Origin of the sequence: Paenibacillus sp. Soil787 (genome assembly GCF_001429545.1) — a bacterium.
In the GTDB taxonomy this organism is placed as follows: Bacteria; Bacillota; Bacilli; order Paenibacillales; family NBRC-103111; genus Paenibacillus_E.
Genome location: NZ_LMSP01000021.1, coordinates 1 through 55,850, shown reverse-complemented (window position 1 = coordinate 55,850; position 55,850 = coordinate 1). Strand labels below are relative to the sequence as shown.

Here is a 55,850-nt window from a genome sequence, read left to right as displayed (position 1 = left end):
TTCATAAAAAAATGTATGATAGAACGGTGGATGCAGAAATAAACAAACCGTTGTCACCCAGTTGGCTGAAAACAGTTTGCAATTTTCCGCTAATAAAATATAGAGGAGCTATTGGATGAGTTTGAAGAACTATTTGATTAATTGGGGAAGTGAATCTTAACTATGAAAAAGAAAACCATATATAAATGTACCAGTTGTGGTCAAGAGCATCCCAAATGGCAAGGTTCGTGCAGTAGTTGTCGTGAGTGGAATACCCTTGAAGAAGATGATGTTATAAACGCTCCTAGTGGTGGTCAGAAGGGCATAAACAAAAAGAAGAATGTTATCATAAACCGTCTTACAGATACCGTATCCCAAAACAGTGATAGGATCGTTACTAAGTACAATGAATTTAATCGTGTAATGGGTGGAGGAATCGTTAAAGATTCTGTTACGATTATTACGGCTGTTCCAGGTGCGGGAAAATCCACACTTTTATTGCAAATATCAGATGATGTGGCAAAGCAAGGATTGAAAGTGCTGTATGCTTCAGGTGAAGAAAGTGATAGTCAGATAAAGAGGAGAGCAGAGCGAGTCTTACAAGATATTCATAAAAACGTCTGGGTTTATTCTGATAATAGTTTGAATAATGTCTTAGGTTGTATTGACCAAGTAGACCCTGACCTCATTATTATTGATAGTATTCAAACTTTTGTATTAGAAGAATATCCGCAAAGACCTGGCTCACCCACGCAGACGATGGAATGCGCGAATACTCTCTTAAAGGTTGCAAAAGATGCACAAAGACCAAGAGCCATTATAATGGTTGGGCAAATGACCAAAGATAACGAATTAGCTGGATTAAGAGCATTAGAACACTTGGTAGATGCCGTACTTGTTCTTGAGGGGGAGGAAGGCGAGGAGCTAAAACAGCTATTTTCGACTAAAAATCGTTACGCCAGCACAGGAGAGCTTGGATTTTTCACAATGGGTGAGCAAGGATTGACACCTATTGATAACCCCTCAGAGTTCTTTATGACACAAAGAGACGAGAATGATGTAGTTAGTGGCAGTGCATTAACAGTCGTTAAAGAAGGCACAAGACCCATCATTTTGGAAATAGAAAGTTTGGTATCAACCACGTTCATGCCATACCCAAGCCGGATTGCTGAATGTTTAAAAAAAGACCATGTGAATACACTTATCAGCATCATGGAGCAAAGAGCCAATATCCCTCTTCATGATAAGAACGTGGTTGTTAAAACGACAGGCGGTATTCGTCTAAAAGAACAATCATCAAATTTAGCCGCGATAATGAGCATTGTATCTTCCTGCAAGAATCAAGGTATCCCAAATGATACTGTATTTATCGCAGATATTGGATTAACAGGTGAATTAAAGAAAGTACCTACGTTAGAACTAAGAATTAGAGAACTTGAAAGAATGGGTTTCAAACGTGTTTATGTTGCGCTCAATGGCTTGAAAAGCACAACTACGTTTTCTACGATAAAGGTAATCCCATGTAAGACATTGAGCCAAGTCATCCACTCTGTATTTGGTACTTCTTCCAAAGGCAAAGAGCAGAAAGCACCTTGGGATGAGGAAGATAATTAGACAACAGCTATTGCGACTCCTACCAATTTGAATCATTAGATTGAATGATAAAGTTTCGAACTTAGTTATAAACTAAACTGGTAATCCGAGGAAATTAGAACTGCTCTTTCATTATATACAACTTCTTTTAAAGGAAAGCATTTTCCGTTATACTTAGTTGTAAAGATTTAGCAACTGGTACAATTCAGATTAAGGGTAGGTTGAATCAAGGCAGCATGAATTTCGAATGTGAAATGTATTATATATGTAGAGGGATTGTTGTTTTAAGAAGAAGATTATAAACGGGACTCATTGGATATTCTTCAAATGGCTTATTCAAACGTTTATGAACATTGGTTGGGATGTTGTCTAATCCAATCGTCTATTATATCGTTTAAAAGAATTTTATTGAGCATTGGGGTTGGGTATATTCTTACAAAATCAAGATACTTACTTGAATGCGGCCGGTGGAGCAAAGCTAGATGAACCGGCAGTCGATTTAGCGATAGCCATTAGTATTGCATCCAGTTTTAAAGATCAGGCAACCTGGCCCTATGATGTAGTGTTCGGTGAGATCGGTTGACCGGAGAAGTCCGCGGTGTATCCCGGAAAGCGGTACTGGGTTAACTCGTGGTCATTCAACCTGCAAGCCTTCAGGAGGAAAATGATGAGTAAAGAAGAGATGAAGCGAGACGTCATGAGCCAACTGCTGCAAATGGTAGCACCTGGTACACCGTTCCGTGATGGGTTAGAGAATGTCCTACGCGCCAAAACGGGTGGACTTATTGTAGTTGGATATAGTACAGAAGTAACGGAAATCGTAGATGGCGGTTTTTCCATTGATTGTGAATTTTCCCCCAATTATTTATATGAGCTTGCTAAAATGGATGGCGCGATTATCCTTAGTGAGGATATCAAACGCATCCTATATGCGAACACACAATTAATCCCTGATTCCTCTATCTCATCATCGGAGACGGGAATCAGACATAGAACAGCTGAACGTGTTGCGAAGCAAACCAACAAATTGGTTGTTTCGATTTCACAGCGGCGCAATGTTATAACACTTTATCAAGGTAATTTGCGATATGCGTTGAAAGATATTGGTGTTATCCTGACCAAAGCGAATCAAGCGATTCAGACATTGGAGCGCTACAAAGTCGTGCTTGATCAATCGCTGACCAATCTAAGCGCTTCCGAGTTTGAGGAATTGGTTACCCTGCATGATGTTACCAATGTCATTGCTCGGTTTGAGATGGTGCTGCGCATTAAGGCCGAGATTAATCGATACATTAATGAATTAGGCAATGAAGGCCGTCTCATTAGCATGCAGCTGGAAGAACTTGTTGGGAATGCGGAACTTGAAGCGCGTTTGATCGTAAAAGATTATGTACGTGATTTATCAGAAGACCGCGTTAAAGAAATGCAAGCTGGCTTAAAGCGTTTATCCTCAGATGAACTGCTGGAGCCGCACCAAATTATCCGTTTGCTTGGATATCCGCATACGAATTCTATTGCCGAAGAACCCGTTTCCCCGCGAGGGTTCCGAATTTTAGGGAAAATTCCGCGGTTGCCGTCTATCATTATTGCGAATCTGGTCGAAAAGTTTGGTTATCTGCCTCACATGATGATGGCGACAATTGAAGAATTGGATGAAGTTGACGGAATCGGAGAGGTGAGAGCCCGAGCGATTAAGGAAGGCCTCAAAAGAATTCAAGAACAAGTGTTCATTGACAGACATATTTAAACTAGATACAATCATAAAGTATCATTGTTGAGGTTTTATTAAGTCAAGGCAGTTTTATGCGGTCGAGGTTTTATTAAGTCGAGATTAGGGTATAGTAAATCCAGAGGTGGACAAAAACATATGTTAACGAAATCAATTCCCAGTCTTTTTACAGTAGGGAACTTATTCCTAGGTGTACTGTCAATTATTCTCGCTTTCAGTGGTGAACACGGAATTGCAGCAGTGCTAGTCATTGTCGCTATGTTGCTTGATGGACTTGACGGACGTGTAGCCAGAGCTTTGAACGCACAGAGTGAGTTTGGTAAAGAGTTAGATTCGCTGTCCGATGTCATTTCATTCGGTGTAGCACCAGCTTTTATCATGTATGTGGTTGCATTTAATGACCCGAATGTGATTAGTCCGGCATTTGCTTGGATTGTTACAGCGATCTTCCCGATTTGTGGAGCGCTCCGTTTAGCTCGTTTCAATGTCGTTGCCGGTACGCCTGGCTATTTCATCGGTCTTCCGATTCCAGCCGCAGGCGGTGTTCTTTGTACACTAGCGTTGTTTGTGAACGAAATCAATGTATATGTATTGTTGGTAAGTACAATCCTGTTATCTTACTTGATGGTAAGTACAGTGAAGTACCCGAACTTCAAGAAAGCCGGTATTCCTAAAGCAGCTATTTGGATAACGCCAATTATTGTTGCCGTTGCTATTTTGATTGCTATCAAATGGCCGGAGTCGATTTCTAAAATGATTTTCGTCCCTCTATTAGCCTACGCGCTATATGGCCTAAAAAAAAACGTTGATGGGTTCTTCATCCGTCTCCGGAGAAAGAACAAAAGACGCGGCATGGACGACACGAATTCAGTGAAATCAGACGTTTAAAACAGGTTTCGAAAATAAAAAGCATTTATTTTCTTCTGATGATTCAGAGAGAAAATAAATGCTTTTTTTTCGTCTTCATGACATGTTGAAAAGTCCCAGTGTTGTGCATTTCTTCGATTCGTTCTCAACGACTTGCTCCAAATTAACGTCTAGGATGTTACTAAGTGCAGACATATAGAAGAGATTTCTACCCAGTTCCGTACTTACGACCTCGATGCATTGTTCACATAAGTGACCAGATACATGAGTGCCGAGCACATCCTTGGCCTCATCCAAAGTCATCTCAGGATGATACTCTTGCTTGGCTGCATGAACCTGAATACATCCACATTCCGTAATAGATTTCACCACAGAACGATTAGCAGCTGCGCCAGACTGTTGAAATTTGGATAAGACGTCAAGCAGACTTCGGTGACGGAGTAACAATTCGGATACTTGATCCTGAAACTGCTTTAAAGTCAAGGAGCTCATTCCATCCACCTCGGGTGTGTTGGTAACTTCCAATTTCATTATAAAGGAAGCCCTCTAATATTTCAATTTTCCATGTAAAGAAGTGATTAACGTTGGAGAAATTGGAACATAATTGTAATAAGGCTTAAAACAAGTTTGATTTAGGGGGTGAATCTGTGATGAGGAAATGGGTACAAATCATTTTGGCCATCATGGGTGGTAGTTTAGGTTATAGTTGGAGTGATTCGATCCTTCGAAAGACAGCGTTAATGAGTGATGCAGGACAAGTTATTTGGATTAATAGTTTATGCGCAGTAGGGATGTTCTTCCTTTCGTCATGGGTTGCTAGTCAGGGAATGAAGCTGCTTATGAGAGGCGAAAGGAATGTAGCGGATATCCCGGTGTCCGATTTACTCTCAGGTACATTAGGCTTAGTCATTGGACTGCTTATATCGGTATTGGTGTTCCCTGTCTTAGAGCAGGCGAAGTGGGCTAGTCCCTTTTTACCATTCATTGTATCTGCGGTATTAGCTGTAATGGGGTTCCGTATCGGTTACAGCAAGCGGGAAGAGTTGGTTCAGATCATTGCAAAGAGTCGATCCTCAGGTCCGGAGAAGCAGACACACCGTCCTTATGAGGAGCATAAGATTCTCGATACTAGTGTCATTATTGATGGCAGGATCGCAGATATTTGCAAAACAGGCTTCATTGAGGGAACGCTTGTTATTCCCGAATTTGTCTTGGAAGAGCTGCAGCACATTGCCGACTCATCGGATTTACTCAAGCGGAATCGCGGTCGACGCGGTCTGGACATTTTGAACAAAATCCAAAAGGAACTTGAAGTGAAAGTGCTCATTTACGAAGGAGATTTTGAGGAAATATCTGAAGTAGACAGCAAGCTAGTCCGGCTCGCCAAAGTACTGCAAGGCAAAGTGATTACGAATGATTTCAATCTAAACAAAGTATGTGAATTGCAAGGCGTTTCGGTGCTCAATATCAACGACCTCGCGAATGCAGTGAAGCCAGTTGTCCTACCGGGCGAAGAAATTATAGTTCAAGTCATTAAGGATGGCAAGGAGCATGGACAAGGTGTAGCTTATCTGGACGATGGTACGATGATCGTGGTGGAAGGCGGGCGCGAATTCATCGGGATGACACTAGAAGTGATGGTCACAAGTGTTCTGCAGACTTCGGCGGGACGAATGATTTTCGCTAAACCGAAACTATTGGAAAAAGCACAGTAAAACCAGTATGATAAGGAGATGTAACATAGCTCTTACTAGGTCGTTTATCCTTGGGTCTATGCTTACGAAGAAAGCTTTCTTTCAGAAAGCACTTAGTTGGAGGACTTATGGGGAAGCTAGGAGTTATCATCGTGGCAGCGGGCAAGGGCTCGCGAATGGGTACGGCTGAAAGTAAACAATACTTACAACTGGGACACAAGCCAATTCTGGTACATACCTTGCAATTATTTCAAAACATACATGAAGTGGATGAAATCATTCTCGTTGTTGGCGGAACGGATGTAGATCGCTGTAGAGGCTATGTACAGCACTACGCTCTTTCCAAGGTCACTCATGTGTTAGCAGGAGGCGCCGAACGTCAAGATTCCGTTAGACGGGGTCTGGACTCCCTACAGAGGGACACAACGTGGGTACTCGTTCATGACGGTGTTAGGCCTTTCGTGAAAAAAGAACATGTGTTCGGTTGTCTTGAGAAAGCGCAAGAACAGGATGCAGCTGTGCTGGCCGTTCCTGTTAAGGATACGATCAAAATCGTAGATACCGAGAAGCGAATTCAATCTACACCTGATAGACGAAGCTTGTGGGCGATCCAAACGCCGCAAGCTTTTCGGCTTTCTCTACTACGGGAAGCGCACGAACGGGCTCTTCAGGATAATTTCATGGGGACGGACGATGCGATGTTGGTGGAACGGATAGGAACAACGGTGCATGTGGTCGAAGGGGACTATTATAATATTAAGATTACGACACCGGAAGATTTGCCATGGGCAGAATGGATACTACATAACGTAAGGGGAGAGGGACAACTATGATTCGCGTAGGTCAAGGATTTGATGTTCATCAGTTGGTGGAAGGCCGTAAGTGCATTATTGGAGGCGTGACGATTCCTTATGAAAAAGGACTGCTTGGTCATTCTGATGCCGATGTTCTGCTGCACGCCATTAGCGATGCTATTTTGGGCGCGCTAGGCTTAGGCGATATCGGGAAGCATTTCCCGGATACGGCTGCAGAGTTCAAAGATGCGGATAGTCTAATACTGCTCAAACAGGTTTGGCGGCTGGCTAAGGACAAGGGATACCATCTTGGGAATACGGACTCTACCATCATTGCACAGAAGCCCAAAATGGCGCCGTACATCCCGCAGATGGTAGAAATTATTGCCGCTGCGCTAGATGCTAAGCCAGATCAAGTCAATGTGAAGGCTACGACGACGGAACAGCTTGGTTTCACGGGGCGAGGCGAAGGCATTGCTGCGCAATCGGTTGTTTGTTTAATTCGAGATGTGCTAGAATAGCAGGTATTATCGGGGAGAAGAGGTACACTCATGAATCAGCCTTTACGTGTGCGTTATGCACCTAGTCCGACTGGACATTTACATATTGGCGGTGCTCGTACAGCACTGTTTGATTATTTATTGGCGCGTCGCCATGGCGGTGCGTTCGTTGTTCGTTTTGAAGATACGGACCAAACGCGTCACAAAGAGTCCGGAATTGAAGATCAGTTGAACGGTCTTAGATGGCTTGGTTTAGAGTGGGACGAAAGCGTAGATATCGGAGGTCCATACGGTCCTTATCGTCAGATGGAGAGACTGGATATTTATCAGACATATCTCGATCAATTGGTTCAGAGCGGACATGCATACCATTGCTATTGCTCGGAAGCCGATTTGGAGCAGGAGCGGGCAGAGCAAGAAGCACGCGGCGAAATGGGCGGTTATTCAGGTAAATGCCGTAACTTGGGCGCGGAGCAGATTGCTGCTTATCGAGCTGAGGGACGTATTCCTTCGACTCGTTTCCGTGTTCCGGAAGGCCGGATTATCGGCTTTGAGGACAAAGTGCGTGAGCTTGTTGAATTTGAATCCAATGGGATTGGCGACTTTATTATCGCGCGCCCTGATGGGATTCCTACTTATAACTTTGCAGTCATTGTGGACGATCACATGATGAAAATCAATCTGGTTATTCGCGGTGAGGAGCATCTGTCTAATACGCCACGACAAATTCTGATGTACGAAGCACTTGGGTTTCCTGTGCCTGTCTTTGCTCATTTGGCGCTTATTTTGAATCCAGACCGTAAAAAAATGAGTAAACGGGATGAATCCATCATTCAGTTTATCGAACAGTACAAAGAGCTAGGCTATCTGCCTGAAGCTGTTGTTAACTTCATTGCCTTGCTCGGTTGGTCTCCTGGCGGCGAAGAAGAAATGTTCACGAAGGAAGAGCTAATTGCCCAGTTTGACCTGGATCGCGTATCCAAGAGTCCGGCTGTGTTTGATATGGATAAATTGAATTGGATGAACAATGCTTATTTGAAAAAGGCACCGCTCTCCCGAGTGGTCGAATTATGCGTGCCTCATCTGCAAAAGGCTGGGTACATCCAAGGTGATTTGGATGCAGCTCGTCATGAGTGGGTAACGGCTCTCGTAGGCCTCAATCAGGAGAGAATGCGTTTCGCGGCTGAGATCGTTGAGCTATCTAGCATCTTCTTCAAAGAAGAGCTGGTTATTGACGAGGAAGCAGCTGCTGTTTTGAAAGAGGAGCATGTGCCTGTTGTGTTAGCTAGCTTCCTCACGCAAGTTGAGCAAGCTGAAGCTTTCACCGTAGAGGCTATTCCTGCTTTGCTGAAGCAAGTGCAGAAGGATACGGGCTTCAAAGGGAAACAATTGTTCATGTCGATTCGTTCTGCACTAACAGGTCAAGTACACGGACCGGACTTAAATGTATCTCTTTACTTACTTGGCAAAGAAAAAGTCGCCTCACGTCTAAGGAACTTATTGTAATGCGGGTTTCTTTTCGCTATACTTAGTTCAATATCGAATGCAATGATCAGGAGAGTACGTTTAACTAGGGATTTATCAGAGAGGATAATCAAAGCCGCGAGGCTTTGGCTGTGAGTTATCCAATTCCTGTAATCGGAAATGCACCTGGGAGCTGCCGCGCCGAAACCTCGTAAGAGTAGGGTAGGCGCAGCCGGAATACCCACGTTACGGGAACCTAAGTTGGGAGACTTCCGAGTCACCAAGCAGAGTGGAACCGCGATAATACGCCTCTGCAGCCATATGGCTGCAGGGGCTTTTTTGTTTTAGAAGAATCCTTGTATGATTACTACGAAGAAGGTGAGAACATGTGGGCAACGATCAAATCTGATATATCCGCCGTATTCGATAACGACCCGGCTGCACGCAGTTGGTTTGAGGTTGTGTTTACGTATTCTGGGCTTCATGCGATTTGGTCCCATCGAATCGGCCATTGGTTTTATAAACGGGGGATGTATACGATCGCTCGTATTGTTTCGCAGTGGAGCCGGTTCATGACAGGAATTGAGATTCATCCGGGTGCAACAATAGGCAAAAGACTGTTTATTGATCATGGCATGGGTGTTGTTATCGGGGAAACCTGTGAGATCGGTGACGATGTCATCCTATACCAAGGCGTAACCTTAGGGGGGACGGGGAAAGAAAAAGGTAAGAGACATCCAACTATTGGCAATAATGTAGTTATTGGCTCTGGTGCCAAAATTCTCGGTTCTTTCCTTGTAGGCGAAAATTCACGTATTGGTTCTAATGCGGTAGTCATTCAGGAAGTTCCTTCAAATAGCACCGTCGTCACGATCCCTGCTAAACTTGTGAAGCGGGACGGAGTTCGTGTGAATCGTTTGGACCATGGGAACTTACCTGATCCCATTGTGGATATATTTCAGGAATTACAGAATCAGATTAACGATTTAAAACAGCAACTTGAACAAGAACGCCTTAAGAATGGAGAAACGAGAGAACATGACACTTCGAGTGTATAATACGCTAACGCGAAAAAAAGAAGAATTCGTTCCTATTGAACCTGGCAAAGTGAAGATGTACGTTTGCGGGCCTACTGTGTATAACTATATTCATATTGGTAACGGCAGACCGGTCATTTTCTTCGATGTTGTACGTCGCTATTTGGAGTCTCAGAAATATGAAGTGACTTATATAACGAACTTTACCGATGTGGATGATAAAATGATTCGTAAAGCCGAGGAACTGGCTGTTACCGTTCCAGAGCTGGCAGAAACATTCATTCAAGCCTTTTTGGACGACGTCAAAACACTTGGCGTTCACGATGCTACCTTGAATCCGCGTGTGACGGAGAACATCCAGGAGATCATCGATTTCATTGCTGCTCTCGTTGAGAAAGATTTTGCGTACGAAGCCCGCGGTGACGTTTATTACCGAACAAGCAAATTTGCGGAGTATGGCAAGTTATCCAATCAAAATCTGGAAGAGCTCCAATACGGCATCCGTATTGAAGTAGACGATCGCAAAGAGAGTCCTCAGGATTTTGTGCTGTGGAAAGCGGCTAAACCGGGAGAGATTTATTGGGATAGTCCATGGGGCCAAGGCCGTCCTGGTTGGCATATCGAATGCTCTGCCATGGTGCGTAAATATTTGGGTGAAACGATTGATATACATGGTGGCGGACAAGATTTGACCTTCCCGCATCACGAGTGTGAAATCGCTCAGACGGAAGCTGTAACGGGTCATCCGATGGCTAATTATTGGCTGCACAATGCCTTCCTTAACATTGACAATGAGAAGATGTCCAAGTCACTTGGCAACGGGATTCTTATTCGTGATCTTGTTAAACAAATCAAGCCGCAAGTATTCCGTTTCTTCATGTTGTCCGCGCACTATCGCAATCCGCTGAATTTCAGCGATGAGAGCTTGAAACAAGCTTCTAATGCGTTAGATCGTATCCAAAATGCTTATGACAACCTGAAGCATCGACTTACTACTGCTTCAGCGACTAGTGAAATAGAATCAGCATTAACAGATCGCTTGGCTGCTATTGCGAGCCAGTTTGATGATAAGATGAACGACGATTTCAATACTCCGGATGCTATAACGGCTGTATTCGACCTTGTTGCCGAAGCGAACCTGTACCTTCAACAGGAGCGGGTAAATACGGCTGCGCTGCAGCTTTTCTTGGATCAGCTGCAAGCGTTCGATCAAACTTTAGGGATTCTTTCTCAGCAAACGGATGAGCTGTTGGATGAAGAGATTGAGCAGTTGATTATCGAACGGACGGAATCGCGTAAGTCGAAGAACTGGGCCCGCGCGGATGAAATTCGTGACCTGCTCACAGAGAAAGGGATATTCCTTGAGGATACACCGCAGGGAATACGCTGGCGCCGTAAATGAGTGAGTCCATCCATGATGCTGCGAACCTTTTTATTTTCCCGCCATCCAAAAGTCCTCATTTACTGAATCCGCTTGTTTTGGCTTATATAGGGGATGCTGTGTATGAAGTGTACATCAGGCAATATGTCATTTCTGGAGCTAACCATCGGCCGAATCATTTGCACAAAGCATCGACGGGATACGTCTCAGCCAAAGCGCAATCCAAATTATTGGAGGCTTTGATGCCGATGCTATCGGAAGAAGAAGTAGACATGGTCAAGAGGGGACGCAATGCCAAATCAGGAACTACAGCCAAAAACGCGGAGGTGCTGGAATACCGGCACAGCACCGCGTTTGAGTGCTTAATCGGATATTTGTACTATAAACAATCTTTTGAGAGATTGAAGGAAATATTAGACTTTGCGATTGCTTACAAGCAGAATAAGTAGCTTAAGCTAACGGTGATCGTATTGTTCAAAACTTTTAGGAGGAACAGGAATGGATGAAGAATATATCGGCGGGAAGCACTCCGTTCTGGAGGCGCTTCGTGCAGGTCGTACGATTAACAAAATATGGATCGCAGAGAGTGCTCAGAAGCAATTCGCAGGTCCTATTGTAGCGGAAGCCAAAAATGTAGGCATTATCGTTCAGTTTACGGACAAGCGTAAGCTGGACCAAATGGCAGAAGGACTTCAACATCAAGGGGTTGTAGCGCAAGTTGCTGCCTATGAGTATGTAGAAGTAGAAGATATTTTAGACAAGGCTAAAGAGCTCGGGCAAGAACCTTTTATCCTGATTCTTGATGAGATCGAGGATCCGCATAATCTCGGTTCGATCCTGCGAACAGCAGACTGTACTGGTGTCCATGGCGTCATTATTCCCAAACGGCGTTCCGTCGGACTTACGGCTACAGTTTCCAAGACTTCAGCTGGGGCTGTTGAATATGTTCCCGTTGCACGTGTGACGAATATTGCGCAGACGATTGAGAAATTGAAAGAACAGGGAGTTTGGGTTGCTGGAACGGATGTATCCGCTGCTCAAGACGTGTATAAAGCCAACTTTAGTATTCCAATTGCACTAGTTATTGGCAATGAAGGTAAAGGTGTTGGTCGATTAATTAAAGAGAAATGTGACTTCTTAGTTAAGCTTCCGATGACGGGACATGTGAATTCTTTGAATGCGTCCGTTGCCGCGGGTGTATTGATGTATGAAGTGGTTAGACAGCGTAATAAGAGTTAAATGAAATGGAACAGTTTCTGATTGTTGATGGCTACAATATTATTGGCGCTTGGCCGGAGCTAAGCAAGCTGAAGGATACGGATCTGGGGGGCGCTCGCGATCAGTTAATCCATATGCTGGCGGAGTATCAATCCTACTCGGGTATGAAGGTATACCTTGTTTTTGATGCCTATATGGTACCTGGACTTGGTAAGAAATATGTGCAGAGCAAGCTTACAGTACTCTATACCAAAGAGAAGGAAACGGCAGATGAACGGATCGAACGCCTAGTCACGAATCTGATGGGAAGGCGTAAGCAGATCTACGTAGCCACCTCGGATATGATTGAGCAGCATGTCATTTTCGGTAAAGGAGCTCTTCGGATGCCCGCTGGTGAACTGCTAGTCAAAATCAAACAGAATCGCAAAGAAGTGCGAGAACGTATTCATCCTGAAACTTCATCCAAGCGTAATCCGTTCGAAGGTAAACTGAGCCATGAGCTCAAAGAGCAATTCGAGCGGTGGCGAAGAGGAGAGTGAATACTCCAAATGCTAGAAATGGTGCGGTTCCCCGTTGACGGTGTGAGTTTTCTTCATGTATACTTAACCTAAACTTTTATAGTGAATCTGGGTAGTCCTGCAGGCCGGAGGGATTGTTGGTGAGTGTCGACCTCAAAGAACTGAGAATGTATGATTATGACCTCAAGCCAGATGAAGACATCGTCGAAGCAGTCCGTGAAGGCAGTAGCGAAGCGTTGGAATACCTTATCAATAAATATAAGAATTTCGTACGTGCCAAAGCACGTTCTTATTTTTTGATAGGTGCAGACCGAGAAGATATTGTGCAGGAAGGTATGATAGGTTTATATAAATCTATTCGCGACTTCCGAGGAGACAAGCTTGCTTCATTCAAAGCCTTTGCTGAACTGTGCATCACGCGACAGATCATCACGGCGATCAAAACAGCAACGCGTCAGAAGCACATTCCTCTTAATTCCTACGTGTCACTGGACAAGCCTATCTATGATGAAGATTCTGATCGTACGTTGCTTGACGTTATTAGCGGTTCCCGGGTTACTGATCCTGAGGAGCTTGTAATCAATCAAGAAGAGTTTACGGGCCTTGAAGATAAAATGGGAGAGATTTTAAGTGACCTAGAGCGCAGGGTACTGATGCTCTATCTCGATGGCAGATCGTATCAAGAAATTGCCGTTGATCTCGATCGTCATGTGAAGTCTATTGATAATGCTCTTCAACGTGTTAAACGGAAACTTGAACGTTATCTAGAAGTCCGAGATTTGTAGGAAGTACCCGCGCCGCTTAAGCTGTGCGGGTGTTTTTCTTTTCGGGGACGTTTAACAATTGTCAAGAGAGTCTATACTGATGATACTCTCGCATTTATGAGACTTCTGCCTTGACACCCTATTACGGGTTGTGATAAAGTATTTCAGGTAGCCCTAAAAGTCGCTTTCTTTTTGACGCGCTTAGAAGGGCTTTAATTAGAAAGTGTCTGTAGGAGGTGTACATCATGCGGGTCATCATCACATTAGCGTGCACAAATTGCAAACAAAGAAACTATGCATCCACTAAAAATAAGCGCAACAATCCCGACCGTATTGAGTTGAAGAAATATTGCAAATTTTGCAATGAACATACTGCTCATCGCGAGACTAGGTAGTTCTTTGGAGGTGTAGTTTGTGGCGTTCTTGGCTAGAATGAGACAAAGCTTCGGATCCACTTTTTCCTTCTTCACCGACAGTTGGTCAGAACTCAAAAAGGTCAAGTGGCCAAGTCGCAAAGAGATGACTACCTATACGCTTGTCGTTATTGGTACTGTAACTTTTGTTGCCATCTATTTTTTTGTGCTGGATCTAGGAATTTCTGAGTTGCTGCGCCTTGTTTTTAAATAAACAGGACTATAGGTGAATTTATTCATGGAAAAAAGATGGTACGTCGTACATACCTATTCAGGGTATGAGAACAAAGTGAAAGCCAACCTAGAGAAACGTGTTGAATCTATGGAAATGACGGACAAGATCTTCCGTGTCCTTGTGCCTATGGAAGAAGAACTGGTAAACAAAGACGGCAAGAAAAAAGTCGTCATGCGTAAAGTTTATCCAGGTTATGTCCTCGTAGAAATGATTCAAACGGATGACTCTTGGTATGTCGTACGTAATACGCCAGGAGTAACTGGATTCGTAGGTTCTACGGGATCCGGCTCTAAACCGACTGCATTATTACCTGAGGAAGTTGAATCTATCCTGAAGCATATGGGTATGGAAGAGCCGAAGGAGAAAATCGACTTCGAACTCAAAGAAACCGTACGCGTCAAGGTGGGACCTTTCGCAAACTTTGTCGGCTCTGTTGAAGAAATTGTTGCTGACAAGGGCAAACTTAAGGTACATGTCAACATGTTTGGTAGAGAAACCCCGCTTGAGCTCGATTTCGACCAAGTGGAAAAGCTATAAAACAAGAAAACCAAGGGTTTCTACCAGGTCTATTCCTCGGGATAGACCTTCGTTAGTGGGATGGCAATCAGATCCCATATTAAAAGCAAGGAGGTGTCTATCATGGCAAAAAAGGTTATCAAAATTGTTAAGCTTCAAGTTCAAGCTGCGAAAGCAAATCCAGCACCACCGATCGGTCCAGCATTGGGTCAAGCAGGTGTGAACATCATGGCTTTCTGTAAAGAGTTTAACGCTCGTACTGCTGATCAAGTTGGTCTTATCATTCCGGTTGAAATCACAGTATTCGAGGATCGTTCCTTTACATTCATCACTAAAACGCCTCCGGCTGCAGTTCTTCTTCGCGTCGTTGCTGGTATCGAAAAAGGATCCGGTGAACCAAACAAAAAGAAAGTTGCAACTGTGAAACGCGCAAAAGTTCGCGAAATCGCTGAACAAAAAATGCCTGACCTAAATGCTGCATCCGTTGAGGCTGCAATGCGTATGGTTGAAGGTACTGCTCGCAGCATGGGAATCACTATCGAAGATTAATTCCGCAAGGAATGCGGTTAAACGATAAGCGTAAGCTGTCGAAGTGGGTTTTCTTCGAGAAAACTCTTCAGCCGCTCGGTGGGAGGATTATCCGCTAATACCACTAAGGAGGAAAAATATTATGCCTAAACACGGTAAAAAATACCGCGAAGTAGCTCAGCTTGTAGATGCTGAAACTTTGTATGATCCGTCAGAAGCAATCGAGCTAGTTAAGAAAACAGCTCCTGCTAAATTTGATGAAACTGTAGATGTTGCAGTTCGTCTGGGTGTTGACCCAAGAAAACAAGATCAGGCTGTTCGTGGTGTCGTTGTACTTCCACACGGTACTGGTAAAACGAAACGTGTACTTGTATTTGCTAAAGGCGAGAAAGCGAAAGAGGCTGAAGCGGCTGGTGCAGATTTTGTTGGTGATGCTGACATGATCAACAAAATTCAACAAGGTTGGTTCGAATTTGACGTTTGCGTTGCTACTCCGGACATGATGAGCGAAGTTGGTAAACTGGGTCGTATCCTCGGGGGTAAAGGTTTAATGCCAAACCCTAAAGCAGGAACAGTTACTTTCGACGTTACCAAAGCTGTTCAAGAGATCAAAGCAGGTAAAATCGAGTACCGTCTTGACAAAGCAGGCCAAATCCATGCTCCACTTGGTAAAGTGTCTTTCGATGCTGATAAGTTGAACGAAAACTTCAAAGCATTGGTTGATGCACTTGTAAGAGCGAAACCAGCAGCTGCTAAAGGTGTTTACCTGAAAAACATTGCTGTATCCTCCACAATGGGCCCAAGCGTTCGTGTGAACCTGCAATCCTTCAGATAAGTAAAAGCTACCAGTTGACTTCGGTTACTGGGCGTGATACTCTATCAAAGGTCATAAAAATGAATATGCAAACCGTAGACAGTAGGTGCCAACGTGCTTAATTTCCTACCGAGGTGTTATGATATATATAGCGATTTCTTTGTACATCAGGGAAAAAGTGAACACATCATGCCTTCGTAGCGTCTACGAAGGCATTTCTTATTTTAGATAAGGAATGCTGATGCTCCTACTGTTTGCGATCTTGAAAGATAAATGCATAAGAAGTGAGGTGTACTATGGCAAACGCGAAAATTCTTGCAGAGAAAGAACAAGCAGTAGCTGAAGTGACTGAGAAGTTTAAAGCTAGTGCTTCTACAATCATCGCAGACTACCGCGGTTTGAACGTAGCTCAAGTAACACAGCTGCGTAAAACCTTGCGCGAAGCTGGGATTGAATTCGTAGTTCTCAAGAACTCGTTGGCTAGACGCGCATCGGCGAATGCTGAACTAAGCGCATTGGATGAGTATCTAACGGGTCCAACTGCTATTGCTTTCAGCAAAGACGATTTAGTTGCTCCAGCGAAAATCTTGACTGAATTTGCGAAAAAGAATGATCAATTGAGCGTAAAAGGTGGCGTGGTCGAAGGCCGCGTAGTTGGATACGATCAAATCAAAGCACTTGCTGAACTTCCATCCAGAGATGGTCTTCTCTCCATGTTGCTTAGCGTTCTTCAAGCTCCAGTTCGTAACTTTGCACTTGCTGTTAAAGCAGTTGCTGAGAAAAAAGAAGCTGAAGGTCAAGCTTAATTTTGTTTTACAACAACAACCACAAAATATATGAATGATAATGGAGGTTTAACCATGAGCAACAATGCAACGATCCTAGAAGCAATCAAAGGCATGACAATCTTGGAATTGAACGACCTGGTTAAAGCAATTGAAGAAGAGTTTGGCGTAACAGCAGCAGCTCCAGTAGCAGCTGGCGGTGGCGCAGCAGTAGCAGTTGAAGAAGCTCAAACTGAGTTTGATGTTATCTTGACTAGCGCTGGCGCATCCAAAATCAACGTAATTAAAGTAGTTCGCGAAATCACAGGTCTTGGCCTGAAAGAAGCGAAAGACTTGGTTGATGGTGCTCCTAAAGCAGTTAAAGAAAAAGTTAGCTCCGAAGAAGCAGAAGCTGTTAAAGCGAAGCTTACAGAAGCTGGCGCTTCCGTAGAAGTTAAGTAATCTTTCAATAGGAAACCTCTTGAAGCTTGACTTCAAGAGGTTTTTTTAACCGTAGATAAGAAAGTATAAGTTTTATACTTTTGCTTCGAATCTACCTTGACAAACGCGCTCGTCCCTGAAGGACGACGGAGTCGTTTATCCTTGATTATAAGATAAGGTTTTTACCCTTAGGAAAGCCTTAGGAACGCTCTCGTTATTTGATTTTCCTAGAGGTAAAAGTGAAGGAGGAATTCATAACGTGTCAGAGCATTACTATACGGAGCGCCCGACGGTGAAACGAGATGTTCACACTATGCAAGAAGTGCTGCGTGGCAAAACTTATACGTTTCTGACGGATGCCGGAGTCTTTTCGAAAAAAGGTGTCGATTATGGCAGTAAGCATTTAATTGAAACCATGCAGCTGAGCGAGGATGCAAAGGTTCTTGATGTAGGTTGTGGGTACGGCCCTATTGGGTTAAGCGCTGCTGTGATGTGTCCGAAGGGACATGTGACAATGGTTGATATCAATGAGAGAGCGATTGAACTGTCTGTTGATAATGCGAAGCGTAACGGTATTACGAATGTGACGATCCTCCAAAGTGATCTCCTGGAACAAGTGAAGGAGCAGCGCTTTGACGCGGTTTTAACCAATCCGCCGATTCGTGCAGGCAAGGAAGTTGTTCATCGCATTTTTACAGATGCTTATGATTGCTTAGTTGACGGCGGGTCGATCTGGGTTGTTATTCAAAAAAAACAGGGTGCTCCATCAGCCATGAAAAAACTTGAGTCTTTGTACAGTGATGTTACTGAGGTATCCAAAGATAAAGGGTACAAAATTCTCAAAGCCACGAAGTAGTTGGAAGTAGTTGAAATTTTGGATTTCAACTCTTATATGTCAATCGAGGAAATTTGTTTGACTTGACATTTCACATGTGGTATTATTAAAAAATGTCAGTATTAAGATGGGACACATGTCTTTAGTTAACAAAAATGTCAAGTGTTTTTTTCTTCCTGGATGAATAAAATTTGAACTTGCAACGTATAATGTTTGAATTTTAGGAAACTCTAACAGGATGGGAAGAAATATTTGGAAAAGTCTTATTGATTACAGGGAAAAACCTTCCTTCATACAGTCGCTTAATTCGGACGGGCTCCACTAATGGAGGCGTCCTGAGTGTACGTCGGTAGAAGTTTTTCTTCTTCTTTTTATTTATTGAGTAGAGTTGAGGGGTGAATGAAAGTTGGCGGGACATCTTGTTCAATTTGGACGACGTAAACGCAGGACTTATGCACGAATTAATGAGGTGCTGGGCATTCCAAACCTGATTGAAATCCAGCAAAAATCGTATGAGTGGTTTTTGGAAGAAGGACTTCGCGAGATGTTTCAGGATATCTCTCCGATTCAGGATTTTACAGGCAACCTAGTACTGGAGTTTATTGACTATAGCTTAGGCGAGCCTAAGTATTCAGTTGATGAATCCAAAGAACGCGACGTAACCTATGCGGCGCCGTTAAGAGTCAAAGTCCGTTTGATTAATAAGGAAACCGGTGAGGTCAAAGAACAAGAAGTGTTCATGGGGGATTTCCCTATCATGACTGACACGGGAACGTTCATTATTAACGGTGCGGAGCGTGTAATCGTCTCCCAGCTCGTTCGTTCACCCAGTGTTTATTATAGCACGAAAGTGGATAAAAACGGCAAAAAAACATATACCGCAACCGTCATTCCGAACCGTGGTGCGTGGCTAGAGCTTGAGACTGATGCGAAAGATATCATCTATGTTCGTATCGACCGCACGCGTAAAATTCCAGTAACTGTCCTTCTTCGTTCCTTAGGATTTGGTACAGATGCTGAGATTTTGGATTTGCTCGGTGATAATGAATACATCCGTAATACGCTCGATAAAGATAACACTGATTCTACGGAAAAAGCGTTAATCGAAATCTATGAGCGTCTTCGTCCGGGTGAGCCTCCTACGCTAGATAATGCTAGAAGCTTGATCGTTGCTCGTTTCTTTGATCCGAAGCGTTATGATTTGGCCAATGTAGGTCGCTACAAAATCAACAAAAAACTTCACATCAAAAATAGATTGTTCAATCAACGTTTGGCTGAAACACTTGTGGACTCCGAGACTGGAGAAATCATTGCAGAAGCTGGACAATTGCTTGATCGTCGTGTATTAGATGAAATCCTTCCTTTTATTGAAAAAGGTGCAGGATATCAAGAATTTACGATTCCAAAAGGTGTAACGGGCGCGGATACAATTCCAGTTCAGTGCATCAATGTTTATTCACCAACAGAAGAAGGCAAGGTCGTTAAAGTTATCTCTAACGGTGTTATTGATAAAACTGTCAAAAACATCACGCCTGCCGATATTATTTCATCTATTAACTATTTCATCAATTTGCTTCACGGTATCGGAAATACGGATGATATTGACCACTTGGGTAACCGTAGACTTCGTTCTGTAGGTGAATTGCTGCAAAATCAATTCCGCATTGGTCTTTCCCGTATGGAACGTGTTGTTCGTGAGCGTATGTCGATTCAAGATGCGAATGTGATTACACCGCAAGCCTTAATCAACATTCGTCCTGTTATCGCGTCGATCAAAGAGTTCTTCGGTAGCTCTCAGCTATCTCAGTTTATGGACCAAACGAATCCGCTTGCTGAATTGACGCACAAAAGACGTCTGTCTGCACTAGGACCCGGCGGTTTGACGAGAGAGCGCGCAGGTATGGAAGTTCGTGACGTGCATCACTCTCACTATGGCCGTATGTGTCCAATTGAGACGCCAGAGGGACCGAACATTGGTTTGATCAACTCCTTGTCTACGTTTGCCCGTATTAATGAGTATGGCTTCATTGAGGCGCCGTATCGTTGGGTAGATCCGAAGTCAGGACTTGTAACCGACCAAATCGCTTACCTGACAGCAGACGAAGAGGATAACTATGTTATCGCTCAGGCGAATGCACAATTGACGGAAGATAATAAATTCGTTGAAGATGCTATTATCGTTCGTTATAAGGATGACAACTTAACACTTCCGGTTGAACGTGTCGATTACATGGACGTTTCTCCGAAGCAAGTTGTTTCCGTGGCAACGGCGTTAATTCCGTTCCTTGAAAATGATGACTCCAACCGTGCGCTTATGGGTTCAAACATGCAGCGACAAGCGGTTCCGCTTTTGATCCCGAAAGCACCTCTTGTAGGAACGGGTATGGAGCATAAGGTCGCCAAAGACTCAGGAGTATGTATTGTCTCCAAATTCGATGGAATTATTGAGAAAGCTGCTGCGAATGAAATCTGGCTGCGTCGCCAAGAAATGGTCGATGGCAAACTGGTTAGCGGCAACATCGTCAAATATAAACTCCACAAATTCATGCGTTCTAACCAAGGTACATGCATCAATCAACGTCCAATTGTCAAAAAAGGCCAATTGGTTAAAACGGGTGATATTCTTGCAGACGGACCTTCAACAGAACAAGGTGAATTGGCACTTGGACGCAACGTTGTCGTAGCCTTCATGACTTGGGAAGGTTACAACTACGAGGATGCGATCTTGCTTAGCCAAAAGCTTGTGAAAGAAGATGTATACACTTCTATTCACATCGAGGAATACGAGTCCGAAGCTCGTGATACGAAGCTGGGACCTGAAGAAATCACACGCGATATCCCGAACGTTGGGGAAGATGCATTGAAAAATCTTGACGAGCGCGGTATTATCCGTGTCGGTGCCGAAATCGGCGCAGGCGATATCCTTGTTGGTAAAGTAACACCTAAAGGTGTAACCGAGCTGACAGCGGAAGAAAGATTGCTGCATGCGATCTTCGGTGAGAAGGCTCGTGAAGTTCGTGATACATCCCTTCGCGTACCGCATGGTACAGACGGTATCGTTGTTGATGTGAAAGTATTTACACGTGAGAACGGCGATGAGCTGCCTCCTGGTGTGAACCAACTCGTTCGTGTCTATATCGCACAGAAACGGAAAATTTCCGAGGGCGATAAAATGGCGGGACGTCACGGTAACAAAGGGGTCGTAGCACGTATTCTTCCTGAAGAAGATATGCCTTTCCTTCCAGATGGTACGCCAGTTGAAGTTGTATTGAATCCACTTGGGGTTCCTTCACGGATGAACATCGGTCAAGTACTTGAAGTTCACTTAGGTATGGCTTCCAAGTACCTGGGTATCCATGCTGCAACGCCAGTATTCGATGGAGCGCGTGAGTATGACGTGTTCGATGCGATGGAAGAAGCAGGTATGCAGCGTAGCGGTAAAACGATTCTGTACGATGGTCGTACAGGGGAATCGTTCGAACGTGAAGTTACCGTCGGCGTCATGTACATGATCAAATTGGCGCACATGGTTGATGATAAAATCCATGCCCGTTCCACAGGACCTTACTCCCTTGTTACTCAGCAGCCGCTGGGTGGTAAAGCGCAGTTCGGTGGACAACGTTTCGGGGAGATGGAGGTATGGGCACTCGAGGCTTATGGAGCTGCTTATACACTGCAAGAAATTCTTACTGTGAAATCCGATGACGTTGTAGGCCGTGTGAAGACATACGAGTCTATCGTAAAAGGCGAGAATGTTCCAGAACCAGGTGTTCCGGAATCATTCAAAGTTTTGATCAAAGAGCTTCAAAGCTTAGGTATGGATGTTAAAATCCTCTCCGGCGACGAAGAAGAGATCGAAATGAGAGAAGCCGACGATGACGACGAAGTCACTAGCGATAAATTAAACCTAAACTTAGAGGGCTCTGAATTGGGAGTCAACGAATAAAGAACACCACAATAGATCGAGAACGATTCACTGCATAGTGGGTTTAAATTCTTAAAGGAGGGTTGCTCCTTGATGGACGTTAACAACTTCGAGTTTATGAAAATCGGCTTGGCATCACCCGATAAAATTCGCTCTTGGTCCCGTGGGGAAGTAAAGAAGCCGGAAACGATTAACTACAGAACCTTAAAGCCTGAGAAAGAAGGTCTTTTCTGCGAAAAGATCTTCGGGCCTACCAAAGATTGGGAATGTCATTGCGGTAAATACAAACGAGTCCGTTATAAAGGCGTAGTTTGTGACCGTTGTGGCGTTGAAGTAACACGTCAAAAGGTACGTCGTGAGCGCATGGGTCATATTGAACTTGCCGCTCCGGTATCTCACATTTGGTACTTCAAAGGTATTCCAAGCCGTATGGGGCTTGCGTTAGATATGTCTCCAAGATCGTTGGAGGAAATTATCTACTTCGCTTCCTATGTGGTAACAGATCCAGGGGATACACCTTTGGAGAAGAAACAACTGCTTTCCGAGAAAGAATACCGGAGCTATCGCGAGAAGTACGGTTATGCTTTCCAAGCGGGAATGGGTGCGGAAGCCGTTAAAAAGCTTCTGATCGATATTGATATCGAGCGTGAAGTAGATACTCTCAAAGAAGAACTCAAAACAGCACAAGGTCAACGCCGTAACCGCGCGATTAAGCGTCTTGAAGTTATGGAAGCTTTCCGTAACTCGAAGAACTTGCCTGGATGGATGGTACTGGATGTACTTCCTGTCATCCCTCCGGAGCTTCGTCCAATGGTACAGCTTGATGGTGGCCGCTTCGCGACTTCTGACTTGAATGATCTATATCGCCGCGTTATCAACCGTAACAACCGTTTAAAAAGATTGCTCGACCTAGGAGCTCCTGACATCATTGTTCAAAATGAGAAACGGATGCTGCAAGAGGCGGTTGACGCTCTTATTGATAACGGTCGTCGCGGCCGTCCGGTAACAGGTCCAGGTAACCGTCCTTTGAAATCTCTCAGCCATATGCTGAAAGGTAAACAAGGTCGTTTCCGTCAGAACTTGCTCGGTAAACGTGTTGACTACTCCGGTCGTTCCGTTATCGTTGTAGGACCTAACCTGAAGATGTACCAATGTGGTCTTCCGAAGGAAATGGCGCTTGAGTTGTTCAAGCCTTTCGTGATGAAAGAGCTTGTGAATAAAGGTTTGGCCCATAACATCAAAAGTGCAAAACGTAAAGTTGAGCGCGTAAGTCCAGATGTTTGGGATGTTCTTGAAGAAGTCATCAAGGAGCACCCGGTTCTTCTGAACCGTGCCCCTACGCTGCATAGACTTGGTATTCAAGCTTTTGAACCGATTCTGGTTGAAGGCCGTGCTATTAAACTTCATCCGCTCGTTTGTACAGCTTACAACGCTGACTTCGACGGTGACCAAATGGCCGTTCACGTACCATTGTCTTCTGAAGCTCAAGCTGAAGCTCGCTTGCTCATGCTGGCGTCAGGTAACATCTTGAATCCGAAAGACGGTAAGCCTGTTGTTACGCCTTCACAGGATATGGTTCTGGGAAGCTTCTATTTAACAACAGACAACAAATTCGCTAAAGGTGCTGGTTCTATTATTAGAACGGTGCATGAAGCAGTTTCTTCTTACCAATCGGGCAAAATGGCCCTGCACGCACGGGTTGCTATTCCTGCAAGAGCATTGAACAAAGTTAGTTTCACTGAGAAACAACAAAATGCAATCTTGATCACAACGATCGGTAAAATCATTATGAATGAGATTTTCCCTAGCGACTTCCCATTCATTAATGAACCAACCAAAACGAACCTGCTGAGCGGGATTCCTGATACTCACTTTGTTTTCGAAAAAGGTGCTGATCTTAGAGCAATTATGTTGGAACGTGATGAGAACAAAGCGGTAGGTAAAGAATATCTCGGTTCTATTATTGCTGAGTGTTTCCGTAAATACCACACAACTCAAACGTCCATGATCCTTGATAAAATCAAAGAGCTTGGATTCACGTACTCCACCAAAGCGGGTATTACCGTAGCTGTCTCTGACGTTGTTGTTCCTACTGAAAAAGTAGCCATTCTCAAAGAATGTGAAGAGAAAGTACGCGTAGTTACGAACCAATACCGTCGTGGTTTGATTACAGATGAAGAGCGTTATGACCGTGTTATTGCGATCTGGAGTAAAGCGAAGGATGAAATCACAGATATTTTGATGAAATCCCTTGATAAATACAACTCTATTAGCATGATGGTTGAATCCAAAGCGCGGGGTAATAAATCCCAGATTACACAGCTTGGCGGTATGCGTGGTTTGATGGCGAATCCATCCGGTAAAATTATGGAGTTGCCGATTAAATCGAACTTCCGTGAAGGCTTAACGATCTTGGAGTACTTTATTTCCACGCATGGAGCGCGTAAAGGTCTTGCCGATACAGCACTTCGTACAGCGGATTCAGGGTACTTGACTCGTCGACTCGTTGACGTTGCACAAGATGTAATTGTTCGCGAAGATGATTGTGGAACAGATAAAGGCTTCATGGTTAGCAAAATTCAAGATGGTAAAGAGGTTATTGAAGATCTCTATGACCGTATTGAGGGCCGTTATGCTTATGAAACCCTTCGTCATCCTAAAACAGGTGAAGTTATTGTTCAACGCAATGAGCTCATCGAATCGGGTATTGCAGATACAATTATTGAAGCTGGTATCGAGAAACTTCAAATTCGTTCTGTTCTTAGCTGCCGCACCAATCATGGTGTATGTAAGAAATGTTATGGTCGTAACTTAGCTACTGGCCAATTTGTTGAGGTTGGAGAAGCGGTTGGTATTATCGCTGCTCAATCCATTGGTGAGCCAGGAACACAGTTGACGATGCGTACGTTCCATACCGGCGGTGTTGCCGGAGATGATATTACGCAAGGTTTGCCGCGTATTCAAGAGCTCTTTGAAGCTCGGAATCCGAAAGGTCAAGCGATCATTTCCGAAATCGATGGTACAGTTAAAGAAATCCGTGAAGCTAAGGACCGTCGTGAAATCGAAGTCCAAGGGGAAGCGGAATCCAAGGTTTATGCTGTTCCTTACGGTTCACGTGTACGTGTTTCATTGAATCAACAAGTGGAAGCTGGAGACGAGTTGACTGACGGTTCTATCGATCCGAAGGAAATGCTCCGTATCAAAGGTATCCGCGGTGTGCAGAACTACATTCTGCAAGAGGTTCAACGCGTTTATCGTAACCAAGGGGTAGAAATTAACGATAAACATATCGAAGTTATGGTTCGTCAAATGCTGCGGAAAATCCGTATCGTAGACGCTGGAGATACAACGCTTCTTCCTGGTTCCTTCGTAGACATTCATGAATATGAAGCAGCCAATAAAGTTGCCTTGTTCGCTGGTAGCGAGCCTGCTGTTGCAAGACCTATCTTGCTCGGTATTACGAAAGCGTCCCTAGAGACCGATTCCTTCCTATCTGCAGCGTCTTTCCAAGAAACGACACGTGTCTTGACAGATGCAGCGATTAAAGGAAAAGTTGACCAACTACTTGGTCTTAAGGAGAACGTTATTATCGGTAAACTTATTCCTGCAGGTACAGGTATGCCTCGTTACCGGAATATCCGCATTACGGATCCGAACGAAGTGCTTGTACAAGACGAGGACCTTGAAAAAGAGACTGTCACTGTTGAATAGATTAACTATGTAATCATGAGGGATAGCCACTTCACAATGAAGGAGGCTGTCCCTTTTGATTTACATTTGCTAATCTAGTAAGAATAATAAAATATTAGAGATTATTCCTTGACACCCGAAGTTCAAAGTGCTAATATATCGTAGTGTGCCTAAGTCGATATTCTTTCCTTTTCTTTGAAGGGGGTGCCTTATGTCTTATGATAAAGTCAAACAGGCGAAGAATATAAGTGTAGGTACGAAGAAAGTTACAAAAATAGTCGAACAAGGTAAGGCAGTCGAAGTTTTTGTTTCCAAAGATGCAGATCCGCGATTGACGATAAATCTGGTAACTCTCTGTACGCAGAAGGGTGTACCTGTTACCTATGTAGATTCTATGAAAATGCTAGGTAAAGCATGTGGAATTGAAGTTGGAGCTGCGGTAGCAGCTGTTGTAAATGAATAAACGCTAAAGATGTTTTTGTTAGTGGCTATAGCTTATATAAGTTCATGTGACTTTTTGCAGCTATCCATGGCAAGGACTTTCTCTTTGCTCATTTATGACTCGCCTGGATCTGTGGGCTTGCAAGAAGAACATCATGTTATGAATGTAGGGAGGAGGTGGCGATATGCCAACAATTAACCAACTAGTACGTAAAGGTCGTCAAGCGAAGGTGGATAAGTCAAAATCACCAGCTTTGCAAAAAGGTTTTAACGCTTTGAAAAGAGAAGCAACGGATTTGAGTGCACCTCAAAAACGTGGTGTCTGCACGCGTGTAGGTACTATGACTCCTAAGAAGCCTAACTCCGCACTTCGTAAATATGCACGTGTTCGTTTAACGAACCGCGTAGAGGTGACAGCTTACATTCCAGGTATCGGTCACAACCTGCAAGAACACAGTGTTGTATTGATCCGTGGAGGTAGAATTAAAGATCTTCCAGGGGTACGTTATCACATCGTGCGTGGCGCGCTGGATACTTCCGGTGTTAACAACCGCAAGCAATCCCGTTCCAAATACGGTACAAAACGTCCGAAAGTTAAAAAATAAGAGATAATAATCAGGGATGATTCTTATAAGAAAGGGGGATAACTATGCCTCGTAAAGGTCCAGTTACTCGCAGAGACGTATTGCCAGATCCAATTTATAATAGCAAACTAGTTACTCGTCTTATCAATCGCATTATGGTTGATGGAAAAAGAGGGGTAGCACAAACCATTCTATACAACGCTTTTAACCTCGTGAAAGATCGTACAGGTAAAGAGCCGATGGAAGTGTTTGAAGCTGCAATCAAAAACATTATGCCAGTACTAGAAGTTAAAGCTCGCCGTGTTGGTGGAGCAAACTATCAAGTACCTATCGAAGTAAGACCTGATCGTCGTTCGACATTAGGCTTGCGTTGGTTGGTTAACTACTCACGTCTACGTGGTGAGAAGACGATGGAAGAAAGATTGGCTTATGAAATCATCGATGCTAGCAACAGCACAGGCTCTTCCGTTAAGAAACGTGAAGATACACACAAAATGGCTGAAGCTAATAAAGCATTCGCTCACTATCGTTGGTAGAATTCTAAATTAATATCAGAAAGGAGACATAACGACCTATGGCTAGAGAGTTCTCCTTAAAAAACACACGTAATATCGGGATCATGGCTCATATCGATGCTGGTAAAACGACAACAACAGAGCGCATTCTTTACTATACTGGTAAAGTTCACAAAATCGGAGAAGTGCACGAAGGTGCAGCTACGATGGACTGGATGGAACAGGAACAAGAGCGCGGAATCACGATTACTTCCGCCGCTACAACTGCGCAATGGGAAGGTCACCGCATCAATATTATTGATACCCCGGGACACGTTGACTTTACCGTTGAGGTAGAGCGTTCCCTTCGTGTGTTGGATGGAGCAGTTGGTGTATTTAGTGCGAAAGAGGGCGTTGAGCCTCAATCGGAAACAGTTTGGAGACAAGCTGATAAATACAACGTTCCACGTATTGCTTACGTAAACAAAATGGACATCATCGGTGCAGACTTCTTGCAAGTTGTTGAATCGATGCGTCAAAAACTTGGTGCAAATGCAGTAGCTATTCAACTTCCAATCGGTGCTGAGAATGAATTCAAAGGCATCATTGACTTGGTTGATGAAGTTGCTTATATGTACAAAGACGATCTTGGTAAGGATATCGAGAAAATCGAAATTCCTGCTGAGTTCAAAGATCAAGTTGCAGAACTTCGTTTGGAATTGATTGAGAAAGTTGCTGAGCTCGATGAAGAGCTTACAATGAAGTATCTTGAAGGCGAAGAAATTTCTGTTGACGAAATCAAAGCAGCTCTGCGTAAAGGTGTCTGTGAAGTGAAAATCTTCCCGGTTATCGTAGGGTCTTCTTACAGAAACAAAGGTGTTCAATTGATGTTGGATGCGGTAATTAGTTACCTGCCATCACCTCTTGATGTACCTGACATTAAAGGTGTGCTTGACGACGGTACTGAAGTGGTTCGTAAGTCTGCTGATGATCAACCTTTCTCAGCACTTGCATTCAAAATCATGACGGATCCTTTCGTTGGTCGTCTAACGTTCTTCCGTGTTTACTCTGGTACCTTGAACTCCGGTTCCTACGTTGTTAACGCAACGAAAGGCAAGCGTGAGCGCGTTGGTCGTATCCTGCAAATGCATGCGAACAGCCGTCAAGAAATCAGCATTGTATACGCTGGTGACATCGCCGCGGCCGTTGGATTGAAAGATACAACGACTGGTGATACACTTTGTGATGAGAAAAATCCAGTTATTCTTGAGAAAATGGTCTTCCCTGAACCGGTTATCCAGCTTGCTGTTGAACCGAAGACGAAAGCCGACCAAGATAAAATGGGTATCGCATTGCAAAAGCTTGCTGAAGAAGATCCGACTTTCCGTGCTTCCACAGACGAAGAAACCGGACAAACGATCATCGCTGGTATGGGTGAGCTTCACCTTGAGATCCTCGTTGACCGTATGCTTCGCGAGTTCAAAGTAGAAACCAATGTAGGTAAACCACAAGTTGCTTACCGTGAAACGTTCCGTGCAGCAGCTAAAGTTGAGGGTAAATTCGTTCGTCAATCCGGTGGTCGTGGTCAATACGGACATTGTTGGGTTGAGTTTGAACCTCAAGAAGCTGGTACAGGTTTCATTTTCGAAAGCAAAGTAGTGGGCGGATCTATTCCAAGAGAATATATCGCACCTATTCAAGCTGGTATCGAAGAGTCCATGAAAAACGGTGTAATCGCAGGATTCCCGCTCGTGGATATCAAAGCTACAGTTGTCGATGGCTCTTACCATGATGTTGACTCCAATGAAATGGCGTTCAAAATCGCGGGTTCCATGGCACTTAAAGCTGCTAAAGAAAAATGTAAACCGGTTCTTCTTGAGCCAATCATGAAGGTTGAAGTTACTGTACCAGAAGAGTACATGGGCGATGTTATGGGTGACCTTAACTCCCGTCGTGGACGTATCGAAGGTATGGATAACCGTCATGGCGCGCAAATCATCCGTGCTAAGGTGCCTTTGTCCGAAATGTTTGGATATTCCACAACACTTCGTTCAAGAACACAAGGCCGTGGTGTTTACTCCATGGAACTTTCACATTATGAAGAAGTACCTAAGTCCATTGCAGAAGAAATCATTGCAAAAGGCAAAGGCGCTTAATATAAAACTATTAGTCACTCTAAGGAGGAATCGTTTAAAATGGCAAAGGCTAAATTTGAACGTAACAAACCGCATGTTAACATCGGTACTATCGGTCACGTTGACCATGGTAAAACAACTTTGACAGCTGCTATTACAACTGTATTGTCCAAAAGATACGGTGGAGCTGCAGTAGCATTCGACCAAATCGATAAAGCACCAGAAGAGCGCGAGCGCGGTATCACAATCTCCACAGCTCACGTTGAGTACGAAACACCTAACCGTCACTACGCACACGTTGACTGCCCTGGACATGCTGACTATGTTAAAAACATGATCACTGGTGCTGCTCAAATGGACGGAGCGATCTTGGTTGTATCCGCAGCTGACGGCCCTATGCCGCAAACTCGTGAGCACATCCTTCTTTCCCGTCAAGTAGGCGTACCTTACATCGTAGTTTTCCTTAACAAATGTGATATGGTTGAAGACGAAGAGTTGCTTGAATTGGTTGAGATGGAAGTTCGCGACCTTCTTAACGAATATGAGTTCCCAGGCGATGATACTCCAATCATCCGCGGTGCAGCTCGTGAAGCTCTTGCTAACCCAGAAGGTCCTTGGGCTGACAAAATCATCGAGTTGTTCGAACAAGTTGATACTTATATCCCAACTCCTGAGCGTCAAACTGACAAGCCTTTCCTTATGCCAGTTGAGGATGTATTCTCAATCACTGGTCGTGGAACAGTTGCAACTGGTCGTGTTGAGCGTGGTACTGTTAAAGTACAAGAAGAAGTTGAAATCGTTGGTATCGCTGAAGAAACTCGTAAATGCATCGTAACTGGTGTAGAGATGTTCCGTAAATTGCTTGATTCCGCTCAAGCTGGTGACAACATTGGAGCATTGCTTCGTGGTGTAGACCGTAAAGATATCGAGCGTGGACAAGTTCTTGCGAAACCAGGTTCAGTTAAACCACACACGAACTTCACAGCACAAATCTACGTTCTAACTAAAGAAGAGGGTGGCCGTCATAAGCCTTTCTTCACAGGTTACCGTCCACAGTTCTACTTCCGTACAACTGACGTAACGGGTATCATCTCCCTTCCAGAAGGTACAGAGATGGTTATGCCTGGTGATAACATCACTGTTACTGTTGAACTGATCAACCCAATCGCAATCGAAGAAGGAACACGCTTCGCGATTCGTGAAGGCGGACGTACAGTTGGTGCGGGCGCGGTTGCAACAATTCAAAAGTAATACCTATAAATAGAAGAAACACTCATCGTTTAGGCGATGGGTGTTTTTTTTATGCATTTGCCTAAAATTTCGCTTGCATTTCGTTTTCAAATTTTATATAATATAAAACGTTGGTCTGTGACGTTGCGATGATGCGAAAGGTTGCCGACACACCTGGCCCCTTTGCCATGGGGAAGGATGTTGGAGAATTTTCGCGGAGTATGTCCGATACTAAATTGGGCGATAGAAGGAGGGACTTATATGGCAAAGCAAAAAATTCGTATCCGTTTGAAAGCTTATGATCACAGAATTATTGATCAATCAGCTGAGAAAATCGTGGAAACTGCCAAGCGTTCCGGTGCAGGTGTATCCGGTCCGATTCCGCTTCCGACAGAGAAGCAAATCATCACGATTCTTCGTGCGGTGCACAAGTACAAGGATTCGCGTGAGCAATTCGAAATGCGTACGCATAAGCGTCTTATCGATATTGTGAATCCAACACCACAAACAGTTGATGCTTTGATGCGTCTAGACTTACCGTCTGGCGTTGACATCGAGATCAAACTGTAAAACAACTATAGAATGAACGTTTAGGAAGGAAATGAGGTGTCAACGATGAAAGGTATCTTAGGAAAAAAACTTGGGATGACACAGTTGTTTACTCCGGAGGGTAATGTAGTTCCGGTAACTGTCATTCAAGCGGGACCATGTGTGGTGCTGCAAAAGAAAGATGTGGATAACGACGGATATGAGTCGATCCAAATCGGTTTTGATGATGTTAAAGCTAGCAGAATCATTAAACCAGAGCTTGGCCATGCGAAAAAAGCAGGGGCAACGCCTAAGCGCTACGTTAAAGAAATTCGTGGCATTCAGTTGGGTGACTATGAAGTTGGTCAAGAACTGAAAGCAGATCTGTTCACAGAGGGCGAATTCGTTGATGTAACGGGTACTTCCAAAGGTAAAGGTTTCCAAGGTAACATCAAAAGACATAACCAATCCACAGGCCCGATGGCTCACGGATCACGTTATCACCGCGGACCAGGTTCCATGGGTTCCATTCAAGCAAACCGCGTACCTAAAGGTAAGAAATTGCCAGGGCACATGGGTAACGAAACAGTAACTTTGCAAAATCTTCAAATCATTAAAGTAGATGCTGAGCGTAATGTATTGCTAGTTAAAGGTTCCATTCCGGGTCCTAAAAACAGCTACGTTAGCGTGAAGTCTGCTGTGAAAAAGTAAGAAAGGAGGAAGACAGATGCCAAAAGTAGCTTTATATAATGTAACAGGTGCTCAGGTAGGAGAAGTTGAACTGTCTGACGTTGTTTTCGGAATTGAGCCTCACGTTCACGCGATTCACGAAGCTGTTCTTTTGCAACAAGCAGCTGTGCGTCAAGGAACACACAAAACAAAAGGTCGTTCGGAAGTTCGCGGCGGTGGTCGTAAACCTTGGAAACAAAAAGGTACAGGTCGTGCGCGTCAAGGTAGTATTCGTGCTCCACAGTGGAAAGGCGGCGGTACCGTATTCGGACCGACACCTCGCAGCTATGGTTTCAAATTGCCTAGAAAAGTTCGTCGCTTAGCGATCAAATCCGCTTTGTCCTCGAAACTTATCGATAACAACTTGATCGTATTGGATCAGCTTCAATTGAACGCTCCAAAAACGAAAGACTTCGTAGCTATTTTGAACAACCTGAAAGTAGACCGTAAAGTATTAGTTGTAGGCGTTGCTAACGACTCCAATGTTGCTTTATCTGCTCGTAATATCCCAGGTGTGAAATTTGTTGCTGCTGATGGAGTTAATGTTCTTGATGTCATGTTGTATGATAAATTGATCATTACACAAGAAGCTGTACAGAAAGTTGAGGAGGTGCTTGCACAATGAAAAATCCACGCGACATTATCAAGCGCCCGATCATCACTGAGCGTACAAGCGACCTAATGGCTAACAAAAAGTATGTTTTCGAAGTGGATCTACGCGCTAACAAAACAGAAATTAAACAAGCTATTGAAGCTATCTTCAAAGTAAAAGTTACAAATGTAAACACACTCAGAATGCCTGCTAAGCCTAAACGTTATGGCAAACACTCCGGTTATACTTCCATCTGGAAGAAAGCTATCGTGTCCCTAAGCGCAGAAAGCAAAGAATTGGAATTCTTTGAATCAGTATAACCCTATCTCTTGAAGTAAGGAGGAAATCAGAGTGCCAATTAAAAAATATAAACCAACCTCACCAGCTCGACGTGCGATGTCGGTTTCTACTTTTGAAGAAATCACAACATCAACACCGGAGAAATCCTTGCTTGCTCCTTTGTTCAAGCATGCTGGTCGTAACAACCAAGGTAAAATTACGGTTCGTCACCATGGTGGTGGACATAAGCGTAAATACCGTATTATCGATTTCAAACGTACTAAAGATGGAATACCAGGACGCGTTGCTACAGTTGAGTACGATCCTAACCGTTCCGCGAACATCGCATTGATTCATTATGCGGATGGCGAGAAGAAATACATCATCGCTCCTAAAGGTCTTAAAGTGGACGATCGTATCGTTTCTGGACCACAAGCAGATATCAAAGTAGGTAACGCTCTTCCATTGGAAAACATTCCAGTTGGTACAGTTATCCACAACATCGAGTTGAAGCCTGGTAAAGGTGCACAACTAGTGCGCGCTGCCGGTACGGAAGCTCAACTTCTTGGTAAAGAAGAAACTTACGTAACTATTCGCCTTTCATCTGGTGAAGTTCGTAAAGTCCTTAAAGTTTGCCGCGCAACAATCGGTTCTGTTGGTAACGAAGATCACGAGCTCGTGAAAATCGGTAAAGCGGGACGTAATCGTTGGAAAGGCAATCGTCCACAAGTTCGTGGGGTTGTAATGAACCCGAATGACCACCCACACGGTGGTGGTGAAGGACGTGCACCAATCGGACGTAAATCACCTATGTCACCATGGGGTAAACCGACGCTTGGTTTCAAAACTCGTAAAAAAGGCAAAGCTTCCGATAAATACATTGTACGTCGCCGTACGAAGTAATCACGATAAAATGAACCGCAATGTACGTTCAATTTATCACGGATATATGAATTTTCTTGAGGTTCAAGGAAGGGAGGAACACCCATGGGTCGCAGCTTAAAGAAGGGTCCATTTATTGATGGATACTTACTGAAAAAAGTAGAAGACTTGAACACTTCCAGCAAAAAACTGGTTATCAAAACGTGGTCCCGTCGTTCTACGATTTACCCGCAATTCGTTGGTCACACTTTCGGAGTATATGATGGAAGAAAACACGTGCCTGTGTATGTAACCGAAGATATGGTTGGACACAAGCTTGGTGAATTTGCACCAACTCGTACTTACAAAGGTCATGATGACGACAAGAAAACCGGAAAACGTTAATTTCATTTTTAACCGAGAGGAGGTACTACCATGCAAGCTAAAGCAATATTGAACCACGCTCGGATTGCTCCTCGTAAAGCAAAGCTAGTTGTTGACTTGATTCGGGGAAAAGCGGTAGGCGAAGCGATTGCGATTCTGCGTCACACACCTAAAGCAGCTTCTCCAATCCTGGAGAAACTATTGAATTCCGCAATTGCCAATGCAGAGCATAACTATTCATTAGATCCTAATAAATTAGTGGTATCTGAGACGTTTGTTAACCAAGGACCTACAATGAAAAGGTTCCAACAACGTGCAATGGGCCGCGCTAGCGCGATCAAAAAACGTACCAGCCACATCACAATCGTGGTATCTGAAAAATAAGGAGGGATAACGTGTGGGTCAGAAAGTAAACCCGGTAGGCTTTAGAATTGGTATTATTCGTGATTGGGAGTCCAAATGGTTCGCAGAGAAAGATTTCGGAACTCTGTTGCTTGAAGACGTCAAAATCCGCGAATACTTAAAAAATAAACTTAAAGACTCAGCAGTTTCCCATATCGATATCGAGCGCGCGGCTAACCGTGTGAACGTTACGATTCATACTGCTAAACCAGGAATGGTTATTGGTAAAGGCGGAGCTGAAGTTGAAGTTATTCGCAACTACATCGCTGGTATGTCCAATAAAAAAGTTCACATCAACATTTCTGAAATCAAAAGCCCAGATCTTGATGCAATTCTCGTAGCTGAAGCTATCGCACTTCAATTGGAACGTCGTGTTTCATTCCGTCGTGCTATGAAACAAGCTATGCAAAGAACAATGAGATCCGGCGCTAAAGGTATTAAAGTAGCAACTAGCGGACGTCTTGGCGGTGCTGAGATCGCTCGTACGGAAGGATATAGCGAAGGAACAGTTCCACTTCATACGCTTCGTGCGGATATCGACTATGGTACTGCTGAAGCAGCCACTACTTATGGACGTATCGGTGTAAAAGTATGGATTTATCGTGGAGAAGTGCTTCCGCCAGCTAAGAAAAAGGCTCAGCCGGAAGGAGGAATTTAAATCATGTTAGTACCTAAACGTGTAAAACACCGTAAAGAACACCGCGGTAACATGAAAGGTCGCGCTAAAGGCGGTACGGAAGTAGCTTTTGGCGAATATGGTCTGCAAGCGGTAGAACCGGCTTGGGTATCCAACCGTCAAATCGAAGCAGCACGTATTGCCATGACACGTTACATCAAACGTGGCGGTAAAGTTTGGATTAAAATCTTCCCAGCTAAACCAGTTACACAAAAGCCGCTTGAAGTCCGTATGGGTAGTGGTAAAGGTAACGTGGAGAAATGGGTAGCAGTAGTAAAACCGGGTAAAATTTTGTTTGAACTTGCTGGTGTAAGTGAAGAGGTCGCTCGTGAAGCGATGCGTCTTGCTGCTCACAAGCTTCCAATCAAAACGAAATTCGTGAAAAGAGAAGAAGTAGGCGGTGAAGCAAATGAAGGGTAGTGAATTCCGGAACTTAACCACTGCTGAAATTGAGCAAAAAGTTAATGGTTTTAAAGAAGAACTCTTTAACCTCCGTTTTCAACTAGCTACTGGTCAATTGGACAACCCGACTCAAATTCGTGATTTGCGTAAAGAGATCGCTCGTGCCAAGACTATTTTGCGTGAAAGAGAATTGGGGATTGGGTAACCAAATCTAGAAGGGAGGGTTCCTTAGATGGCTGAACGTAACGATCGTAAAGTTCTGATCGGTAAAGTTGTCAGTGATAAAATGGATAAAACCATTGTTGTTGCTGTCGAAACTTACAAAAAACATGATCTCTATCACAAGAGAATCAAATATACGAAAAAGTTTAAAGCGCATGACGAAAACAACCAAGCTAAAATCGGTGACACTGTGAAAATCAGTGAAACTAGACCATTATCCAAAGATAAAAGCTGGAGACTGGTTGAAATTACTGAAGTTGGCGTTGTTATCTAATAATCTAGACATGAACCCCGAAAGGAGGGAATACGATGATTCAACCATTTACTCGTTTGGCTGTCGCTGACAACTCAGGTGCGAAACAATTAATGTGTATCCGCGTTTTGGGTGGTACTGGTCGTCGCGTTGGTCACATTGGTGATTTGATCGTCTGTTCAGTAAAAGAAGCAACACCAGGTGGCGTTGTCAAAAAAGGTGACGTTGTTAAAGCAGTTATCGTTCGTACGAAGAGCGGTGCTCGCCGTAAAGACGGATCATATATCTCATTCGATGAGAATGCGGCTGTTATCGTGAAAGAAGATAAAAGTCCACGTGGTACACGTATCTTTGGACCAGTTGCACGCGAACTTCGTGACAGAGACTTCATGAAGATCGTATCCTTGGCTCCAGAAGTTATCTAAGAACAGTTACGATGTTTGTTTTCCTAACGGGAAACCTCAGGAGGTGTAGAAGCTAATGCCAAGATTAAAAAAGAGATTAGAATCTCATAACAATAAACTGCACGTGAAAAAAGACGATACGGTTTTTGTAATCACTGGTAAAGACAAAGGTAAGAAGGGTCGCGTTATCGCTGCTTATCCTCGTCAAAACCGTGTGCTTGTAGAAGGTGTAAACATGGTTAAGAAACATGCGAAACCATCTCAACAAAATCCACAAGGCGGTATCTTGAATCAAGAAGCTGCAATCCACGTTTCTAACGTGATGCTAATTGATCCTAAGAGCGGCAAACCTACTCGCGTAGGATACAAAGTATTGGATAACGGAACGAAAGTTCGTATCGCGAAAAAATCCGGCGAAGTTATCGACTAATACAAACAAGCATGGAAAGGAGGCAAATGAGTCATGGCAGTAAGAATGAAAGATCGTTATTTGAACGAAATCACTCCAGCGTTAATTCAAAAGTTTAACTACACAACAGTCATGCAAGTTCCTAAGATCGAGAAAATCGTTATCAACATGGGTGTTGGTGAGGCTGTTTCGAACTCCAAAGTACTTGACACTGCAGTAGAAGATCTTCAAAAGATCTCTGGTCAAAAACCAGTTGTTACAAAATCCAAAAAAGCGATCGCGGGTTTCAAACTTCGTGAAAATATGCCAATCGGCGTGAAAGTAACTCTTCGCGGTGAGCGCATGTATCATTTCTTGGATAAACTTTTCAACGTATCACTTCCACGTGTACGTGACTTCCGTGGTATTTCCAACAAGGCTTTTGACGGCCGTGGAAACTACACACTTGGTCTGAAAGAACAACTCATTTTCCCAGAGATTGAGTATGACAAAGTTGATAAAGTTCGTGGTATGGATATTGTTATCGTTACAACGGCTAAGTCCGACGAGGAAGCTCGCGAGCTTTTAACACAACTCGGAGCGCCTTTCGTTAAATAGGTTACCAGGTCGTACCTATCAGGAGGTGTTATATTAAGTGGCAAAAACTTCGATGAAAGTCAAACAGCAACGTACCCCGAAGTTTAAAGTGCAAGCATACACACGTTGTGAGCGCTGCGGACGTCCGCATTCAGTGCTTCGCAAGTTCAAAATTTGTCGGATTTGTTTCCGCGAATTAGCACACAAAGGTCAGATTCCAGGCGTTAAAAAAGCAAGCTGGTAATCACCCTATTTTCGGGAAGGAGGTTTACACAAAATGGTCATGTCAGATCCAATTGCAGATATGCTAACTCGCATTCGTAATGCGAATATCGTACGTCATGAAACAGTTGAAATTCCTGCGTCAAAAGTGAAGAGGGAAATCGCTGAAATCCTTAAAAAAGAAGGATTTATCCGTGACGCTGAGTACGTTGAAGATAGCAAACAAGGTATCATTCGTTTGTTCCTGAAATACGGTTCAAACAATGAGCGTGTTATCTCCGGTTTGAAAAGAATTAGCAAACCAGGTCTACGCGTTTATACGAAATCACAAGAAGTCCCTCGAGTATTGGGCGGATTAGGGATTGCCATCATCTCCACATCTAAAGGAGTTATGACGGATAAAGATGCTCGTCAATCCAAAGCTGGCGGAGAGGTTATCTGCTACGTTTGGTAATACAATTGTAATTGAATGGAGGTGCAAACATGTCTCGTATTGGTCGTAAGCCAATCACCATTCCAAGTGGTGTAAATGTAACACTAGACAATACTCAAATCACGGTTAAAGGCCCTAAAGGTTCTTTGTCCCGTGAACTTCATAAAGATATGAAAGTAAATGTTCTAGAAAACGAGATTTCCGTTGAGCGTCCTTCCGATAACAAACTCCACCGTTCCCTGCATGGTACAACACGTAGTGTTGTTGCCAACATGGTAAGTGGCGTAACGGAAGGTTTCACGAAATCTTTGGATCTAGTTGGCGTTGGTTACCGTGCTAACAAGAGCGGCGACAAATTAGTTCTCAACGTTGGGTACTCTCATCCAGTTGAAATCACTCCTGAAAACGGTATTGAGTTCGATGTTCCTACGAACACGAAAATCATCGTTAAAGGTATTGATAAAGAACTAGTAGGCGCTATGGCAGCTAAAGTTCGTTCTGTACGTGAACCTGAGCCGTATAAAGGTAAAGGTATCAAGTATGAAGGCGAACGCATTCTTCGTAAAGAAGGTAAAGCTGGTAAGAAGAAATAAGATCGTTAGATCGCGGGTAATAGCTAAGAGTTTTCGTATGAAAACTTGCTACGTAAGCATAAGCCTCGCATCATAAGATGATGAAAGGAGTGTAAGTATAGATGATTACTAAAAGCGATAAAAATAAAGCTCGTTTGAAAAGACATCTTCGTGTTCGTAAGAAAATCGAAGGTACAACTGTTCGTCCGCGCTTAAACATATTCCGCTCTTCCAAACACATGTATGCTCAGCTTATCGATGATACAACGGGTATTACAATCGTTGCTGCATCAACTCAAGATAAAGAACTGAAAAGTGAAATTGGTAATGGCGGTAACGTTGAAGCTGCTCGTAAAGTTGGCGCATTAATCGCTGAGCGTGCGAAAGAAAAGGGTTTAGACAAAGTGGTTTTTGACCGCGGTGGATACCTTTATCATGGACGTGTTCAAGCATTAGCTGACGCAGCTCGTGAAGCTGGACTTGAATTCTAGGAAAAACATATATAAGGAGGTAAAAGACTTGCGTGTAGATCCTAATACTTTAGAGCTAACAGAAAAAGTTGTTAATATTAATCGCGTAGCTAAAGTAGTAAAAGGCGGACGTCGTTTCAGCTTCAGCGCACTTGTTGTCGTTGGCGATGGCAATGGCTGGGTTGGCGCAGGAATCGGTAAAGCTTCCGAAGTTCCTGATGCAATCCGCAAAGGTATTGAAGATGCGAAAAAGAACTTGATTCATGTTCCTATCGTAGGCACTTCGATTCCTCACCTTGTAACAGGTAAGTTTGGTGCAGGACGTGTTCTGTTAAAACCAGCTTCCCAAGGTACAGGAGTTATCGCAGGCGGACCAGTTCGTGCAGTACTTGAACTTGCTGGTATCGGCGATATCTTGACAAAATCCCTTGGTTCATCGAACTCCATGAACATGGTTAACGCAACGCTTGAAGGCTTAAGCCGCTTGAAAAAAGCGGAAGAAGTTGCAAAGCTTCGCGGTAAAACAGTTCAAGAGCTATTAGGTTAGGAGGGGTAAACATGGCGAAACAATTACAAATTACCCTAAAACGCAGCCTGATTGGCCGCCCTGAAACACAACGCGTTACAGTGAAAACACTTGGTCTTCGCAAGATGCACCAAACTGTTCTTCATCAAGATAATGCTGCGATCAGAGGCATGGTTAATCAAGTGAGCCATTTGGTAGAAGTTAAAGAAATCGAAGCATAGTGCAAGATATTAAGATCTAGAGGAGGTGTGCAACGATGAAGTTACATGAGCTAAGTTCTGCTACTGGTTCTCGTCACACTCGCAAACGTGTTGGCCGTGGTACAAGTAGCGGCATGGGTAAAACATCAACTCGCGGACATAAAGGTCAAAACGCACGTTCCGGTGGAGGCGTTCGTCCTGGATTCGAGGGTGGACAAAACCCGTTATACCGTCGTTTACCTAAACGTGGTTTCACGAATCGTTTCCGTACGGAATACGCAATCGTAAACCTTGAAGATTTGAACAATTTCGCAGCTGGTACCGAAGTTACTCCAGAAGTATTAATGGAGACTGGTATTGTTAAAGCTCCTAAAGATGGCATCAAGATTTTAGGAAACGGTGAAATCACAGTAAAATTAACCGTTAAAGCGAATAAGTTCTCTCAATCAGCGATTGAGAAAATCCAAGCTGCCGGCGGTCAAACCGAGGTGATTTAATGTTTAATACCATAGCCAACATCTTCAAAGTAGAAGATTTACGCAGAAGAATTTTATTTACGCTCATCTTGCTAATCGTCTACCGCTTAGGTGCCTTTATTCCAGTGCCTAACATAAATACGGCTGTTCTGAAACTTCAAGACCAAGCGAATCAAAGTGATGTCTTTGGTTTGCTTAACACGTTTTCAGGCGGTGCGCTCTTCCAATTCTCCCTCTTCGCGATGGGAATTACGCCTTACATCACGGCTTCTATCATAGTTCAGCTTTTGTCCATGGATGTTATTCCACGCTTTGCGCAATGGGCAAAAGAAGGTGATGTTGGAAGAAAGAAAATGACGCAAGTTACTCGTTACGGTACGATTATTCTAGGCGTGATTCAAGCTTTTGGACTTTCCATTGGGTTTAACCGTTTGTATAGCGGACTCGTGATCGATCCAGGCGTCACAACCTTTGCTCTAATCGCTCTCGTACTGACAGCTGGTACAGCTTTCTTGATGTGGCTCGGTGAGCAAATCACGGAATATGGGATTGGAAACGGTATTTCCATTATCATCTTTGCAGGTATCGTCGCGGCGATTCCTACAAGCATACAGCAAATTTACAAAACACTTTTTGCGACCGAAGGAGCTTTGTTCCTGAATATCGTGAAACTGATCATTATTGCTTTGGTTGTTGTACTGATTATTGCCGGTGTCATATTCGTGCAGCAAGGTATTCGTAAGATACCTGTACAATATGCGAAACGGGTAGTTGGTCGTAAAATGTATGGCGGTCAAACCACCCACATTCCTCTTAAAGTGAATGCGGCTGGTGTAATCCCTGTAATCTTTGCACTTTCGTTATTGATGTTCCCTCCTACCATTGCTAGTTACTGGAGAGGAAATGTTGTTGCAGAATGGATAATTAACAATTTAAGTATTAACCAAACTGCACCACTAGCGATCGTACTCTACGTACTGCTGATTATTGGATTCACATACTTTTATACCTTCGTACAAATTAATCCAGTTCAAATGGCCGACCAGATGAAGAAAAATGGTGGCTACATACCAGGTATTAGACCCGGTAAGACAACATCGACTTATCTGACTCGCGTAATGACTAGAATTACTCTTTCTGGAGCTTTGTTTCTCTCAGCGATCTCGATTCTTCCAATGCTATTTGGAGGACTTGCCGGTTTGCCTAGTTCGGTTCGGATTGGTGGTACATCTTTACTTATCGTAGTAGGCGTTGGTCTTGAGACAATGAAACAAATCGAGAGCCAATTGATTAAGCGTCATTACAAAGGATTTATCAATAAATAGCTAATAGGTTCTGATGGGGCAATATCTGCGACATCGGCACCTATTGTGCTGTTCGTAATGCCGAGTGCGATGGGAGGTTTTAAGTGTGAACGTAATTTTTATGGGGCCTCCTGGTGCAGGCAAAGGTACGCAAGCTGAAAAAATCGTTAACGAATTTCAAATTCCTCATATTTCAACTGGAGATGCTTTTCGCTTGGCGATGAGTCAAGGAACACCACTTGGTGTTGAGGCCAAAGGTTATGTGGATAAGGGGCTTCTGGTTCCTGATGAAATAACGAACGGTATTGTGAGAGAGCGTCTTGCCCAACCGGATTGCGATAAAGGTTTTTTGCTTGACGGGTTCCCTAGAACTGTTGCTCAAGCAGATGCGTTGTCTGAAATCGTAGATTCATTAGGTAAGAAGATTGAGGTTGTTATCAATCTTTCCGTTGATCGCAGTTTCTTGCTTGCAAGACTAACTGGCCGAAGAATTTGTAAATCCTGTGGTTCTACGTATCATGTAATCTTCAACCCACCAAAGCAAGAAGGCGTATGCGATAAATGTTCGGGTGAGTTGTACCAACGATCTGATGATACGGAAGAGAAAGTCGGAACTCGTTTAGATGAATACATCAATAAAACGGCTCCGCTGCTGGATTACTACCAAAAGAGGGAATTATTGCGTGAGGTTAACGGGGAACAAGACATTCATGCGGTAACCGAACAAATTAGCTCACTGCTACGAGGTCTAGCGTAATGATCATTTGTAAGTCCGAGGTTGAACTAGACCTAATGCGAGAAGCTGGTCGTATCGTAGCCGAAACGCACCGCTTATTGGCAAGGGCGATTCGTCCGAACATTACAACGAAAGAACTTGATCAGATCGCAGAGGAATTCATTCGCAGTCAGGGAGCGATTCCATCTTTTAAAGGCTACAACGGTTTTCCTGGAAGCATTTGTGCTTCAGTCAACGAAGAATTAGTTCATGGTATTCCTGGTCCAAGAAAGCTGACTGAGGGCGATATTATCAGTATAGATATTGGTGCTCAGTATAAAGGTTATCATGGAGATTCTGCTTGGACGTATCCTGTCGGTGAAATTTCTGAAACAGCTAGGCGTTTGTTAGCTGTGACAGAACAATCACTTTATCGAGGCATAGCAGAAGCTAAACCGGATGCTAGACTCTACACGTTGTCGCATGCAATCCAAACTTGTATTGAAGACGCAGGCTTCTCCGTGGTTATAGAGTATGTCGGTCACGGTATCGGAACGGATCTTCACGAAGAGCCACAAATTCCGAATTATGGTGTACCTGACAAAGGTCCTCGTCTCAAACCAGGCATGGTCCTAGCCATTGAACCGATGGTGGTCGTTGGCGAAAGATTTGTCCAAACACTCGAAGACGATTGGACTGTAGTCACTGCGGATCGTACCCTATGCGCTCATTTTGAACATACGATTGCAATTACGGCAGCCGGTTATGAAATATTAACTTTGCCTAGATCGTAGGTGATGATGAATGGATAGCAAGATTCCGAAGGTGGGTCAAATCGTAAAGGTGCTTCGCGGTCGAGATCCCGGAGAATATGCGGTCGTGATTGGAATTGTCGATCATCGCTTTGTCTGGCTTGCCGACGGTGATCATCGCAAATTCGATCAACCAAAGAAGAAGAACCTGAATCATCTTCAGTTACAAGAAACGATTAGCAGTGAAGTGGAGTCAAGCATTAGGGAAACAGGTCGTGTTACTAATGGAAAGTTGCGCTTCGCAATTGCCAAATTCGTTGAACTTATGCAAGATGAAGCACAAGAGAAAGGAGAATGACTGTGGCCAAAGAAGATGTAATTGAAGTAGAAGGTACAGTGATTGAACCTCTTCCGAATGCAATGTTTAAGGTTGAATTGGAAAATGGTCATAAAATCCTAGCCCATGTATCCGGTAAGATCAGAATGCATTTTATCCGCATTTTGCCTGGAGATAAGGTTACCGTAGAATTATCGCCTTATGATTTAACGAGAGGCCGTATAACCTACCGTTTTAAATAAATGTTCGGCTTACATGTAAGTTACTCTCTCAAGGCGTATGCTTACGAAGCAAGTTTTCTAATCGAAAACGCAACATGGTTGCTTACGATGATAAGGAGGGCTTAAAAATGAAAGTTAGACCGTCGGTTAAACCGATTTGCGAGAAATGCAAAGTTATTCGCCGTAAAGGTAATGTAATGGTTATCTGTGAAAATCCTAAGCACAAACAAAAACAAGGTTAAAAGGAGGTGCAATCTGTAGATGGCACGTTTAGCTGGAGTTGACTTACCTCGTGACAAACGAGTTGTAATCGCGTTGACTTACATTTTCGGTATCGGCACTACAACTGCTCAGAAAATCATTGCTTCCACAGGTATCGACGCTAGTACTCGCGTTCGCGACTTGACTGAAGATGAAGTGAGCAAGATCCGTGATGTAATTGACAAAACCCTTAAAGTAGAAGGCGACCTTCGTCGCGAAATTTCCCTAAACATCAAACGTCTAATCGAAATCGGATCCTACCGTGGTCTTCGTCACCGCCGTGGTCTTCCTGTTCGTGGACAACGTACTAAAACTAATGCTCGTACACGTAAAGGTCCTCGTCGTACGGTAGCTAATAAGAAGAAATAATAAAGGGGGTTAGAGCTAATGGCAAAACCTAAAAAAGTCGTCCGTACGAAACGTCGTGACCGGAAAAATATTGAGAGCGGTGTAGCACACATCCGTTCAACATTTAACAACACGATCGTAACGATCACGGATCCGCATGGTAACGCAATTTCTTGGGCAAGTTCAGGAAACCTTGGATTCAAAGGTTCCCGTAAAAGTACTCCTTTCGCAGCGCAAATGGCAGCTGAAAAAGCAGCTAAAGCAGCTATGGAGCACGGCTTGAAAACTGTTGAAGTAATGGTTAAAGGTCCAGGAGCTGGCCGCGAAGCAGCAATTCGTTCTTTGCAAGCAGCAGGTCTTGAAGTAAACCTGATTAAAGACGTGACTCCGGTTCCTCATAATGGCTGCCGTCCTCCAAAACGTCGTCGCGTATAATTCAGGATCACTTTGTAGTATAATTATTCCAAAATCGTGAATAATGGTTTGAAGGATAGGAATACTATGAAATTTTCAGGCGAAGTATCCAGAGGGAAACGACGTATTGAATGGAGGGTACATTTCATGATCGAAATCGAAAAGCCAAAAATAGAAACCGTAGCATTAAGTGAAGATGGCGCTTATGGTAGATTTATCATCGAGCCGTTGGAGCGTGGCTATGGTACAACCTTAGGTAACTCACTACGTCGTATCTTACTGTCCTCTTTACCGGGGGCAGCAGTAACCTCTGTCCAAATCGATGGCGTTTTACATGAGTTTTCAACGATTCCTGGCGTGCTTGAGGATGTAACGGAAATTATCCTCAACTTGAAAGGCCTATCGTTGAAAATTCACTCCGATGAGGAGAAAGTGCTTGAAATTGATGCAGAAGGAGAAGGTAATATTACCGCGGCTGATATCCGTGGTGATAGCGATGTGGAGACTCTTAATCCGGATCTGCATATTGCAACCTTGTCTCCGGACGCACGTCTTCACATGAGGATTCATGCGGGCAGAGGACGCGGTTACGTCCAATCGGACAAAAATAAGCATGAAGAGCAACCAATTGGTGTGATTCCAATTGATTCGATCTACACGCCTATTACTCGAGTAAACTATTCTATTGAGAATACTCGCGTCGGCCAAGTGACTAACTATGATAAGTTGACCCTCGAAGTGTGGACCGATGGAAGTATTCGACCAGAAGAAGCAGTGAGCTTGGGTGCCAAAATCTTAACTGAACATCTGAACTTGTTCGTCGGTTTGACGGATGAAGCGAAAGATGCTGAGATTATGGTAGAGAAAGAAGAAGATAAGAAAGAGAAAGTTCTGGAGATGACTATCGAGGAACTTGATCTATCTGTTCGTTCTTATAACTGTCTCAAGCGTGCAGGGATTAACACCGTACAAGAGCTGATTACCAAAACAGAAGAAGACATGATGAAAGTTCGGAACTTAGGCCGCAAATCACTTGAAGAAGTTCAAGAGAAGCTCGAAGAGCTGGGTTTGGGACTACGTACTGAGGAATAATCTTGTCAGAAGGAGGTTAATTCAATGAACTACAGAAAGTTGAACCGCGATTCCAGTAATCGTAAAGCATTATTCCGTGATCTGGTTACAGATCTGTTCATACATGAACGCATCCAAACTACAGAAGCAAAAGCAAAAGAAATTCGTTCCATCGCTGAGAAGTTAATCACTCTTGCGAAGCGCGGAGATCTTCATGCACGCCGTCAGGTTGCTGCTTTTGTTCGTAGAGAAGCTGCAGACGAGAATCAAGATGCGATTCAAAAGCTGTTCTCCGATTTGGCTACTCGTTACTCCGAGCGTCCAGGTGGATACACACGTATCCTTAAACTGGGACCACGCCGCGGTGACGCAGCACCAATGGTTTACCTAGAGCTAGTAGATCGCGCATAAAGACGGATGGGAAAGGGTGGACGGAATCGCTAGATTCTGGTGAAGCCCTTTTTTTGCAGTCTTAGCACGCTCTCTAGAAGTGAATTTAGCTAAGGCTAATCACTTAAGATAGGAAGGATGACTCATGGAGGATCAAGCCTTGAGAAATCTACGTTTTACCATAAGTTATGATGGGACCGCTTATTCAGGTTTTCAGATTCAGCCTAAAGCAGACACGATCCAATACCGTTTAGAGCAAGCTGTTTTCTTGTTGACTGGTGAGAGGGTGAAAGTCATCTCATCCGGGCGTACAGATGCTGGTGTACACGCGAAAGCACAAGTTATTAATTTTAGCACGAATTCTAAGATTCCAGTGGAACGTTGGTGTTTAGCTCTCAATGCTAGACTCCCCAGAGATATCGTCGCACATACCGCGGAAGAAGTTCTTCCTTCCTTTCATTCTCGCAAAGCCGCGAAACGCAAAACATACTGCTTTTCAATTCGCTCGGCGCGCTTCCCTGATGTCTTTCACCGCAACTATGAATACCATCATCCTACGCATTTGAATGTGGAAGCCATGAGAGAGGCGCTCCCTTGCTTGCTAGGTGAGCATGATTTTACTTCGTTTTGTACGGTGAGAACAGATAAGGAAGTAAAAGTGAGAACCCTCTACGAGGTTCGTCTGGAGACGGAAGCTGACGAGTTATCTATGACGGGGAAGATTGCCCGAATCCGGTTAATCGTAACGGGTAATGGTTTCCTTTATAACATGGTTAGGATCATCGCAGGAACGTTGATTCAGATTGGAGAAGGTAAGAGACCAAGCAGCGATATGCAGCGGATTCTTGAAGCTAGAGACCGATCTCAAGCTGGTCCTACGGCCGAAGCTATGGGTTTAACGTTATGGAGAGTCGACTATTAAAAAGCTTAAAACACTACTTGCTTCTTATGGATGTTTCGTGTAAAATATAACTTGGCGTTTCGTGATCGGCTACCCCACAGCCCCTGATCACAAATGGCCATCAACCATCCATCATTTATGTAAATTAACAATAATAATTATGTATTGAGATATATTTTTAGGAGGATTAAGCATGCGCACCACATATATGGCTAAGCCAAATGAAGTTGAGCGTAAATGGTACATTGTTGACGCTGCAGGCCAAACACTTGGCCGTCTTGCAAGTGAAGTTGCTAGCATTATCCGCGGTAAGCACAAACCGGAGTTCACTCCACACGTAGATACTGGCGATTTCGTTGTTGTTATCAATGCTTCCCAAATTAAGCTAACAGGTAAGAAAATGCAAAACAAAATGTACTACCGTCACTCTTTATACCAAGGTGGTTTAAAAGTGACTTCTGCTCAGGATTTGCTGAACAGCAAGCCTGATCGCATGATCGAGTTTGCCGTACACGGTATGCTTCCTAAGAACCGTCTTGGCGATAGCTTGAAAACTAAGCTTAAAGTCTACGGTGGAGCAGAGCACCCGCACCAAGCACAACTACCAGAAGTCTGGAATCTTCGCGGTTAATATAAGGAGGAACGTTTCGTGGCACAAGTTCAATATTATGGAACGGGTCGTCGTAAACACTCGGTAGCGCGCGTGCGCTTAGTACCGGGTGAAGGACGCATCATTATCAATAAACGTGATCTAGATGAGTATTTCGGTCTAGAAACGTTGAAACTGATCGTTAAACAACCATTGACATTAACTGAGACTGTCGGTAAATACGATGTTCTAGTTCTTGCAAATGGTGGTGGAATCAGCGGACAAGCTGGAGCAATTCGTCACGGGATTTCCCGTGCATTGCTGAAAGCTGATCCGGAATACCGTGGATCCCTGAAAAAAGCAGGTTTCTTAACACGTGATTCCCGTATGAAAGAGCGTAAAAAATATGGATTGAAAGCCGCTCGTCGTGCTCCTCAATTCTCCAAACGTTAAGATTACGCGCCTTTGGCGCTCAAGAGGAACCTTTCCCGCATTATGCTGGAAAGGTTTTTTCTTTTTGCATGAAAGAGTGAGCTGTATCTGCTGGCACAAAGGATTTTAACGAAGTTAATTCCAAAATGATAAAAAGTAATTGACACGGAGGAGAACTCAGCTATAATTAAATATAAATCATACAATAACAGTCGGGATTATAAACTTTAGGAGGTACTTAATATGAATCTCTTTGAAAAAGAAGCTTTTGTATCGAAAGCAGCTGAAGAATTCGAAAATCAATCACCAGAAGCGGTATTGAAACTTGCCGTTGACATGTTCCCTAGCTTAACACTTGCTTGCAGCTTTGGTGCAGAAGATGTTGTGCTTGTTGATATGCTGCAAAAAATCAATCCGAATGTAGATATTTTTTATTTGGATACGAATGTTCATTTCGCAGAAACATATGATACAAGAGATCGCCTAGAGCAGCATTATGGAACTAAATTCGTTCAGGTATTGCCAAAGCTTACGCTTGATGAACAAGCTGAGAAATTTGGAGATGAGCTTTGGAAAACGGATGCTAACCAATGCTGTAATATTCGTAAGGTTGATCCATTAACAGATATTCTTAAAAATTACGATGCATGGATCACAGGGATTCGCCGCGATCAAGCACCTACTCGTGCAAATGCTAAAAAAGTGGAGTACGACGTAAAATTTGGTTTGATTAAATTTAATCCTCTTGCTGGTTGGACTTCGGAAGATGTATGGAATTACATTCGTGAGAATGATGTTATCTACAATCCCTTACATGATCGAAACTATCCAAGTATCGGTTGCACACATTGTACTCGTCCTGTAGCTGAAGGAGAAGATCCTCGTGCAGGTCGTTGGGCTAGTATCGAGAAAACAGAATGCGGACTTCATAAATAATCAGATACAGATTTTATGGAGGTGCTCGGGAATGCCAACAATAAAGCCTCATGGCGAGGAATTAATTAACCGTTTGGTCCCAACAGAGCAAAGAGAAGAGCTTCTTAAACGCGCGGCTGATTTAAAACAAATTCGTGTAAATGCATGGACAATTTCCGATCTTGTTCTTATCGCAGTGGGCGCATTTTCTCCATTGGCAGGTTTTCTGGACGAGAAGAACTATATCTCTGTAGTGGAAAACATGCGTCTTGCAGATGGTACCGTTTGGAGCATACCTGTTACATTATCAATTGATCCAGAAGTTGCTGGTTCTATCTCAATCGGTGAACAAGTAGCGCTTATTGGTGAAGAAGATAATGTGAAATATGCTATCTTAGAGACGACCAGCATCTACAAAGCAGATCAACAAAATGAAGCAATTAAGGTATTTAAGACAGATGATATGGCTCACCCTGGCGTGGATAAACTGTTCTCGCGTTCTTCTACGTATATCGGAGGCCCTATTCAATTGCTTAACCGACCAAAACCTAAGAAGTTTGAAGAGTTTTACTTTGATCCATCTGAAACACGTCGTATTTTTGCGGAAAATGGGTGGAAAACTGTCGTTGGTTTTCAAACACGTAATCCGGTTCATCGAGCTCATGAATACATTCAAAAGTCAGCCATGGAAATCGTGGATGCTCTTTTCCTTAATCCGCTTGTAGGTGAGACTAAATCCGATGATATTTCTGCAGATGTACGTATGAAAAGTTATTTGGTATTACTTGAGAACTACTATCCGAAGGATCGGACTTTCTTAGGTGTATACCCGGCTGCTATGCGCTATGCAGGTCCTCGTGAGGCGCTTTTGCATGCTATTGTGCGTAGAAACTATGGATGTACGCATTTCATCGTAGGACGCGATCACGCGGGTGTTGGCAACTATTACGGCACGTATGAAGCTCAAGAGATTTTTAGCAATTTTACTGCAGAAGAGATTGGGATTATACCGCTATTCTTTGAGCATAGCTTCTTCTGTACCAAATGCGGCAATATGGCTTCAAGCAAAACTTGTCCTCATGATAAGTCCCACCATATGCATCTATCTGGCACAAAAGTTCGTGGATTGCTTAGAGACGGTCAATGTCCGCCTCCGGAGTTCACACGCCCTGAGGTTGCACAGGTTCTTATTGAAGGCCTCAGAGACCCCGAATATCAAGTTTAAGTAAGGTATATTTGTCCACCCTGTCCCATATAGATGTTACAGAGTCTATGGGGAACAGAGGTGGATTTTTTATGCGCAAAAGTAAGAAGAGGCTGGTCATCTGGCTGACTTTTCACAGTAGTCTTAAGCTTGTTCTTTCGACCTTGCTGGTCGCACTTGTTGTTTTCATCTATGTCTATGAGCTGCCTGCAACGAAAACGTGGTCGGAATGGACTTTACCTTTATCAGGTAAAACAATTGCTCTAGATGCTGGTCATGGTGGACCTGATGGTGGAGCTTCCAGTAAGGAAGGAGTTGTTGAGAAAGATATCAACTTAGCGATCACACTTCATCTTCGTGATTATTTGCAGCAGGCGGGTGCGATAGTCATAATGACAAGGGAAACGGATACCGATTTGGCTGAAGCAGGTACGAAGGGATATAGTAAAAGAAAGACACAAGATCTCCACAAACGCGCTGATTTCATCAATGAGAATAATGCGGATATGTTTCTTAGTGTTCATTTAAACAGCATACCTTCTCAGAAATGGAGAGGCGCACAAACGTTCTATTATCCGAATAACCCGAATAACCCTAATTTGGCCGCACTCATTCAGTTAGAATTAAAGAAGAACCTTGAGAATACTGATCGTGTTGCCAAGACGGCGGACAAGACCGTTTACTTATTAAAAACGTTGAAAATTCCGAGTGCTCTTGTAGAAGTGGGTTTCCTTTCAAATCCAGAAGAAGCAAGATTGCTGGCAAGTGAGAAATATCAGAAGATGGTGGCGGCATCTGTCTATCAGGGGATCTTAAGATATTATGCTGGGGAAAAAGTGGGTTCTTAATCAAAATGTGTTATAATTAAGGCCACAATTACAATGTCCGAATAAAGGTGTGGTGTGGCTATGATAAATAAAGACCAACTATTAGAAGCGTTACAACCTCTTGTGGAACCTCAATTCAATAAAAGCGTTGTTGAACTTAATTTAGTTAGAGATGTCATGTTTAAAGACGATAACGTGTCTTTAAGTTTAATTGTTGCAATTGAAGATGAGACGTTTAAAGAAAAAGCGAAGGTTTATATTCAGCAAACTTTAGAAAAATTGGGTGTAGCACAAGTACATATTCGTTTCAGACTCATGACAGATTATGAACGAAATCAGATTAAAGATACGGTTCACCCGGCTGAAGAGAAGAAAGCTCAAACCGTTCAACCACCGATTGAACAACCCATTTTGGGAGAAGCCTCTACAGTTGAGTTTATAGCTGTTGCAAGTGGCAAAGGTGGTGTTGGTAAATCAACCGTAACTGTTAATTTAGCCGTTGCCCTAGCCCGCCAAGGGAAAAAAGTAGGAATCATCGATGCGGATATATACGGTTTCAGTATCCCCGATATGATGGGCATAGAAGAACAGCCGAAGCTTGTCGATAACGTCATTATGCCAGTTGAGAAATTTGGTGTAAAAGTAATCTCTATGGGCTTCTTTGTTCAAGATAATGCGCCTGTTGTTTGGCGTGGTCCTATGCTAGGGAAAATGCTTCTCAATTTCTTCAATGAAGTCAATTGGGGAGATGTTGAATACATCCTTCTGGATCTTCCTCCGGGAACGGGAGATGTAGCACTAGATGTGCATCAACTCATCCCGCAAAGCAAAGAAGTGATTGTAACAACTCCACATGCCACAGCAGCTTTTGTAGCCGCGAGAGCAGGAGCTATGGCCATTCAAACAAACCATGAAATTCTGGGTATTGTGGAAAATATGTCGTATTATGAATGCAAAGATGGCAGCATAGATTACGTCTTCGGTAAGGGTGGTGGAGCTAGGCTTGCTGACGATTTACATAGTGAATTATTAGCGCAGATTCCACTTGGGGCACCTGACAATCATGTTTCGGAAATCGACTATTCACCTTCTGTCTACAAGTCAGACTCGAAAACCGGACAAATCTATTTAGAGATGGCTGCGAATATCATTACCAAATTGGAAAAATAATGAAAAGGCATACGGATACAATCCGCATGCCTTTTACTTTTATATTTAAGATTCAGAATCGCTGGAGTCATCCTTCTTCTTTTCATCTTTCTTTTCGGAGTCTCCTGAATCGCTTTTCTCATCTTTTTTCTTATCTCCTCCACCTTCCTTACCTCCACCTTCTTTACCTCCGCCTTCCTTACCTCCGCCTTCCTCTTTCTTTTGAGCACTCTTAGCCGTAGGCATCTGATCGGGCTTGCTTTGTTGTGCTATGGCAGCTTTAAGAAGATCAACCATATGTGCGCGGAACAAAGGACTCTGGATTGATTCTTCCATAACCGTCATCATTTGCTGGCGATAGGCAGCTGTTTTCATGACATCAAGCATCATCTTTTCATATTCTGGGTTTTTCATAACATCAACGAGTGATTTTTGATATTCTGGGTCCTTTAATAGCTCTTTAAACATCTGTTTGGTTTCTTTTTGGATAGCCTTAGCAAAATCCCCGGCAAATTTAGGGTCTTTCATCATATCAGTGAGGAACATGTTATTCTCTTTTGCTGTGAGTACATCCTTTACTGCCATCTGCAGCTGCAAAGATTCATTTGCAGATAAAAGCTTGATCTGAGATTGACCAGCCACACCACCGGCACCCACTTCACCCATCATGATACTGCGGTTTGCTGCACTAATTGCTTTCTTCCCATCTTCTGACTTTAGAATATCAAGAATCATTGTCTTTTGTTCTTTATACGGGATGGCTTGGGGTTGAGCTTGTTTGTCTGATCCACACGAAGCGAGAAGTAAAGCGATAGAAATAAGTGGTAGGACTTGCAGCTTTCTAAGCTTTGTTATTGACATAAAAGCATGCTCCCTTCTCTAGCTTAATAGTTGTTAGTATGTGTGGTTCGGGATAGATTATAAGGGCCATTCATTGGCTTTTTATCGTAAACGTTGGTACAATTAACAATTAGAGTTGAAGTATGGAGGTAATTGATCTTGACGCTGCGAAAGTGGTTTCACTTATTTTGGACAACATTGTTATTAGGAATGATTGTATCTATAGGGATTGGACTCATCTTACAATATTCCGACAAAGATTTTTCAGTTATGGGGTTATCAGCAGTAGGATTTAATGTATTAAATATGTTGCTTGGCGGTGCGACAATAAGCGTTCTGAGTCAAATGGGCTTTTTTGCTTATCTAATTGTCAGGTTCATTGCTGCAGGTATCATTCGCTCTAAGACGGTATGGGATCTTTTACAATTGGCTGTCGTCATTGTTGTCTTGTTTGACCTCGTATATCTGAGGATGACTAATTTTGAAGGCACTGGATCCGTTCTAAGCTACTCTGTTTTACCTGCTATCATATTGGTAATTTCCATAGCAGTTGCTTATTGGAAGGTGAAGATGACGAATCAGAATGCTTTTATCCCGACATTGTTCTTTATGTGCGCTGTATCGGTTCTTGAAGCTGTACCTGCACTAAAGCTAGATAACGCAGCATCAAGTCTGTTTATGATGGCTCCGTTGCTTGTTTGTAATGCATGGCAAATTTTGATTCTACATAAAATATTGGATAACAAAAAGAGCTAATAGAATTAGCTCTTTTTTGAGTCTAAGCATAGCTCATTAATGGATTTGTTTCATTGCTTGGTCTTCAACCGGCTTCGTCTCCACCTGGGTTTGTTTGATAAGCTCACTTACCGTTACGAATTCGTATCCCTTAGCTCTTAATTGTTCAATGATAACTGGCAAGGCCTCATGTGTTTGTTGAGACGAGTCGCTGGCGTGAAGTAACACGATATCACCTGGATGAGCTTTGGATACTACACGATTAATGATTGTATCAACACCTTTATTTAACCAGTCTTGAGAGTCGGTATCCCATTGGATAACTGAATAACCCAAATCATTCGCAATACGAAGCACTCGTTTGTCGAAGTCGCCATTGGGAAGGCGGATCAGGTTCGGTTCTTTTCCGATCAATTCCGTTAAAATGCCATGGGCCGTAGTAATTTGTTTGCGTATTTCTTCATCACTTAGCGTACTATAGTTATCGTGTTTGTTGCCATGGCTTCCAATTTCGAAACCGTCCTTCTTGATATGCTCGACAATCTCTGGGTGGCTCTTGCTCCACGGAGAGGATAGGAAGAAGGTCGCATCCTTTACACCTTTTTCCTTAAGAATTTTCAAAATAGGTTCCGCACGCTTCTCCCCCCATGAAATATCAAAGGTCAGAGCAATGACCTTTCTCTCGGTCTGCACGCTATAAATAGCGGAGGGCTCTGCATTGGAAAAGACGGATACATTACTTTGTTCCGAATAAATAATAGCGGCAGCGAAAACGAGGGCAAGGGCGATAAAAACATATTGTTTAAACTTACGAGCATTTACAACGAAAAAGTAGTTCATGGATAGCTTGTACCTCCTCTAAGCCTTACATACGGGCAAGGCTTGTATACTCTTTTGTAAATAATGTATGCTCGTACACAGTACTTATGCTTCCGAAATAGGAGGGAACGAAAATGAAATTCCGACCATTGTTCCAACATTTTAAAGAAATGAAACATTACTTTATCGTTGTCGTTTTAGTTTTTGGGTTTAGTTTATATTTAGGATGGGCGAATTCAGAGCAGTTTTCGCATTTCTTAGAAGGGCAGATGCAAGGGCTTAAATCTTTAAGTCAATCCCTTAGCAATAAGGATAACCCCCAATTATGGTTTTTTATTTTCATCTTTCTAAATAATGTGATTAAGTCTGTGGTCATTATCTTTCTAGGCCTATTACTAGGCATTCTGCCACTCTTTATGTTAATTGCTAATGGGATGATACTCGGATATGTACTTTCCCTACAAACGCATGAAAGCACATTGTCCATCGTTCTGAAGGGGATTCTGCCACATGGTATCATAGAGATTCCAGTCATATTGATTGCCTGTGCATACGGGCTTAAATTAGGTTTATTGGTCTGGAAATCCGGAGCACAGCTCTTTGTGCCTGATAAAGACAAAACAGCACGTGCGGAGCTAGTTAAAATACTCCATCTAACAAAGCCATTAATCGTATCCATTGTTGTACTTTTACTCGTAGCCGCAATTATTGAAAGTACACTTACCTACTGGTTGGTGCATCTGTAAAATATTTTCAGAACTTCTGTCATAAAAATGGCAAAATCTGAGCATAACAGTAAAACGGTAAGAAGAGCGGACCGAATAAGGGTCGGCTCTTCTTTCAATCAAACTGTAAGTGCCATAAATCTCTACAGTCGAGAGGGGTTTGGATGGATGTATGCTCGGATTTTTGTTCAATGATCGGGAATGCAGAGAGTTGGATTATGTACTTCGCAAAGAATTAGATGAAATGTTGTTCGATCTTAATGACAAAAGAATTGATCAAGAGATTAAAGGGGCCATAGAATCCAGATATAAAGTGATCTTCCGGATGTATGCTCGCATAGCGACGCCAAAGGAAATATCAAAGTATGCTAGAAACCGTAACTATCAAGCCCAAAAAAAATAGGGGGTAAGTGCTTGACTTACCCTCTCATCCTGTGGTATTTTATAACTCGCCCCTTCGAAAAGAAGGATAACAAGTTGCTTGAGAAGATGATGCTTTAAAAAATCTTTGAAAAAAATACTTGCAATCTTCTAGGCGGATGTGGTATATTAAAAAAGTCGCCGCTAAACGGACGACGAAGTAATAAAGAAAGAAATTGATCTTTGAAAACTGAACAACGAGTGAGTAAGCACGAACGAGAAATCGTTCAAAAAGAGATTGCAAAATCTCGCTAGCAACGCAAATGAGCAATTAAGCTTTCA

At 43.3% G+C, this 55,850-nt stretch carries 72 protein-coding genes, 1 pseudogene and 1 other annotated feature; of the genes and pseudogenes, 70 read left to right on the top strand and 3 right to left on the bottom strand.

The annotated features are described in order from the left end of the window. The first annotated feature begins 162 nt into the window (after positions 1–162). The 4 genes and pseudogenes from radA to pssA all read left to right on the top strand — a co-directional run bounded on the left by radA (position 163) and on the right by pssA (position 4,189). Positions 163–1,593 carry a DNA repair protein RadA gene (gene radA, locus ASG93_RS19000; protein WP_056834207.1) on the top strand — a complete coding sequence of 477 codons (1,431 nt, stop codon included), beginning with the start codon at positions 163–165 and terminating at the stop codon, positions 1,591–1,593. A gap of 400 nt (positions 1,594–1,993) precedes the next feature. Continuing rightward, positions 1,994–2,181: pseudogene (locus tag ASG93_RS35185) on the top strand (DNA repair protein RadA); the annotation flags it as partial. Positions 2,182–2,239: 58 nt separating this feature from the next. Beyond that, a complete protein-coding gene (gene disA, locus ASG93_RS18995; protein ID WP_082614963.1) occupies positions 2,240–3,319 on the top strand; it encodes a DNA integrity scanning diadenylate cyclase DisA in 1,080 nt (359 codons plus the stop codon). 120 nt (positions 3,320–3,439) lie between these two features. Further along, on the top strand, positions 3,440–4,189 hold the full coding sequence (pssA, locus tag ASG93_RS18990) for a CDP-diacylglycerol--serine O-phosphatidyltransferase (RefSeq protein WP_029196485.1): 750 nt from the start codon (positions 3,440–3,442) through the stop codon (positions 4,187–4,189). 75 nt (positions 4,190–4,264) lie between these two features. On the opposite strand, the gene ASG93_RS18985 is transcribed toward pssA, so the two are convergent. Continuing rightward, positions 4,265–4,660, bottom strand: a complete 396-nt coding sequence (locus tag ASG93_RS18985) for a hypothetical protein (RefSeq protein ID WP_056834216.1) — start codon at positions 4,658–4,660, stop codon at positions 4,265–4,267. A 155-nt stretch (positions 4,661–4,815) separates the two neighbouring features. Between ASG93_RS18985 and ASG93_RS18980 the strand changes: the two genes are divergently transcribed. From ASG93_RS18980 to ASG93_RS18675, 63 genes are all read left to right on the top strand, one after another. Further along, positions 4,816–5,883 (top strand): PIN/TRAM domain-containing protein, encoded by a 1,068-nt coding sequence (locus ASG93_RS18980; RefSeq protein WP_056834203.1) that lies wholly within the window; start codon positions 4,816–4,818, stop codon positions 5,881–5,883. A gap of 107 nt (positions 5,884–5,990) precedes the next feature. Next, complete coding sequence (gene ispD / locus ASG93_RS18975) at positions 5,991–6,695, top strand: 2-C-methyl-D-erythritol 4-phosphate cytidylyltransferase (protein ID WP_056834201.1); 705 nt, start codon at positions 5,991–5,993, stop codon at positions 6,693–6,695. After that, positions 6,692–7,177, top strand: coding sequence for a 2-C-methyl-D-erythritol 2,4-cyclodiphosphate synthase (gene ispF, locus ASG93_RS18970; RefSeq protein ID WP_056834199.1), 486 nt, complete (start codon positions 6,692–6,694; stop codon positions 7,175–7,177). The genes ispD and ispF overlap by 4 nt, the downstream gene beginning before the upstream one ends. Before the next feature lie 30 nt (positions 7,178–7,207). Then, positions 7,208–8,662 carry a glutamate--tRNA ligase gene (gene gltX, locus ASG93_RS18965; protein WP_056834196.1) on the top strand — a complete coding sequence of 485 codons (1,455 nt, stop codon included), beginning with the start codon at positions 7,208–7,210 and terminating at the stop codon, positions 8,660–8,662. A gap of 314 nt (positions 8,663–8,976) precedes the next feature. Beyond that, positions 8,977–9,678 carry a serine O-acetyltransferase gene (cysE, locus tag ASG93_RS18960; protein WP_268796032.1) on the top strand — a complete coding sequence of 234 codons (702 nt, stop codon included), beginning with the start codon at positions 8,977–8,979 and terminating at the stop codon, positions 9,676–9,678. Next, complete coding sequence (gene cysS, locus ASG93_RS18955) at positions 9,659–11,059, top strand: cysteine--tRNA ligase (RefSeq protein WP_056834192.1); 1,401 nt, start codon at positions 9,659–9,661, stop codon at positions 11,057–11,059. Before cysE ends, cysS begins: the two co-directional genes overlap by 20 nt. Further along, the gene (locus ASG93_RS18950) at positions 11,056–11,487 is read left to right on the top strand and encodes a Mini-ribonuclease 3 (protein WP_047683219.1); all 432 of its coding nucleotides are present in this window, start codon (positions 11,056–11,058) and stop codon (positions 11,485–11,487) included. The genes cysS and ASG93_RS18950 overlap by 4 nt, the downstream gene beginning before the upstream one ends. A gap of 49 nt (positions 11,488–11,536) precedes the next feature. Beyond that, positions 11,537–12,277: a 23S rRNA (guanosine(2251)-2'-O)-methyltransferase RlmB gene (gene rlmB / locus ASG93_RS18945; RefSeq protein ID WP_056834190.1), complete on the top strand. Its 741-nt coding sequence runs from the start codon at positions 11,537–11,539 to the stop codon at positions 12,275–12,277. A gap of 5 nt (positions 12,278–12,282) precedes the next feature. Further along, on the top strand, positions 12,283–12,795 hold the full coding sequence (locus ASG93_RS18940; RefSeq protein WP_056834188.1) for an NYN domain-containing protein: 513 nt from the start codon (positions 12,283–12,285) through the stop codon (positions 12,793–12,795). Positions 12,796–12,914: 119 nt separating this feature from the next. Next, a complete protein-coding gene (gene sigH / locus ASG93_RS18935) occupies positions 12,915–13,559 on the top strand; it encodes an RNA polymerase sporulation sigma factor SigH (protein ID WP_028557511.1) in 645 nt (214 codons plus the stop codon). Between the two features lie 224 nt (positions 13,560–13,783). Beyond that, positions 13,784–13,933: a 50S ribosomal protein L33 gene (rpmG, locus tag ASG93_RS34250; RefSeq protein WP_079418041.1), complete on the top strand. Its 150-nt coding sequence runs from the start codon at positions 13,784–13,786 to the stop codon at positions 13,931–13,933. 19 nt (positions 13,934–13,952) lie between these two features. Then, entirely contained in the window at positions 13,953–14,165 is a 213-nt protein-coding gene (gene secE / locus ASG93_RS18930) for a preprotein translocase subunit SecE (RefSeq protein WP_047683213.1), read from the top strand. Between the two features lie 24 nt (positions 14,166–14,189). Beyond that, positions 14,190–14,723, top strand: a complete 534-nt coding sequence (gene nusG / locus ASG93_RS18925; protein WP_029196473.1) for a transcription termination/antitermination protein NusG — start codon at positions 14,190–14,192, stop codon at positions 14,721–14,723. A gap of 102 nt (positions 14,724–14,825) precedes the next feature. Beyond that, positions 14,826–15,251, top strand: coding sequence for a 50S ribosomal protein L11 (rplK, locus tag ASG93_RS18920; RefSeq protein WP_029196472.1), 426 nt, complete (start codon positions 14,826–14,828; stop codon positions 15,249–15,251). A gap of 121 nt (positions 15,252–15,372) precedes the next feature. Further along, complete coding sequence (gene rplA, locus ASG93_RS18915) at positions 15,373–16,065, top strand: 50S ribosomal protein L1 (RefSeq protein WP_056834186.1); 693 nt, start codon at positions 15,373–15,375, stop codon at positions 16,063–16,065. A 54-nt stretch (positions 16,066–16,119) separates the two neighbouring features. Continuing rightward, positions 16,120–16,274 (top strand) — a sequence feature (ribosomal protein L10 leader region). Positions 16,275–16,340: 66 nt separating this feature from the next. After that, positions 16,341–16,850, top strand: a complete 510-nt coding sequence (gene rplJ, locus ASG93_RS18910; protein ID WP_047683208.1) for a 50S ribosomal protein L10 — start codon at positions 16,341–16,343, stop codon at positions 16,848–16,850. Between the two features lie 54 nt (positions 16,851–16,904). Next, positions 16,905–17,270 carry a 50S ribosomal protein L7/L12 gene (gene rplL, locus ASG93_RS18905; RefSeq protein WP_029196469.1) on the top strand — a complete coding sequence of 122 codons (366 nt, stop codon included), beginning with the start codon at positions 16,905–16,907 and terminating at the stop codon, positions 17,268–17,270. Positions 17,271–17,508: 238 nt separating this feature from the next. After that, positions 17,509–18,105: a class I SAM-dependent methyltransferase gene (locus ASG93_RS18900; RefSeq protein WP_056834184.1), complete on the top strand. Its 597-nt coding sequence runs from the start codon at positions 17,509–17,511 to the stop codon at positions 18,103–18,105. Positions 18,106–18,490: 385 nt separating this feature from the next. Beyond that, entirely contained in the window at positions 18,491–22,030 is a 3,540-nt protein-coding gene (gene rpoB / locus ASG93_RS18895; RefSeq protein WP_056834182.1) for a DNA-directed RNA polymerase subunit beta, read from the top strand. A gap of 69 nt (positions 22,031–22,099) precedes the next feature. After that, the gene (gene rpoC / locus ASG93_RS18890) at positions 22,100–25,720 is read left to right on the top strand and encodes a DNA-directed RNA polymerase subunit beta' (RefSeq protein WP_056834180.1); all 3,621 of its coding nucleotides are present in this window, start codon (positions 22,100–22,102) and stop codon (positions 25,718–25,720) included. Between the two features lie 190 nt (positions 25,721–25,910). Then, a complete protein-coding gene (locus ASG93_RS18885; RefSeq protein WP_056834178.1) occupies positions 25,911–26,162 on the top strand; it encodes a ribosomal L7Ae/L30e/S12e/Gadd45 family protein in 252 nt (83 codons plus the stop codon). A gap of 163 nt (positions 26,163–26,325) precedes the next feature. After that, positions 26,326–26,745 (top strand): 30S ribosomal protein S12, encoded by a 420-nt coding sequence (rpsL, locus tag ASG93_RS18880; RefSeq protein WP_028557500.1) that lies wholly within the window; start codon positions 26,326–26,328, stop codon positions 26,743–26,745. A 44-nt stretch (positions 26,746–26,789) separates the two neighbouring features. Beyond that, positions 26,790–27,260 (top strand): 30S ribosomal protein S7, encoded by a 471-nt coding sequence (gene rpsG / locus ASG93_RS18875; RefSeq protein WP_028557499.1) that lies wholly within the window; start codon positions 26,790–26,792, stop codon positions 27,258–27,260. Positions 27,261–27,298: 38 nt separating this feature from the next. Further along, the gene (fusA, locus tag ASG93_RS18870; RefSeq protein WP_056834176.1) at positions 27,299–29,374 is read left to right on the top strand and encodes an elongation factor G; all 2,076 of its coding nucleotides are present in this window, start codon (positions 27,299–27,301) and stop codon (positions 29,372–29,374) included. Between the two features lie 39 nt (positions 29,375–29,413). Beyond that, positions 29,414–30,604: an elongation factor Tu gene (gene tuf / locus ASG93_RS18865; RefSeq protein WP_047683193.1), complete on the top strand. Its 1,191-nt coding sequence runs from the start codon at positions 29,414–29,416 to the stop codon at positions 30,602–30,604. A gap of 240 nt (positions 30,605–30,844) precedes the next feature. Then, positions 30,845–31,153: a 30S ribosomal protein S10 gene (gene rpsJ / locus ASG93_RS18860; protein ID WP_028557496.1), complete on the top strand. Its 309-nt coding sequence runs from the start codon at positions 30,845–30,847 to the stop codon at positions 31,151–31,153. A 45-nt stretch (positions 31,154–31,198) separates the two neighbouring features. Further along, positions 31,199–31,822, top strand: a complete 624-nt coding sequence (gene rplC, locus ASG93_RS18855) for a 50S ribosomal protein L3 (protein ID WP_029196463.1) — start codon at positions 31,199–31,201, stop codon at positions 31,820–31,822. 16 nt (positions 31,823–31,838) lie between these two features. Further along, a complete protein-coding gene (rplD, locus tag ASG93_RS18850; RefSeq protein WP_029196462.1) occupies positions 31,839–32,465 on the top strand; it encodes a 50S ribosomal protein L4 in 627 nt (208 codons plus the stop codon). Continuing rightward, a complete protein-coding gene (gene rplW / locus ASG93_RS18845) occupies positions 32,462–32,752 on the top strand; it encodes a 50S ribosomal protein L23 (protein ID WP_028557493.1) in 291 nt (96 codons plus the stop codon). The genes rplD and rplW overlap by 4 nt, the downstream gene beginning before the upstream one ends. Before the next feature lie 31 nt (positions 32,753–32,783). After that, positions 32,784–33,614 carry a 50S ribosomal protein L2 gene (gene rplB / locus ASG93_RS18840; RefSeq protein ID WP_028557492.1) on the top strand — a complete coding sequence of 277 codons (831 nt, stop codon included), beginning with the start codon at positions 32,784–32,786 and terminating at the stop codon, positions 33,612–33,614. An 84-nt stretch (positions 33,615–33,698) separates the two neighbouring features. Then, a complete protein-coding gene (gene rpsS, locus ASG93_RS18835) occupies positions 33,699–33,977 on the top strand; it encodes a 30S ribosomal protein S19 (protein ID WP_029196461.1) in 279 nt (92 codons plus the stop codon). 30 nt (positions 33,978–34,007) lie between these two features. Continuing rightward, entirely contained in the window at positions 34,008–34,340 is a 333-nt protein-coding gene (rplV, locus tag ASG93_RS18830) for a 50S ribosomal protein L22 (RefSeq protein ID WP_028557490.1), read from the top strand. 13 nt (positions 34,341–34,353) lie between these two features. Further along, positions 34,354–35,016: a 30S ribosomal protein S3 gene (rpsC, locus tag ASG93_RS18825; protein ID WP_029196460.1), complete on the top strand. Its 663-nt coding sequence runs from the start codon at positions 34,354–34,356 to the stop codon at positions 35,014–35,016. A 3-nt stretch (positions 35,017–35,019) separates the two neighbouring features. After that, positions 35,020–35,454: a 50S ribosomal protein L16 gene (rplP, locus tag ASG93_RS18820; protein WP_029196459.1), complete on the top strand. Its 435-nt coding sequence runs from the start codon at positions 35,020–35,022 to the stop codon at positions 35,452–35,454. Continuing rightward, on the top strand, positions 35,444–35,641 hold the full coding sequence (gene rpmC / locus ASG93_RS18815; RefSeq protein ID WP_028557487.1) for a 50S ribosomal protein L29: 198 nt from the start codon (positions 35,444–35,446) through the stop codon (positions 35,639–35,641). Before rplP ends, rpmC begins: the two co-directional genes overlap by 11 nt. Positions 35,642–35,668: 27 nt before the next feature. After that, a complete protein-coding gene (gene rpsQ, locus ASG93_RS18810; RefSeq protein ID WP_029196458.1) occupies positions 35,669–35,932 on the top strand; it encodes a 30S ribosomal protein S17 in 264 nt (87 codons plus the stop codon). A 35-nt stretch (positions 35,933–35,967) separates the two neighbouring features. Beyond that, positions 35,968–36,336 (top strand): 50S ribosomal protein L14, encoded by a 369-nt coding sequence (gene rplN, locus ASG93_RS18805; protein ID WP_028557485.1) that lies wholly within the window; start codon positions 35,968–35,970, stop codon positions 36,334–36,336. A 55-nt stretch (positions 36,337–36,391) separates the two neighbouring features. Then, positions 36,392–36,745, top strand: a complete 354-nt coding sequence (gene rplX, locus ASG93_RS18800) for a 50S ribosomal protein L24 (RefSeq protein WP_079418006.1) — start codon at positions 36,392–36,394, stop codon at positions 36,743–36,745. 33 nt (positions 36,746–36,778) lie between these two features. Continuing rightward, the gene (rplE, locus tag ASG93_RS18795) at positions 36,779–37,321 is read left to right on the top strand and encodes a 50S ribosomal protein L5 (RefSeq protein ID WP_056834174.1); all 543 of its coding nucleotides are present in this window, start codon (positions 36,779–36,781) and stop codon (positions 37,319–37,321) included. 37 nt (positions 37,322–37,358) lie between these two features. Beyond that, positions 37,359–37,544, top strand: coding sequence for a type Z 30S ribosomal protein S14 (locus ASG93_RS18790; protein ID WP_029196455.1), 186 nt, complete (start codon positions 37,359–37,361; stop codon positions 37,542–37,544). Between the two features lie 33 nt (positions 37,545–37,577). Further along, a complete protein-coding gene (rpsH, locus tag ASG93_RS18785; protein WP_056834171.1) occupies positions 37,578–37,976 on the top strand; it encodes a 30S ribosomal protein S8 in 399 nt (132 codons plus the stop codon). Positions 37,977–38,005: 29 nt separating this feature from the next. Beyond that, positions 38,006–38,548, top strand: a complete 543-nt coding sequence (gene rplF, locus ASG93_RS18780; protein ID WP_047683181.1) for a 50S ribosomal protein L6 — start codon at positions 38,006–38,008, stop codon at positions 38,546–38,548. A 101-nt stretch (positions 38,549–38,649) separates the two neighbouring features. Further along, positions 38,650–39,018, top strand: a complete 369-nt coding sequence (rplR, locus tag ASG93_RS18775) for a 50S ribosomal protein L18 (RefSeq protein WP_056834170.1) — start codon at positions 38,650–38,652, stop codon at positions 39,016–39,018. Between the two features lie 28 nt (positions 39,019–39,046). Next, positions 39,047–39,544: a 30S ribosomal protein S5 gene (rpsE, locus tag ASG93_RS18770; protein WP_029196451.1), complete on the top strand. Its 498-nt coding sequence runs from the start codon at positions 39,047–39,049 to the stop codon at positions 39,542–39,544. An 11-nt stretch (positions 39,545–39,555) separates the two neighbouring features. After that, on the top strand, positions 39,556–39,744 hold the full coding sequence (rpmD, locus tag ASG93_RS18765; protein WP_029196450.1) for a 50S ribosomal protein L30: 189 nt from the start codon (positions 39,556–39,558) through the stop codon (positions 39,742–39,744). A 35-nt stretch (positions 39,745–39,779) separates the two neighbouring features. Further along, complete coding sequence (gene rplO / locus ASG93_RS18760; protein WP_047683177.1) at positions 39,780–40,220, top strand: 50S ribosomal protein L15; 441 nt, start codon at positions 39,780–39,782, stop codon at positions 40,218–40,220. Next, a complete protein-coding gene (secY, locus tag ASG93_RS18755) occupies positions 40,220–41,524 on the top strand; it encodes a preprotein translocase subunit SecY (protein ID WP_056834168.1) in 1,305 nt (434 codons plus the stop codon). Before rplO ends, secY begins: the two co-directional genes overlap by 1 nt. An 85-nt stretch (positions 41,525–41,609) precedes the next feature. Further along, positions 41,610–42,260: an adenylate kinase gene (locus ASG93_RS18750; RefSeq protein WP_029196447.1), complete on the top strand. Its 651-nt coding sequence runs from the start codon at positions 41,610–41,612 to the stop codon at positions 42,258–42,260. Then, positions 42,260–43,012, top strand: coding sequence for a type I methionyl aminopeptidase (gene map / locus ASG93_RS18745; RefSeq protein ID WP_056834166.1), 753 nt, complete (start codon positions 42,260–42,262; stop codon positions 43,010–43,012). Before ASG93_RS18750 ends, map begins: the two co-directional genes overlap by 1 nt. Before the next feature lie 10 nt (positions 43,013–43,022). Further along, entirely contained in the window at positions 43,023–43,328 is a 306-nt protein-coding gene (locus tag ASG93_RS18740) for a KOW domain-containing RNA-binding protein (RefSeq protein WP_029196445.1), read from the top strand. A gap of 2 nt (positions 43,329–43,330) precedes the next feature. Next, complete coding sequence (infA, locus tag ASG93_RS18735) at positions 43,331–43,549, top strand: translation initiation factor IF-1 (protein WP_009676800.1); 219 nt, start codon at positions 43,331–43,333, stop codon at positions 43,547–43,549. A gap of 107 nt (positions 43,550–43,656) precedes the next feature. After that, on the top strand, positions 43,657–43,770 hold the full coding sequence (gene rpmJ / locus ASG93_RS18730) for a 50S ribosomal protein L36 (RefSeq protein WP_003333770.1): 114 nt from the start codon (positions 43,657–43,659) through the stop codon (positions 43,768–43,770). Positions 43,771–43,789: 19 nt separating this feature from the next. Continuing rightward, a complete protein-coding gene (rpsM, locus tag ASG93_RS18725; RefSeq protein WP_028557471.1) occupies positions 43,790–44,158 on the top strand; it encodes a 30S ribosomal protein S13 in 369 nt (122 codons plus the stop codon). An 18-nt stretch (positions 44,159–44,176) separates the two neighbouring features. Beyond that, positions 44,177–44,572, top strand: a complete 396-nt coding sequence (rpsK, locus tag ASG93_RS18720; protein ID WP_028557470.1) for a 30S ribosomal protein S11 — start codon at positions 44,177–44,179, stop codon at positions 44,570–44,572. Positions 44,573–44,698: 126 nt separating this feature from the next. Further along, positions 44,699–45,643: a DNA-directed RNA polymerase subunit alpha gene (locus ASG93_RS18715; protein ID WP_056834164.1), complete on the top strand. Its 945-nt coding sequence runs from the start codon at positions 44,699–44,701 to the stop codon at positions 45,641–45,643. 24 nt (positions 45,644–45,667) lie between these two features. After that, positions 45,668–46,033 (top strand): 50S ribosomal protein L17, encoded by a 366-nt coding sequence (rplQ, locus tag ASG93_RS18710; RefSeq protein ID WP_029196442.1) that lies wholly within the window; start codon positions 45,668–45,670, stop codon positions 46,031–46,033. 139 nt (positions 46,034–46,172) lie between these two features. Continuing rightward, on the top strand, positions 46,173–46,934 hold the full coding sequence (gene truA, locus ASG93_RS18705; RefSeq protein ID WP_056834214.1) for a tRNA pseudouridine(38-40) synthase TruA: 762 nt from the start codon (positions 46,173–46,175) through the stop codon (positions 46,932–46,934). A gap of 172 nt (positions 46,935–47,106) precedes the next feature. Further along, positions 47,107–47,544 (top strand): 50S ribosomal protein L13, encoded by a 438-nt coding sequence (rplM, locus tag ASG93_RS18700; RefSeq protein ID WP_029196440.1) that lies wholly within the window; start codon positions 47,107–47,109, stop codon positions 47,542–47,544. Between the two features lie 18 nt (positions 47,545–47,562). Further along, positions 47,563–47,955, top strand: a complete 393-nt coding sequence (rpsI, locus tag ASG93_RS18695; RefSeq protein ID WP_029196439.1) for a 30S ribosomal protein S9 — start codon at positions 47,563–47,565, stop codon at positions 47,953–47,955. 222 nt (positions 47,956–48,177) lie between these two features. Continuing rightward, the gene (locus ASG93_RS18690; protein ID WP_056834162.1) at positions 48,178–48,870 is read left to right on the top strand and encodes a phosphoadenylyl-sulfate reductase; all 693 of its coding nucleotides are present in this window, start codon (positions 48,178–48,180) and stop codon (positions 48,868–48,870) included. Positions 48,871–48,901: 31 nt separating this feature from the next. Next, positions 48,902–50,074 (top strand): sulfate adenylyltransferase, encoded by a 1,173-nt coding sequence (gene sat / locus ASG93_RS18685; RefSeq protein ID WP_056834160.1) that lies wholly within the window; start codon positions 48,902–48,904, stop codon positions 50,072–50,074. A 71-nt stretch (positions 50,075–50,145) separates the two neighbouring features. Beyond that, positions 50,146–50,901, top strand: a complete 756-nt coding sequence (gene cwlD / locus ASG93_RS18680) for an N-acetylmuramoyl-L-alanine amidase CwlD (protein ID WP_056834158.1) — start codon at positions 50,146–50,148, stop codon at positions 50,899–50,901. A 60-nt stretch (positions 50,902–50,961) separates the two neighbouring features. Next, entirely contained in the window at positions 50,962–52,050 is a 1,089-nt protein-coding gene (locus ASG93_RS18675; RefSeq protein WP_056834155.1) for a P-loop NTPase, read from the top strand. Positions 52,051–52,095: 45 nt separating this feature from the next. On the opposite strand, the gene gerD is transcribed toward ASG93_RS18675, so the two are convergent. After that, positions 52,096–52,890 (bottom strand): spore germination lipoprotein GerD, encoded by a 795-nt coding sequence (gene gerD, locus ASG93_RS18670; RefSeq protein ID WP_056834153.1) that lies wholly within the window; start codon positions 52,888–52,890, stop codon positions 52,096–52,098. A 138-nt stretch (positions 52,891–53,028) separates the two neighbouring features. On the opposite strand from gerD, the gene ASG93_RS18665 reads away from it, so the two are divergent. Next, on the top strand, positions 53,029–53,625 hold the full coding sequence (locus ASG93_RS18665; protein ID WP_056834149.1) for a KinB-signaling pathway activation protein: 597 nt from the start codon (positions 53,029–53,031) through the stop codon (positions 53,623–53,625). A gap of 36 nt (positions 53,626–53,661) precedes the next feature. Here ASG93_RS18665 and pdaB read toward each other — a convergent pair whose 3' ends face one another. Further along, complete coding sequence (gene pdaB / locus ASG93_RS18660; RefSeq protein WP_056834147.1) at positions 53,662–54,444, bottom strand: polysaccharide deacetylase family sporulation protein PdaB; 783 nt, start codon at positions 54,442–54,444, stop codon at positions 53,662–53,664. A 113-nt stretch (positions 54,445–54,557) separates the two neighbouring features. Here pdaB and ASG93_RS18655 point away from each other — a divergent pair, with 113 nt between their 5' ends. Next, positions 54,558–55,169 (top strand): stage II sporulation protein M, encoded by a 612-nt coding sequence (locus ASG93_RS18655; RefSeq protein ID WP_056834145.1) that lies wholly within the window; start codon positions 54,558–54,560, stop codon positions 55,167–55,169. Between the two features lie 151 nt (positions 55,170–55,320). After that, the gene (locus tag ASG93_RS18650) at positions 55,321–55,551 is read left to right on the top strand and encodes a hypothetical protein (protein ID WP_029196431.1); all 231 of its coding nucleotides are present in this window, start codon (positions 55,321–55,323) and stop codon (positions 55,549–55,551) included. Positions 55,552–55,850 lie beyond the last annotated feature (299 nt).

Bases quoted from the DNA above. Each gene is read 5' to 3' on its own strand.
- map (WP_056834166.1), top strand. From the start codon at position 42,260: ATGATCATTTGTAAGTCCGAGGTTGAACTAGACCTAATGCGAGAAGCT.
- secY (WP_056834168.1), top strand. From the start codon at position 40,220: ATGTTTAATACCATAGCCAACATCTTCAAAGTAGAAGATTTACGCAGA.
- rplJ (WP_047683208.1), top strand. From the start codon at position 16,341: ATGGCAAACGCGAAAATTCTTGCAGAGAAAGAACAAGCAGTAGCTGAA.
- rpmJ (WP_003333770.1), top strand. From the start codon at position 43,657: ATGAAAGTTAGACCGTCGGTTAAACCGATTTGCGAGAAATGCAAAGTT.
- rplC (WP_029196463.1), top strand. From the start codon at position 31,199: ATGAAAGGTATCTTAGGAAAAAAACTTGGGATGACACAGTTGTTTACT.
- ASG93_RS18985 (WP_056834216.1), bottom strand. From the start codon at position 4,660: ATGAGCTCCTTGACTTTAAAGCAGTTTCAGGATCAAGTATCCGAATTG.
- tuf (WP_047683193.1), top strand. From the start codon at position 29,414: ATGGCAAAGGCTAAATTTGAACGTAACAAACCGCATGTTAACATCGGT.
- ASG93_RS18740 (WP_029196445.1), top strand. From the start codon at position 43,023: ATGGATAGCAAGATTCCGAAGGTGGGTCAAATCGTAAAGGTGCTTCGC.
- rpsG (WP_028557499.1), top strand. From the start codon at position 26,790: ATGCCTCGTAAAGGTCCAGTTACTCGCAGAGACGTATTGCCAGATCCA.
- disA (WP_082614963.1), top strand. From the start codon at position 2,240: ATGAGTAAAGAAGAGATGAAGCGAGACGTCATGAGCCAACTGCTGCAA.
- rplE (WP_056834174.1), top strand. From the start codon at position 36,779: ATGGCAGTAAGAATGAAAGATCGTTATTTGAACGAAATCACTCCAGCG.
- rplX (WP_079418006.1), top strand. From the start codon at position 36,392: ATGCCAAGATTAAAAAAGAGATTAGAATCTCATAACAATAAACTGCAC.
- rplR (WP_056834170.1), top strand. From the start codon at position 38,650: ATGATTACTAAAAGCGATAAAAATAAAGCTCGTTTGAAAAGACATCTT.
- cysS (WP_056834192.1), top strand. From the start codon at position 9,659: ATGACACTTCGAGTGTATAATACGCTAACGCGAAAAAAAGAAGAATTC.
- ispD (WP_056834201.1), top strand. From the start codon at position 5,991: ATGGGGAAGCTAGGAGTTATCATCGTGGCAGCGGGCAAGGGCTCGCGA.
- ASG93_RS18655 (WP_056834145.1), top strand. From the start codon at position 54,558: ATGAAATTCCGACCATTGTTCCAACATTTTAAAGAAATGAAACATTAC.
- sat (WP_056834160.1), top strand. From the start codon at position 48,902: ATGCCAACAATAAAGCCTCATGGCGAGGAATTAATTAACCGTTTGGTC.
- rpsK (WP_028557470.1), top strand. From the start codon at position 44,177: ATGGCAAAACCTAAAAAAGTCGTCCGTACGAAACGTCGTGACCGGAAA.
- ispF (WP_056834199.1), top strand. From the start codon at position 6,692: ATGATTCGCGTAGGTCAAGGATTTGATGTTCATCAGTTGGTGGAAGGC.
- rplD (WP_029196462.1), top strand. From the start codon at position 31,839: ATGCCAAAAGTAGCTTTATATAATGTAACAGGTGCTCAGGTAGGAGAA.
- ASG93_RS18885 (WP_056834178.1), top strand. From the start codon at position 25,911: ATGTCTTATGATAAAGTCAAACAGGCGAAGAATATAAGTGTAGGTACG.
- rplP (WP_029196459.1), top strand. From the start codon at position 35,020: ATGTTAGTACCTAAACGTGTAAAACACCGTAAAGAACACCGCGGTAAC.
- rplV (WP_028557490.1), top strand. From the start codon at position 34,008: ATGCAAGCTAAAGCAATATTGAACCACGCTCGGATTGCTCCTCGTAAA.
- rpmC (WP_028557487.1), top strand. From the start codon at position 35,444: ATGAAGGGTAGTGAATTCCGGAACTTAACCACTGCTGAAATTGAGCAA.
- rpsL (WP_028557500.1), top strand. From the start codon at position 26,326: ATGCCAACAATTAACCAACTAGTACGTAAAGGTCGTCAAGCGAAGGTG.
- rplF (WP_047683181.1), top strand. From the start codon at position 38,006: ATGTCTCGTATTGGTCGTAAGCCAATCACCATTCCAAGTGGTGTAAAT.
- rplW (WP_028557493.1), top strand. From the start codon at position 32,462: ATGAAAAATCCACGCGACATTATCAAGCGCCCGATCATCACTGAGCGT.
- ASG93_RS18650 (WP_029196431.1), top strand. From the start codon at position 55,321: ATGCTCGGATTTTTGTTCAATGATCGGGAATGCAGAGAGTTGGATTAT.
- rplA (WP_056834186.1), top strand. From the start codon at position 15,373: ATGCCTAAACACGGTAAAAAATACCGCGAAGTAGCTCAGCTTGTAGAT.
- nusG (WP_029196473.1), top strand. From the start codon at position 14,190: ATGGAAAAAAGATGGTACGTCGTACATACCTATTCAGGGTATGAGAAC.
- rpmD (WP_029196450.1), top strand. From the start codon at position 39,556: ATGGCGAAACAATTACAAATTACCCTAAAACGCAGCCTGATTGGCCGC.
- rplL (WP_029196469.1), top strand. From the start codon at position 16,905: ATGAGCAACAATGCAACGATCCTAGAAGCAATCAAAGGCATGACAATC.
- rplQ (WP_029196442.1), top strand. From the start codon at position 45,668: ATGAACTACAGAAAGTTGAACCGCGATTCCAGTAATCGTAAAGCATTA.
- rpmG (WP_079418041.1), top strand. From the start codon at position 13,784: ATGCGGGTCATCATCACATTAGCGTGCACAAATTGCAAACAAAGAAAC.
- rpsJ (WP_028557496.1), top strand. From the start codon at position 30,845: ATGGCAAAGCAAAAAATTCGTATCCGTTTGAAAGCTTATGATCACAGA.
- pdaB (WP_056834147.1), bottom strand. From the start codon at position 54,444: ATGAACTACTTTTTCGTTGTAAATGCTCGTAAGTTTAAACAATATGTT.
- rplO (WP_047683177.1), top strand. From the start codon at position 39,780: ATGAAGTTACATGAGCTAAGTTCTGCTACTGGTTCTCGTCACACTCGC.
- ASG93_RS18675 (WP_056834155.1), top strand. From the start codon at position 50,962: ATGATAAATAAAGACCAACTATTAGAAGCGTTACAACCTCTTGTGGAA.
- ASG93_RS18690 (WP_056834162.1), top strand. From the start codon at position 48,178: ATGAATCTCTTTGAAAAAGAAGCTTTTGTATCGAAAGCAGCTGAAGAA.
- ASG93_RS18940 (WP_056834188.1), top strand. From the start codon at position 12,283: ATGGAACAGTTTCTGATTGTTGATGGCTACAATATTATTGGCGCTTGG.
- rplM (WP_029196440.1), top strand. From the start codon at position 47,107: ATGCGCACCACATATATGGCTAAGCCAAATGAAGTTGAGCGTAAATGG.
- rplN (WP_028557485.1), top strand. From the start codon at position 35,968: ATGATTCAACCATTTACTCGTTTGGCTGTCGCTGACAACTCAGGTGCG.
- radA (WP_056834207.1), top strand. From the start codon at position 163: ATGAAAAAGAAAACCATATATAAATGTACCAGTTGTGGTCAAGAGCAT.
- rplK (WP_029196472.1), top strand. From the start codon at position 14,826: ATGGCAAAAAAGGTTATCAAAATTGTTAAGCTTCAAGTTCAAGCTGCG.
- cwlD (WP_056834158.1), top strand. From the start codon at position 50,146: ATGCGCAAAAGTAAGAAGAGGCTGGTCATCTGGCTGACTTTTCACAGT.
- rlmB (WP_056834190.1), top strand. From the start codon at position 11,537: ATGGATGAAGAATATATCGGCGGGAAGCACTCCGTTCTGGAGGCGCTT.
- pssA (WP_029196485.1), top strand. From the start codon at position 3,440: ATGTTAACGAAATCAATTCCCAGTCTTTTTACAGTAGGGAACTTATTC.
- fusA (WP_056834176.1), top strand. From the start codon at position 27,299: ATGGCTAGAGAGTTCTCCTTAAAAAACACACGTAATATCGGGATCATG.
- rpsS (WP_029196461.1), top strand. From the start codon at position 33,699: ATGGGTCGCAGCTTAAAGAAGGGTCCATTTATTGATGGATACTTACTG.
- rpsM (WP_028557471.1), top strand. From the start codon at position 43,790: ATGGCACGTTTAGCTGGAGTTGACTTACCTCGTGACAAACGAGTTGTA.
- gltX (WP_056834196.1), top strand. From the start codon at position 7,208: ATGAATCAGCCTTTACGTGTGCGTTATGCACCTAGTCCGACTGGACAT.
- rpsH (WP_056834171.1), top strand. From the start codon at position 37,578: ATGGTCATGTCAGATCCAATTGCAGATATGCTAACTCGCATTCGTAAT.
- gerD (WP_056834153.1), bottom strand. From the start codon at position 52,890: ATGTCAATAACAAAGCTTAGAAAGCTGCAAGTCCTACCACTTATTTCT.
- ASG93_RS18950 (WP_047683219.1), top strand. From the start codon at position 11,056: ATGAGTGAGTCCATCCATGATGCTGCGAACCTTTTTATTTTCCCGCCA.
- ASG93_RS18715 (WP_056834164.1), top strand. From the start codon at position 44,699: ATGATCGAAATCGAAAAGCCAAAAATAGAAACCGTAGCATTAAGTGAA.
- rpsQ (WP_029196458.1), top strand. From the start codon at position 35,669: ATGGCTGAACGTAACGATCGTAAAGTTCTGATCGGTAAAGTTGTCAGT.